Genomic DNA, 57671 nt, shown 5'->3' with positions numbered 1-57671 from the left:
AAAAAGTGGGCCAGATGATGATGCCCGACTTCCGCAAGTGGAACGGCGCAGACGTGACCCGCATGCTGCCGGAAATCGAGGCGCTGGTGAAGAAGTACCACATCGGCGGCGTCATTCTGTTCCGGGAAAACGTGGTGGACACCGCGCAAACGGTGCGCCTTGTCCACGACTACCAGCAGGCGGCGGAAAAATTCGGGCTGCTCGTGACGATCGACCAGGAGGGAGGCATCGTGACCCGTCTGCAGCAGGGCACCGACACGCCGGGGAACATGGCTCTCGGTGCCGCCCGTTCCACGGAACTGGCCTATCAGGTGGGCAGCGTCATCGGCAGGGAGCTTGCCGCCCTGGGCATCAACACCAACTTCGCTCCGGTCATGGACGTCAACAACAACCCGGACAATCCGGTGATCGGCGTGAGGTCGTTCGGTGAAGATCCCAAGCTCGTGGCCGACCTGGGCGTTGCCTACATCAAAGGGCTGCAGCAAAGCGGCGTCGCCGCCACGGCCAAACACTTTCCGGGCCACGGCGACACGGCTGTCGATTCCCACTTGGGACTGCCGGAGGTTCCCCACGACAAGGAACGGCTGATGAACGTGGAGCTGTACCCGTTCAAGCAGGCGATGGAGGCGGGCGTGGACGCGATCATGACGGCACATGTCACCTTTCCAAAGATCGACGACACCAAAGCCGTCTCCCGCAAAGACGGAACGGAAATATCACTGCCCGCCACCCTGTCGCCCAAAGTGATCACCGGGCTGATCCGCGACGAGCTGGGCTTTGACGGCGTAGTCTCCACCGACGCGATGAACATGCAGGCGATCGCTGACCACTTTGGTCCGGTGGACGCGGCCATCCGCGCCGTGCAGGCGGGCGTGGACATCGTGTTGATGCCGATCGGCCTGGAAGAAGTAACCAACGGCGTCCTAAAAGCCGTCCGCGACGGCACGATCAGCGAAAAGCGGATCGACCAGTCCGTCCGCCGGATTTTTACCTTGAAAGTAAAACGGGGAATTGTGAAAGCCGAGCAGCCCGCTGATGTAAACGACCAGATCGCCCGTGCCATCGCGGTGGTCGGCTCGGCGGAGCACAAGCGGGTGGAAGCGGAAGCGGCCGCTCGTTCCGTGACTCTGGTCAAGAACGACGGGGTGCTGCCGCTCAATATGGACGAGGGCGCGAGCATCGCGGTGGTGGGGACCACGTACATCGACAGCCTGGCCGATGCCGTCAGGAAGCATCATGCCAACACCGTCACGATCAAGGTGGCAAACGATGCGCTCACCGACGAACAGCGAAAGCAGGTGGAAGCGGCGGACGCCGTGATCATCGGCTCCTACACGTTCGACGTCAAAGGAAGATCCCCGGACAACCCGCTGATGAAACTGTATCGGGAGATCAGCCAGCAAGCGGACACACCCGTGATCGGCGTCGGCATCCGCAATCCGTACGACATCATGGCGTACCCGGAAGCGGATGCCTACCTGGCCCAATACGGCTTTCGCACCGCCAGCTTTCAAGCGACGGCGGACACGATATTCGGCCAAAACGAGCCGACGGGAACACTGCCGGTCACCATTCCGGACGGGAAAGGAGGCACCCTGTACCCGTTCGGTCACGGTCTGGGATACGGCAGGTAAATCTCCGTTTCGAAATGGGAAGAGGCCCGATTCGCTTTCGAGTCGGGCTTTTTCTTAGGGTTCCCATATGGATCGGTCCCGTTTCCGTTGGTATAATATGGTTGGTTTGCGAAAAGACGCTGAGCATGTTCGTTGCAACCCAGGGGGGAATGTGAAAGGTGAACGGTAACAGACGAACAGGGGTCATCCTTCTGGTCCTTCTGCTTCTTATCCTGTTTGCGGTGAAGCGATGGGACCAACCAGGCGATCAGAAGGTGATCAAAGTCGACAGTTGGGAGGAAGTAAAGCGGTATCAATATGCGAAGACCCCTGGGCTGAAACGGGCGGAAGAATTGCATCTCGTCCGCACCTTTGACACCAAGATCCACGTTCCCGGAACCGGCCGCACGTTGTCGATCGACGAGATCTGGTACAACAGCAAACATGTCTTTTTCTTTACCAGTATCGATGTGCCCTCCGGATTTCTGGGCGCTGTTCCCAACGAGAGAGAGGTACCGATTGTCTCGTTTCAGATGGGACTGCCGGGGGACAAACCGGGAGGACCGGACCATCCGCTCTATACCTTGAACTGGATGCCGAATGAAGGTGTCATTCACAACGGGCGGTTTTACAATCGGGCGACCACCAACCCGCTGTACAAGGATGGGATGTCCGACGTTTTGCCCCAGGTCGACGAGATCGTGCTGCGGGATGTGTCCGTGAGCATCGGCGGACAAACCATTCCGCTGCCCGACGTCACCCTCCCGATCCGTTTTGACGTTCGCCAGGAGGTGACGGTATCGGTACCGTTGAAGCAGGAACTGCGCCCGATGGACCGCACGATCGCGCTGGAGTCCTTGGAACTGGGCACGACAGTCAACCGGCTGTACTTTCGCTTCCGCTCCCCGGATCGGAGCGAGCAGTTGAACCATCTGTCCTTTACCCTTCGTTCCGACAAGGGAGAGGTGCGCGACTCCAACCTGAGTCGGATCGAAGCGGGGCCAAACGGGCGGCATTACGTCGAATTTGAACCGTTTGACAAACAGCCGGCAAAGCTGGAGCTTACGCTGCATTCTCTCTGGCTCGCGGGAGACGACCGGATCCGCTTTTCGTTTGATTCCGGAACATACAGCCGCCACGTGAAAAACGAAACAGACTCCTACCGTGAAAAAGTAGGGCAGCACATCGCCACGATTAAAAACACCGATATTTATCTGGATGAACTGTACTACGACGACAGGGGCATTTCCTTTTCCGTTCGCTATGAGGACAAAGAAGCGGGAAAGGTACCCCGTCTTCATCTGATTCCCGAAACTCCAAACGACGCAGAAATGGGAAACAATCGGAAACTGCCGCTGACGGTGACGGCGACAAACGAGCGGGGCGAGCCCGGTGAATACGGGCAGAGAGGCAGCAGCAGCGAGGGCACCTTCGACATGTTTCTGGACGCGAAATTCGTGCAGGCCTCCAAGCGTATTGACGTAACCGTCGACCGGCTGCTGTACGAGATTGCGGGGGAGTGGAAAGCAGCATGTGAGGTGCCGAAAGGAGAGTAACCGTCCCCGGGAACGCTTGCTGTTACGGCAAGCGTTTTTGTTTGCGGTCGAGCAACGTTACGTATTGTCCGCCTGGAATAGACAGTTGTCTTTTTCACGTTAATCGCGTAATCTAAGAGAAGACATCGGGGCCATTCGTCCGGCCGCGGCATCTGCCGCTACCGCGCAATGCCGGGAGGGAGGCTTCCTCTTTCACGGCCGGGTCGGGACCGCGGAAACACGACATGCGCGAAAAAAAAGAGAGAACCAGGAGAGATCACCTCTCATGCGGGATAGGAGGATCAGGAGATGAAGGTTGCAAAATTCGGGGGAACTTCGCTGGCCAATGCCGAGCAGATCAGGAAAGTGTGCCAGATTGTGAGAGCGGACAAGGAGCGGCGGATCGTTGTCGTCTCGGCGCCGGGAAAACGGCATCCATCGGACACGAAAGTGACGGACCTGTTGATCGCCTATGCCCAACGCCGCCTGAACGAAGGCGAAGCGGCAAGCGAAAAGCAGGCCGTCATCAACCGGTTTGTGGAGATCATGGAGGGATTGGAGCTGCCTGCACAGCTCTCCCGGGAGATCGTCGCCGAGCTGGAGGAGAGCCTTGCCGCGACGCCCGCCGATCAGCCCGACCGCTTTGTGGACGCCGTCAAAGCGGCAGGGGAAGACACCTGCGCCAAGCTGGTTGCGGCGTACCTGCGCCAGCTTGGCGAGCAGGCGGAGTACGTCAATCCGCGGGAAGCCGGGCTGTACGTGACGGATGAGGCCGGCAACGCCCAGGTGCTCCCCGAGGCATACGACCGGCTGCAGTCTTTGCGCCAGCGACAGGGCATCGTCGTGTTTCCCGGGTTCTTTGGGTATACGCCGGACGGGGTTCTTGTTACGTTTTCCCGGGGCGGTTCGGACATAACGGGTTCCATCCTGGCCGCCGCCGTGAAGGCTGACCTGTACGAGAACTTTACCGACGTGGATTCGGTCTACGCGGTAAACCCCAACCTGATCGCCAATCCGAAAGAAATCCGCGTCATCACCTATCGGGAAATGCGCGAGCTGGCCTATTCCGGCTTTACCGTCTTCCACGAAGAGGCGCTGCTGCCCGCATTCCGCGCAGGCATTCCGGTCTGCATCAAAAATACGAACAATCCCGCCGCGCCGGGGACCAAGATCGTGTCGGGCAGGGAAACGAAAGACGCGCCGGTGGCCGGCATCGCCAGCGACAAAGGCTTTTGCAGCATCTACGTGAGCAAATACCTGATGAACCGGGAGATCGGCTTTGGCCGCAGACTGCTGCAAATCCTGGAGGAGGAAGGCATCTCGTACGAACACACGCCATCCGGCATTGACAACATCTCCGTCATTTTGCGGGAACGATTCTTTGACGAGAAGACGGAGTCGCGGGTCATCAAGCGGATCATGGACGAACTGCATGTGGATGAAGTCTCCGTCGAACGAAATCTGGCCTTGGTCATGATCGTCGGAGAGGGGATGAGGCGTTCCGTCGGGGTGTGCGCCAGAGCCACCGCCGCCCTGGCAAACGCGAGGGTCAACCTGGAGATGATCAATCAGGGATCGTCCGAAGTGAGCATGATCTTTGGCGTCAAGGCGGCCGATGCCGACAAGGCGGTTCTGGCGCTCTACCAGGAGTTTTTCACGGCGCAGAGCACTTTCCCGCAGCCGGCGGCCACCCGCTAACGTCCTATAACGAATGAAAAAAAGAGGGGGAGTTTCCCCTCTTTTTGCGTTCATCAGTTCAGCTTTTGCGTACACCAGTTCAGCGGCGCGGGCATGGTCCACTTCGGGTATGTCCGTACGTTTCCATCGGATGACGCGTCGTTCGCGGCTTTACCCCTTGAGGGTGGCGTGCCCTTCGGAGAGGCGCTGCTCCTGTCCGCGGGGGTTCTCGATCAGTTTGCCTGATTTGACCAATGCGGCAGTGACCAACAGCGCCGCGCCATTGATGAGAAACACCGCGCGGATCGGAATCAGTCCGCCCAAAAAGCCGCCCAGCACGGGGCCGATCATGGTGGCCAACTGCGTGACCGACTGATTGAGGCTGAACGCTCTGCCGCGAAACTCCGGTGGTGTTACGTTGACGATCATCGCGTTGATCGACGGATAGACGGCCGCGAAGAACAGCCCGTACACGAACCGCAACATGCCGAAGCCGTACAAATGGGTAAAGAAGAACTGCAGCAGATTGCCGATGGCGCCGCCCAACAGGCCGATGAACAACACCTTGGTGTAACCGAGCCTGGTTCCCGCCGCTCCCCATCGAGGCGCGGCCAGCACCGTGGCGATGCCCACGGCGGAAAAAATGATGCCCGAGCTGAGCGACGCATCCTGCTGGGACGCCCCGAGCTGCAGGACGTACACGGTCAGCAGCGGTTCCAGCAGCATGACCGAAACGGTAACGATCATCGCCAATCCCAAAACGGCCATAAACGGGCGGTTTCCCAGGGCGGTGCGCAGGTCCTCCCGTACGTTTGAGCGCGCAGCGGAGCGGTTAACGTTCGTCTCCTTGGCGAAAAACGTGGCAATCAGCGCCGCCACCAGCACGACGTACCCGGAGAAGAGAAACGCTTCCCGGCTGCCCCACAAATGGCTCACAAAGCCGCCCACGAGCGGGCCGACGATCCCTCCGGTGGCGCCGGCCGTCGACATGACCCCGAGCGCGTAGCCCACGTGTTTTTCCGGCGTATTCGTCGCCACCAGGGCAATGGAGGCCGGGACAAAGCCGGCCAGCAGCCCCTGCAGTACCCGGAGCAGCAGGAAGGAGTACGGGTCGGTGACGAAATAGTTCAAAAAGTACAACACGGCCAAGCTGAACCCTGACCGTATCAGCATCGGTTTCCGCCCGTACTTGTCGGCGAGCGAGCCCCAGTAGGGAGAGATCAAGGCGCTCGCCAGGAAGGTAATCCCAAACGAAATGCCCGACCACGCCTCCAGATGCTCATGGACGCCGAGAGACGTGTGGAGGAAGAGGGGCAGAAACGGTATGGAGATGGAGTACGCCGTGCTGCAGAAAAACACCCCGATCCACAGCACGACGAGATTTCGCTTCCAGGAAAACGTCATCTGTCGTCACAACCTTTGTGGGAAAAAAGAGTCGCGTGATGCAGGATCATTTTAACATTGGTTGACAAAAATGACTAATTGAGAAATGAGATTGAATTGTTTCGGAAATGAAATTATCGGGCCCGTTATGAAAAAACGCCGTACACCGGCCATCACAGCCGAGTCTCGATTCGCGCGGCAGCGCCGCCGTTCTCCCTCGCGTTGGTTTTTCATAAAAATCCCTGCTTGACAGGGTGTCAATCCCCATACTATACTTTCCATGTCAGGCAGCACGGTTTGTGCCTGCGCCCCCTGCAAAAGGGAAACATTGCGTAAGGAGGCAAGAACGATCATGGTAAGTGAATTCGTACAAACAGCCATAACGAAAACACTTCCCGATCGTTCGATTGCAGCATGGGTCTAGTTCGCGTTCCCTTGCCGTCATGGGTTCAGGGATATCGAAAGGCGAGCGGCACAGCCGGAACCATACATGCATGAACACAGACGTCGGGAAGAACCGTGGCGTCTTTTTTGCGTTTGCGGGATGTCGGGAAGAACCCGGCGTCTTCGTGAGCAGCGTGAGGCGTCGGATAACAACCTGGCGTCTTTTTGCGTTTGCGAGACGTCAGAAATAGTCCCGGCATCTTTGTGCACAGCGCGAGACGTCGGGAAAAGCCCGGCGTCTTCGTACGCAGCGTGAGACGTCGGGAAAAGCCCGGCGTCTTTTTGCGCTTGACGAAGTGTTGGACATCCGACGTCCATTCATGCATGGAAAGAACCGCTGCCGCTCTTTCCGTCAACCTGCCCGCTGCAATCGAAACAGTGGAGGGCTGCCCGATCAAATCAACAGGAGTGCGGAGAATGGGCAACTGAACACCGAGCCGGGACGAAACCGGATCAGAGGAGTGATCGTCAAAACATGTGCCTGGACTTATCAGACGTACACATTTACCTTGCAAAAGAAAGAGGGATGGTATGACAGTTCAATCGACTTCCAACAGTTCGGCAGGAGATTTGTTCCGCAACCGGGTGGTACGGACCATTCTGCTGTCGGTGTTATTTCTGCAGATCGGCGTTTGGGTCCGCAACTACGCCATTCTGCTGTACGTGATGGAGCGGACCAACGGGGACCCGGTTGCCGTATCGCTCATATCCGTGGCCGAATTTGCGCCGATTTTTCTGTTCTCCTTTATCGGGGGCACGTTTGCCGACCGCTGGCGGCCCAAGCGAACGATGATCTGGTGTGACGTGCTCAGTTCGCTTTCCATGTTTGTCGTGCTGCTTACGCTGGTGTTCGGCAGTTGGAAAGCCATCTTTTTCGCGACGCTGGTGTCGTCCGTGCTGTCGCAGTTTTCGCAGCCGTCCGGCATGAAATTGTTCAAGCTGCACGTGCCGGAACAGCTCATCCAGATGGGGATGTCCATGTACCAGACGCTGTTCGCGCTGTTTATGATCCTGGGGCCGATTGTCGGGACATTTGTTTACCAGCATTACGGCATCGGCGCCGCAATCGCGATCACAGGCACAGCCTTCTTGCTGTCCGCTGTCGTGCTTCTGATGCTGCCGCCTGATCGCAACATGGAGGAGCAGGCTGAGAAAACGACTTTGTGGCAGGAAATGAAGGCGGGATTTCGCTATGTGCTGGGGAACCGGACCTTGACCCTGCTCGGCGGCTGTTTTGCCGCTGCGGGTTTCGCGATTGGCCTGACGCAGCCGCTGGTGGTTTTCCTCATCACCGAACGTCTCGGCTTGCCGAAGGAGGACCTGCAATGGCTCATGGCCGCCAATGGCATCGCCATGATCCTCGGCGGAGGCGTGATGATGGGAGTGGCGAAAAAACTCGCTCCACAAAAGCTCCTCGTCCTGGGGATGACCGTCAGCGCCTGTGGCTTCCTGGTGATGGGGCTTTCCACTGAACTGTGGTTGACGCTGACGGCCCAATTCATCTGCGGACTGGTCATGCCGTGCATCCATATCGGAATCAACACGCTGATACTGCAAAACACCGAGGCGTCGTTTGTCGGGCGCGTCAACGGCATCCTGAGCCCGCTCTTCATGGGCGCGATGGTGGTCATGATGAGCATCACCGGTTGGTTGAAAGCCATGTTCTCGCTGGTGGCGATGTTCGAAGCGGCCACCGTGCTGTTCTTCATCGGGGTGCTGGTGATTCTGCCGCTGCTCAAAGGGCATGCGGCCCCGCAAAAAACCGTCCAGCCGGAATAACAAACAGCGAGTCGTGCGAAAACGCAGGTACCCAGTGAGGCGTACCTGCGTTTTTTCCTTTATGTTGGAGGAAAAGACGTTTCCCATTTCTTCAGATCGTCCGGTGTGTCGATGTCAGCGCCCCACAGGGATTGTTCAGCGGGAATCAGTTTCAGTTTCGCTGCGTGGCGCGAAATGATCAGGCGCCCCCCTTCGTCACCCTTTAAGTCCGAAAAATCTGAAAACAATTCCGCGTCAAACAATACGGGATGCCCGGGTATGCCGCTGTACTGGGGACGCACGATCTGAATTCCATGCGATCGCCAATCCGCATACGTTTGGAGCAGCTTCCTGACCAACATGGGGGGAACAAACGGTTGATCGGCCAGAAACACCAGCAAGGCATCGACCCGGCCTGCCAGCGCTTCGACTCCTCGCTGCAGCGAAGTTGCCATCCCTTTGGCGTATTCTGAATTTTTGATGATTTCTACGGACAAATCCCTGGTATGCTCATGAAGCAGGTGAACATGTTCTCCTCCGACGATGAGGATGGGATCAAGCTGCGATTGGAGGGCACATTCAACGGAATGACGAAACAATGGTTTGCCGTGAACCTCCAGGAATAATTTAGGCACCCCCATTCGACGCGACATGCCTGCGGCCAGGATCACCGCACCGATTCTACGCATGGATTTTCGTTCGGCCGTGAAGGGGCCTGCCGCTGCTGCCGCTTCGGACCATCATCAGTTCCGCAATAATGCTGATCGCAACTTCTTCAATCGTTTCGGCGCCTACATCCAGTCCGATTGGTGCGCGCAGAGGGCCGCTCGACAGAGTCGCTCCGATGTTGGCAAGCATTTCCTGGGTGCGGGACAGGGGGCCTAACACACCGACAAAGCGAGGGTTGCTTCGCAGTGCGAGCGCTAACGAGGCTTCATCTCGGCGCTGCTGGTGATTCATGATGACCCACCAGCTATCCTGCAAACCTGCAGGGTCCGCTGCATCTGGTTCAACGACCAGATGGGATGCGGCCGGAAAACGAAAGCCGTTGTTAAAGTCTTTCCGGGGATCTAACACGGTTACATGAAATCCCACTTGCGCAGCGACAGATACAAGGGGGACGGCATCATGACCGGCACCCGCTATGATCAAGTGTTCATTGGGCCTCATGGTATCAATGACAAAACGGCGATCTCCGAGGGAAAGAACTTCTGCACGCGTGCGTTGGAAGGTCCGATCCAATGCGTGCTGCCGAACCTCGTCTGGTAACTGAGCCAAATCCCCCCAGCCATTTCCGTTTGAATCAAGCAGGACGCGAATACCCGTGGGAATTTCGAGGATCAGGGAAAGGGGGCGATCTTCTTGGATGACGGTGAGGGCTGTTTGCCAGAAGCTGTCCTCGGGATCGACAGGAACAATCAAGATCTCCAAGGATCCTTTACAGCCGATCCCCAACGTCCAGAGGTCATTTTCACTCAGATCATACTGTTTGGTGATCGGGAGGTTTTGACTTATGGCTTCTTTTGACCATTCGAACAGATCATTCTCCAAACAGCCCCCGCTCAATGTACCAAACCTTTGTCCGTCCGCTGCCATCATCATTTTGGCACCAGGCTGGCGGTAAGCCGACCCACGTACCTCCGTAATCATCAACAAGCATGTTTGCTGATTGCGCTGCCAGGCTTGTTTCATGTTTTGCAACACATCTCGTGCTTCTTGAATGCGCGACATGATCGCTTCCTCCTTACGTCATGAAATAGGATATCGGCAATCGCCGGGTATGCGTACACCCTTCTCTGAGTTTTGTTTGAATTAATAAAATATTTTGTTAATTTTTGTGACGATAGTCATTATAGCATAACGAAAATGAGAAATGAACGTTCAAAAGCAGAATGCGGGAGCGGTTGATAGCATAACCAATGTGCTGCGACATACCGGATAAACCTGAAAGGTCATGATGATCTAGCAAAAAAATCTGCATGAATTAAATTTTCAATATTCTAATGATTCAGGTATCGTGGTATACTGGGATTAATTCAAAACAGTCATAATTATTAGAATTCTAAGTCGGTAAAGGGAGGGATTCTTTTTTTATGATTCCAACTGCATTTGATTATTATTCACCGACGACCGTAGACGAAACGATCGCCTTACTGCAAAAACACGGGTACGATGCGAAGATTTTGGCGGGCGGTCAAAGTTTGCTGCCCATGATGAAGCTGCGCGTAGCGATGCCGCCCATTTTGATTGACATCAATCAACTTGACGATTTGCGAGGCTGGCGAGAAGAGAATGGGTACTTGAGAATCGGGGCGCTGACGAGACATGCCGATCTCGAACAGGAACGGAATTTGATGGAGCGCTACCCGCTTTTATCGAAAACGGCAGAATGGATTGCGGACGTACCGGTTCGGAATCGGGGGACCATTTGCGGCTCTCTCGTCCATGCAGATCCGGGTTCGGACTGGGGAGCCGCGATGATTGCCCTGCGTGCGGATGTTGAGGTAATCGGTCCATCCGGTGTGCGGCGTGTTCCGATTGACGAGTTTTTTGTCGACACCTTCACAACATCGCTGGAGATCGATGAGATTGCCTCGGCCGTGTTGATCCCTTCCCCCATAGGCCGCGTAGGAGCACGCTACATGAAATTGGAACGCAAAGCGGGAGATTTTGCGATTGTGGGGGTGGCGCTGCAGGTTGTCAAAGCAAACGACGGAACCATTCTGGATGCCGGTATTGGCTTGTGCGCATGCGGCGATGTTCCTGTTCGGGCCAAAAAGGCTGAAGAATGGCTGATCGGTCGCTCGCTTGACAAGGAAACGATTCAACAGGCTTCGCTCCTGGCCCAGGAAGACGCGAATCCGGCTACGGACCTCCGTGGAAGCGCCGAGTACAAGCGAGACCTGGTACGGGTGTTTGTCAAGCGAGGTCTTGAAGAAATTGCCGATGAACTCCGCTAGCTGTACGTGCTGGATACAGGTTTTCAGTATGAAACTGGGAGGGACGATGATTTTATGCAGATGCGTGTAACGGTAAACGGACGTGTGTATGAATCGGATGTCGAGCCCCGCACGTTGCTGGTCTATTATCTGAGGGAACATCTGAGACTGACGGGGGCGCACGTCGGATGTGACACGACAACGTGCGGCGCGTGCACCGTTTTGTTGAACGGAAAGGCGGTGAAATCCTGTACGGTGTTGGCGGTACAGGCGAACGGCCAAGAAATCCTGACGGTGGAAGGACTCGAACGTGACGGTGAACTGCATCCGCTGCAAAAGGCATTTTGGGAAGAGCATGCCCTCCAATGCGGGTACTGTACACCGGGAATGATCATGACAGCCTGTGAACTGTTGGAACGAAATCCGTTTCCTACGGAGGAGGAAGTTCGCAAAGGAATTTCAGGTAATGTATGCCGGTGCACAGGTTATGTGAACATCGTCAAGGCGATCCAGTCAGCAGGGCGTCAGATGGCGGAGCAAAACAAGGTTCCCAACGACCAATCGGAGGTGGTTCCCAGTGGCAATTAATCAATGTGAACTTCGGCCGATGGGGAAATCGATTCATCGCAAGGAAGATCCCCGGTTTATTCGAGGACAGGGGCGATATGTGGACGATATCGTGCTGCCCGATATGCTGTACATGAGCATCGTCCGCAGCCCCTATGCGCATGCGAAGATTACCGGCATCAATACTGACGCTGCCTATCAGGTTCCCGGAGTGAAATTGATCATCACCGGTGAGGATCTGGAAAAGATGAAGCTGGCGTGGATCCCCACCATGGCCGGAGATGTGCAGATGGTACTGGCAACCGACAAGGTGCTGTACCAATATCAAGAGGTGGCGGCAGTCGTTGCGGAAACCCGCGCTGCGGCAGTGGATGCGGCCCAATTGGTCGAGGTCGAATACGAGGCGCTGCCGGTCGTAGTCGACCCGTTCCGCGCCTTGCAGCCGGATGCTCCTGTACTGCGGGACGACCGCGAGAAGAAGAGCAACCATATTTGGCACTGGGAAGCAGGAGATCGGGAAAAGACAGAAGAGATTTTTCAAAACGCTCCGGTGGTGGTCAGTCAGGACGTGCGTTTTCAACGGGTACACCCGTCCCCGCTGGAACCATGCGGATGTATCGCTGATTACAACAAGGGGACAGGTAGATTGACCTGGTATGTCACCTCACAGGCGCCGCATGCGCATCGAACGGTGTTGGCGATGGTAACCGGTCTGCCGGAACACAAGATTCATGTCATTTCTCCGGACGTTGGCGGAGGGTTCGGGAACAAGGTTCCTGTCTATCCGGGCTATGTGTGTGCCATCGTTGCCTCCCTGAAGCTGGGCCAGCCGGTCAAATGGATTGAAACCCGTACGGAAAACATTGCAAGCACGGGATTCGCCCGTGATTATCATATGAAGGCGGAGATCGCCGCGGACGAAAACGGCAAGGTGTTGGGGCTGCGGGTGAAAACGATTGCGGATCACGGCGCGTTTGACGCTGCGGCGGACCCTACAAAGTTTCCTGCCGGATTGTTCAGCATCGTGACCGGTTCCTATGATTTTCAGCAGGCGTTTGTGGAAGTGGACGGCGTTTATACCAACAAGGCGCCGGGGGGAGTGGCCTATCGTTGCTCGTTCCGCGTCACGGAAGCTGCGTATTTGATCGAACGAACGATGGATGTCTTGGCACGAAGGTTGAACATGGATCCGGCCGAACTGCGATTGCGCAATTTTATCAAGAAAGAACAGTTTCCCTACCAGTCTCCGACAGGATGGACCTATGACAGCGGTGACTATGAGCAAACATTCAAGCTGGCGCTTGAGAAAATCGGTTATCATGAACTGCGCAAGGAACAGGCGGAGAAGCGCGCGCGCGGCGAGTTGATGGGCATCGGGATTTCCACGTTTACGGAAGTGGTGGGTGCCGGTCCTTCCCATTCGTTTGACATCATGGGGATCAAAATGTTTGACAGTGCTGAAATCCGCGTGCATCCGACCGGCAAGGTGATTGCCCGACTGGGCGTACGGCACCAGGGACAAGGGCATGAAACGACGTTTGCGCAAATCATCGGAGAAGAACTGGGATTGAGCGCGGATGACGTGTTGGTGGAAGAGGGGGATACCGATACGGCTCCCTATGGCTTGGGGACATATGCGAGCCGCAGTACCCCGACAGCAGGAGGAGCGGCGGCTCTCTGTGCGCGGCGAATTCGGGAAAAGGCGAAGAAGATCGCAGCGCATCTGCTTGAAGTGGGGGAAGAGGATGTTTCGTGGAATGGAGAGGCGTTCGAAGTAAAGGGGCTCCCGTCCCGCAAGGTTACGATGGGGGAAGTCGCTTTGGCCGCCTATACGAATTTGCCGGAGGGCATGGAGCCTGGTCTCGAAGCCACGTATTATTACGATCCGCCCAACCTGACCTTCCCGCATGGGGCTTATATTGCGGTTGTGGATATTGATACAGGTACGGGCGCGGTGAAAGTACGCCGTTTCCTGGCTGTGGATGACTGCGGAAACGTGATTAATCCGATGATCGTGGAAGGGCAGGTACACGGTGGACTGACGGAAGGGTTTGCCATTGCGTTCATGCAGGACATTCCGTTTGACGAGGATGGAAACTGCCTGGCACCGAACTGGATGGATTACCTCGTTCCGACTTCGCTTGATTCCCCGCATTGGGAAACAGACCGGACGGTTACCCCATCGCCGCATCACCCGATCGGGGCAAAAGGAGTGGGCGAATCACCGAATGTCGGTTCTCCGGCCGCCTTCGTCAACGCTGTTGTGGATGCGCTTTCTCCGTTTGGTGTTGAGCATATCGACATGCCGATTTTCCCTTGGAAAGTGTGGGAGATTTTGCGTAAGAACGGGGTCACCGAATAAAAAGGAAGTCCTGCGCATGAGAGGAGGATGGTCTGACGGGGGACTGCTCCCCGTCAGACACCCGATATGGATAAGATCTGGCAAGAGGCGCTTCGATTGGAAGAAGCCCAGGAACCGTTCGCTGTGGTTACCGTGGTTCGAACCGTAAAACCCTCTTCCGCGATTGTTGGCGCAAAAGCATTGGTTACCCAAGCGGGAGAGATGATCGGTTTTGTTGGCGGTCAATGCATACAATCCCTTGTCATTTCACAAGCATTGACATGCATCGAAAATGGGACCAGCCAGCTTGTGCTGATCACGTCCGATTCGTCGCAGCTTCGTTCAACGGACGGGATAACCGTCTTGCCGATGACCTGCCACTCGGAGGGGACCGTTGAATTGTTTATCGAGCCAAAGCTCCCGGCGCCCGTTTTACTGGTGATCGGTCATTCCCCCATCGCTGATTCCTTGCAAAAAATAGCGGCCCACCTGGATTTTCAGGTAAAATCCGTGGCACTGGACCATGCGTCGTCTGATGGCGCTGACGACCTGTCCCGTTTCACGGAAACCATCCGCGCTCATTTGTCACCGGGAGCGTATGTGGTTGTCGCTTCGATGGGGCTCTATGACACGGAAAGCCTCCGGGCGCTGCAGGGATTTTCCCTTTCGTATGTGGGGTTGGTCACAAGTCCCAGACGACGAGAAGCGGTACTCGCAGATTTGCAGAATCAAGGAGTTTCGGAAGCGTTTTGTTCCTTCCTTTCGGCTCCGGCCGGATTGGATTTGGGAGCGGTCGATCCGGCTGAAATCGCGGTTACGATTTTGGCGGAAATCATCGAATCCCGAAGGAAGAAACAGACCCTTGCGCCTGCGACGCCGCCTGTGACAGAAAACAAGTCCCGGCGGGAGGTGATTGATCCGATCTGCCGCATGGTGGTGGATTTGAACACGACTCTCCATAAAGCGGAATACCAGGGCAAGGAGTATGGCTTTTGTTGCCCGCATTGCCGCCAGGAATTCTTGAAACATCCTGAAACCTATGCATGTACGGTAGAAGTCTAACGTTGATATCGAAGGAGGAATTTAGAATGAAGACTTACAGTGGAGATTTTACCATCCCGGTATCCCGCGACATGGTTTGGAATTTTCTGATGGACCCGCACAAGGTGGGACCGTGCCTGCCTGATTTGTTAAGCATGGACGTATCCGACAACCACCATTTTCGGGCCAAAGTGCGTGTCGGTGTAGGCCCTATTCGCGGCGCTTTTGATTTGGCCAACAGTATTACGGTAGAGGAAGAGGGCAAGTCGGCTTCCATGTCGGTCAAGGGGGGAGGCATGGGAAGCGGGGTTGATATGAACGCAAACATGCGTTTGGAAGATTTGGAAGAGGAGCAGGGTACCCTTTTGAAATGGACCTGCGACGTCGTGGTCAGCGGGCCGATTGCCACGATAGGAGGACGCTTGATTGACGGGCAGGCTCGGAAGATTACCGAACAAGTGTTTGAGAACATACGAAATGCGCTGGTTTCCTTGAAGAGCGAAGTGGCGGTGACAAATGAGGAGGCAGAATGAACGAACATATTCATAGGCTGCAGGAAGAATTGCGCCGAGCCCGTTATGTGGCGGATCAGGCACTCACAACCGTACTGTACCTGGCGGGGCGTCTCGGGCGCCCTGTTCTTATGGAAGGGCCAGCCGGCGTTGGAAAAACGGAATTGGCGAAAGTGATGGCGCAGATTCGCGGTGTTGACTTTATCCGGTTGCAGTGCTACGAAGGATTGGATGCTGCCCATGCCTTGTATGATTGGGATTATCCCAAACAACTGCTCACCGCGCGCACGGTCATCGAAGGACACGAACAGCGAAAAATCTCAACAGATATCTATACCGAAGAGTATCTCATCGAGCGTCCGCTTTTAAAAGCGCTGCGGTCGCAGCCCGCGCCTGTTTTATTGATAGATGAGGTGGATCGCGCTGATGAGGAGTTTGAAGCGCTGCTGCTGGAATTTTTGGCGGAATTTCAGATTACGATTCCGGAAATCGGTTCCTTCCGCGCTCAACAGCCCCCGATGGTGATCCTGACATCCAATCGTACCCGGGATCTGTCGGATGCTCTCCGCAGGCGCTGTTTATACGTTTGGCTGGACTATCCGAGCCTGGAGCGCGAAGTGGAAATCATCAGGCTGCGTGTGCCGGGATTGGCTGAAGAGCTGATCCGTCAAATCACGCGCGCCGTGCGTCAAATGAGGCAGTGGTCTTTGTTGAAACCGCCGGGAATGGCCGAATCAATTGACTGGGCACAGGCCATCGAGAAATTGGATGTACGTGAGCTGGATGAGGAAAGCATCTCCCTTACCCTGGGATGTGTTCTGAAGACACAAGAAGATATGGAGTTTGTGTATCAGAAAGGGTTGGCCCTGTTATGGAAGTCCTAGAGGTGCTGTCCAGACAGATCGGTCTGCTGTCCGGCAGGATTATCGAGCAGGTGCAGAGTTTTGCTCCGTTTCTCAGACAGTACGGATTTCGAGTAGGGACTCCCGAAAGCCTGACGGCAATCGAGGCCTTATCGGCCATTGAGATCGAGTCGATGGAACAAGTGATGGATGCCATGCGCTCCATCTACGTGAAAAATCCGGCAGAATGGGCGATATTTCCGAGTCTGTTCAAGCGTCATTTCGGCGTTGTCCAGCACGAATGGAAACAGACAACCGTGCTGGAAGGCGATACCGAGCTGCAGCAGTCGGGGAGCGGCTCCGCTGAAACCTCGTCGTCCCTGCAGATTGAAGGCGCCATGCTTCGCGCATACAACCCCAATCATGGTCAACGCTACGCGCTTCGCGTACTGAAAGAGGGGCAGTTGCAACAAATCCTGTATTGGACCCGAAAAGCGGTCCTTCAATTTGAAAGCCCGCGCAGTCGGCGCTTGGAAAAGGGACGGCGGTTTCCCATCGATTTTCGGCGAACCATCCGACATGCCATGAAAAATGGGGGAGATCCTCTGGTCATCTATAAACGCAAATATCGAAGGGCTCGCCCGAGAATTGTGATTGTGACAGATATCTCCGGCTCGATGAAACCGCATGCCGATTTTTTCACCACGGTTGCCTGGGCCTTTTTGCACACCAGGGCACGTGTGGAAACGTTTGTGTTTAGTACGGAGATCAAGCGGATTACACCGCTGTTATCACGTCACATTGTTCATGGCATCCCCTTTGAACAATTGATCGAGTTGAAAGGCGGCACACGCATCGGGTTTTGTCTGTCTCGACTGGCGCATCGGTATGGCAGTCTGCTGCGGAAACAGACATGCCTCATCATTGTTTCGGATGGATATGACACGGGACATCCCCACGTGTTAAAACGTGCGATGGACACGCTATCCGGGCTGGTCGGCAAAATCGTATGGGTCAATCCGCTGCTGGGTGAAGAAGGATACGAACCTGTCGCTACCGGAATGAGCACAGCGCTTCCTTATGTCGATCGTTTTGTCGATGTCCATGATCAGGAGTCGTGGATGCAGGCTGTGAAGCTACATCTGTTTGCAAACCAAACGTGAAAGGTGTGTATTGTCCAGATGGCAGGAAACTCCATGTGGCGCTGCTCATGAGTTTGGGGGGATGATGGTGACAGTCGTGAATGTGCTGTGGATCTTGGTGATCACTGCTTCTATCGTCTTTGTGATTTATCAACGGCGGGAGAAATTGACGTGCATCGCCGGAATGATGATCGCGATGACCCTGGGAATGATGGTGAGCCTTACGCTGGGGATTCTCATCGGTGTGTATATGCATCATGACGTGACGAAATCCACCATTTTAGCTGTTGTGGCCGGGATGATCGCCGGTTATTCAGCCGGCAAACCCGTCAGCTTGATGGCGGCCATGGACGGGATGCTGGCGGGGATCATGGGCGGAATGATGGGAGCCATGCTGGGTGTAATGCTCGTCTTTCCCACCGCAATGGTTTGGTTTATCAATATCCTCTTCGCGGCCGTGATGGTTGTTCTGCTGCAGTTGATCAAGGAAGAGACAGGAACAGCCAAAAAGGAAGAGAACGAAGGGAAACGGCCGTTTTTCGGCAGTGTCGGCATGATGGTGGGACTGATCGCCCTCACAGGTGGGCTGTTTGTCGTAAAATCGGATCTCTTCGGCGTGAGCCAAGCGAGTTCGCATGAGGCTGGCAGTCATTCTTCGGCACAGGCCGAGATCATGGGTGATGTTCAAGAAGCTACGATTACCGTGAGCGCTTCCGGATACAGCCCCCAACATCTTGAAGTAAAAGCCGGCATTCCTGCCAGGATTCATTTCCGGACGGAGGAAGATGCCGATTGCTTGCGGCAAGTGTTCTCGGAAGAATTGGGAATAAACAGCATCCTGGAGCCAGGAAAGGACACCTCCATTTTGCTGCAGGAAGTAAAACCCGGAACCTATCGATATACCTGTGGAATGGGATTGTTTGAGGGCACCATTACCGTCAAAGAATAACCACAAAGGGCGTTCATGCAGATCACCGGCACATTCCGCGACAAAAAAGAAAACCCCTGTTTCATCAAGGGTTCAGCGTGTAGACTAGGCACGGAGGGACAAGGTCTACACGCTGGGCGTTTTTTTCTGGAAATCAGCCGTTCCTTTCTCGCTGCTCGAATGCGTTGGTTCATGCGATGGTCAGTGGGAATGACGCACCCATGTGACGCTCTCTTTTTTCTCTTCGTTTACCAGCAGTTGAAAAACATCGGGTCTGGCATAATGACCGACGACGTCAAAATCGAATTGGCTGCTGGCAATGAGCCGCAAATCGAGATCGGCGATCAGGATGTCTTCCCGGCCGTACACAGGTTCCACGAGATATTCGCCCAATGGGCCAACGATTGCGCTGCCTCCCCTGCACATCTCGTACGGGGATGATTCCAGTTCGTGATAGCAGGCCAAATCGGTCGGATACATGTCCTTTGTCACATATTGATTGCACGATAGCACGAAGCACCTTCCTTCCAGGGCGATATGACGAAGGGTGGACTGCCACACATCACGCGCATCGGCTGTCGGGGCGATATAAATCTGGACGCCTTTCGCATACATGGCTGCTCGTGCCAACGGCATGTAATTTTCCCAGCAAATCAAGGCCCCGATCTTTCCGTACGGGGTATCCAAAACCGGCAGCGTGCTGCCATCACCCTCGCCCCAGATAATTCTCTCGGAAGCGGTCGGCTTTAACTTGCGGTGTTTTCCAAGCAGCGTTCCATCCGGTCCGAAAAACAGGACGGAGCAGTACAGGGTACCGCCGCTGCTCTCGCTGTCTCTTTCGATGACACCCATGACGAGATAGACGCCGGCTTTCCGCGCGGCCTCTCCCAGCACTTCCGTTGTTTCACTGGGCACGGGAACCGAGTTTTCCCAATAGCGAAGCCAATCCTGGCGTCCTTCGGGCGATCGGCTTCCCACGGTCGTTCCGAATGTAAGCCCGCGCGGGTAGGCGGGAATAAATGCTTCGGGAAATACGACGAGTTTCGCTCCTTTTTCCGCCGCCTGCAAGGTTAGCGAGACGGCCTTTTGGGTCGTGGCCTCCCGGTCCATGATGACGGAGGCAGCCTGGACGACAGCCACGCGAACGGCATGATGCTGGTTTCCCATTTTCGTTCCCCTTTCCTTTGGATACAGAAAATTCGTGATGTTCCTTTTCTTTATGGTAAATCAAACAAGCCTCTCTGTACTCATCCACTTCAACGGTTTTTTTGCCAGCCATTTGCGGTAGGTAAGCAATCGACCTGTACTATCCGTAATTTCAGTTATATTCTGACAATATAATGGTTTCAGGACCCGTTTATCATACGTGGACGTTGCAAGGGGGCAATTGCATGGCAGGTATGAACCTTGGCTATCTGGCCCGTGATTGCCGCGATAAACGGAGTGGCAGCGGGGCGGGATTTGCCCTGGCACTTGCATGCGATTTGCGCTTCATGTCCGATCGTGCGAGAGTGACTGCCGGGTACATCAGACGAGGGTTACGTCCTGACGCGGGGATGACTACTTTTTGCCCCGGTTGGTCGGGCTCACAAGGGCGGAGGAATCACGTATCTTCATACAGGGGGATGAAAACGGATGAAAGCCATTCAATTTCGTGCGTATGGAAGTCCCGATGTATTGCAAACAGTCGATGTTCCCGTTCCGACAGGGAAACCAGGGACAGTGTTGGTACAAGTCAAAGCGGCAGGAGTAAACTTTGCGGACACAATGCGCCGCCGCAATCAATATTTGGCGAAAACCCCGCTCCCTTACATCCCCGGTTCGGAAGTTGCCGGTGTCATTGCAGAGGTTTCCCCTGAGGTAACCCAATACAAGGTGGGGGACCGCGTCGTCGCCTTGACCGAAAACGGATGCTATGCAGAGTATGTGGCTCTTCCTGAACATCAGATTCATCCCATACCGGATGGAGTGGATTTTGACCAGGCAGCTGCCTTGTTGCTTCAGGGGCTGACCGCCTACCATGTCTTGAAGACGTCAGGGCAGTTGGTTCAAGGGGATTCCGTATTGGTTCACGCGGCAGCAGGAGGAGTCGGGACGCTGGCTGTTCAGTTGGCGAAACTGATGGGAGCGGGGCACGTGATCGCTGCGGCAAGCCGTTCGGACAAATTGGAACTGGCTCGTTCACTGGGAGCCGATGCCGGGGTGAATTATTCGGAGTCGAATTGGAACGATCAGGTGATGGAGCTGACAAGAGGCAGAGGTGTCGATATCGTGTTGGAAATGGTAGGGGGAGAACATTTTGCGAAAAGTGTAACATGCCTGGCAACGTTCGGGCGACTTGTCTATTACGGCAGAGCGGGCGCAGAAACAACCCTGTTTGATCCTTCTGTACTTATGCATCGGAATACGAGCGTAGTGGGATTCTGGCTGCCGCGCATTTTTCAAAATCCGGTCTTGTACAGGGAGAGTGTGAAGCAGCTGCTTGACTACGTGGAGGAGAGGAAATTGCAAGTGATCATTGGAGAAAGAGTGCCGTTAACGGAAGCGAAAAGAGCTCATGAACTGCTGGAAGGGCGTCAGACAACAGGCAAGGTTGTTTTAATTCCGTAATGAAGACACGGGGCATGAATAGAAGATATCAGTGTTCCCCGAACAAGGAAGTCCATCGGATGAGACCGCCTGCTCGGCGGTTTTTTTGTTGTGTTCTCTGAGCGGGTGGGTTAAGCAGCTATTACCCAAAATGACATAGGCATCTTGCTAGAAAGACATTTATTACGGTTGATGATCGAACGTCTGCGCGCGGTGACGGGTTATGCTGTGTATGTGTTTAACTCGACGATGGAGTACGGGATTCCAAGCGTTTGGACGCTGGCGAAAAACAGGAAGCAAAAGGGAGTGAATCTCATCTGATTGACGAGAAATTTGAGGCGAATCGGGAGAAATACGTGCAAATGCTCCACGATCCGTCCCTGGCGCAGAAGATGGAGGACCATTTACAGTTTGCCGGAAGCGGAAGGACGCCTGCAGTTTTTGCTGGATGAAAATGGTCCGTACCGACAAGGGCGTACCGCCGGACTTGGAGGAGGATTGGGAAGACGCACCAATGGATACGCATGGAAGCAATGTAACATGACCTTTGGTATCAGATGGTAGTAGTCCAAACTCACAAATCGAACGAATTAGGGATGAATAAAAATTTCAGTTCATAAAACAGCCATTTCATGAACTGAAATAAAAAACAATAGTAACCTCGTCAGCCCATCCTCCACCGAGAAAATAATGCCTCCTGCAACCTTATTATCTTATATATTTATAATATTTATATATCTGGTACATTCATCTGTATGAGAGATGGTGAAATGTCCAAAGATGAATATAAAGATGGATCGAATATGATTATTGACCGGCTGCCGGCGTTTTTTCTTATTGGACCACCGGCAATCAGGCAAGAATTTTTGTGTCGCTAGTCGTGATGGTTAGGAATCTGGCGACGCCAGACATTAGTCTAAAGACTTTAATTTTCCTTTAACAAGGCTGGTTATAACATGCATGTTCCACCTGATTGTCAGTATGTTCGCTTCGCAAAACGAATGTAAAATTTGTCTTGTCGCGGAATGCCAGTATGTTTGTGCCGCTAGACAAGATCCCATTGAACCACCAGCCTGTAACGAAATTCGAATTGTTTTATAAGTTTACATAATATATATTATCGGACTCAAAGAAAACCGATCCTCAACCCCCGGTATTCGGTGCACGATGATGATGTTTTCCCAAAAAATCATCCGCAGACAAATATGCCTGCGGATGTAGGTTTTTTTCGATTGTTACCGCATGTTACCGCAGCAGCGCCGCATCCAGAGCCACTTCGATCATCGCGTTGAACGTAGTCTGCCGTTCTTCGGCGGAGGTCGCTTCGCCGGTGAGGATGTGGTCGCTGACGGTCAGGATGGACAGGGCATTGCGGTTGAATTTGGCGGCCAGCGTGTAGAGGGCGGCCGTCTCCATTTCCACCGCCAGCACCTGATAGCTGGCCAGTTTTTTGTACAGGTCCAGGCTTTCCTGATAGAACGTGTCGCTGGTGAACACATTGCCTACTTTCACGGGCAGATTGCGGTAAACGGCGGCCTGGTACGCCTTGTGCAGCAGGTCAAAATTGGCCGTCGGCGCAAAATCGATCTGCTGGAAGCGCAGCCGGTTCGCCTGCGAATCGGTGGACGCCGCCATGGCGATAATCACGTCGCGCACCTTGATGTCTTCCTGGATGGCGCCGCAGGTCCCGACGCGGATCAGGTTTTGCACGCCGTACTCCTCCATCAGCTCGTGGATGTAGATGGAGATGGACGGCACGCCCATGCCGGTCCCCTGTACGGACACCCGCTTTCCTTTATATGTACCGGTAAAGCCCAGCATGCCGCGGACGTTGTTGTAGCACACGGCATCTTCGAGGAACGTTTCCGCGATGTATTTGGCCCGCAGCGGGTCGCCTGGCAACAGGATGGTTTCCGCAATCTCGTTCACCTTTGCTCCGATATGAATGCTCATGAAACATCTGCCCCTTTTCTTCTCCATAATGTCCTACGAAGTAATCGTACTACAAACGAACCGAATCGCAAAGCTTGTCCGACCACTCTACCCCATCCAGGCCTGACGACGGCCGTTTCGCGCTCAAAACACCGCTGCCACCCTGGTGAGATGACAACGGTGTTTTCGGCACACGAACCGTTTTCCTTACGGCCCGAACGGAAGTATGACATGCCGGTCGCTGACGAACCGCGCCTTCTCCACGTGCAAAAACACGTCCCGCCGCCGGAACTGGTCGGCAAAGTACATCCGGTCTGACTTCTTCACGCGTTGCACGTACTGGATCGCTTCGAGGTGATCGCCCAGGATCAGTTCCTGAATGCGGGGGGAAGGTTTCCGGCGAAACACGTTGACGCTCTCCGCCTGAACGACGACCAGACCGTTGGTGATGGCCATCGCCAGCGCTTTCGGCGGAACCATCAGGCTCTCGTAGCCAAGCGCCGCAGCGGCGCTCTGTTTCATCGCATGCGGTACGGTGCTCAGGGACGAGCAGTGCAGATCGGGGCGGGACAGCATCTGGTTGAGATAGGATGTCGCCATCGCGACCGCGTCCAGCCTGGCTGACTGGCGGAAGAACGGATTGGCGTTGTTCAGCGCGATGTCCGCCCCCCGATAGCAGGCGTTTGCAAACGACTGCAGCGTCTCTGCAGGCACGACGATGTCGCCGTCTGCAAACAGCAGGACCTCTCCGCTGGCTTCCCCTGCGCCGACGGCCCTCCCGACGTCGTGTCCCAACACAAACGGATAGACCACACAGGTGACCGGATGGCTGCGGACCACCTCCAGCGTATGGTCGTGGCAGCCGTTGACGATCACGATGATTTCCTTGGGCCGCAGGCGTTCCACCTGCCGCAGCACCGCTCCGATTTTCTTTTCCTCGTTGCTGACCGGGATGATCACCGACAGCATCCGGCTGTTCCTCGCCAACTGTTGGGGCGTTAGCCGCTGCCCGGCACATGGTCTAGCGCGGACGACGCGTTTTGGGCCCGGTTTTGTGCCGAGTCTTTTGCTTGGCTTTTCCACCATCACGCCAACTCCCCCCTGTCGCCCGAATCGTTTCCTGCCTGTACACGGTCCGCAGGTGCTGTTGCGGAGGAAACAGCAGCAGATCCCGGTTTCGTTCCTGATCGAAAAAGCCTGCCCGCTCCCCCTTTTCTCTCAGATAGGCGGCGATGGCTTCCGCGTGATCGCCCAACACGAGATCAACGACTCTATCTTTTCGCCCGATGCGCGGATCGTTCAGCCGCGCAGTGTTGATCGGGCAGACTCTCGTGATGGTCAGTCCCTGCAGCACGGCCTTGACCTGTGCCTTGGGCGGGACGGCCAGTTCCTCGAAGCCGATCCGCTCGGCCGCCAGCCGGCTCATGGCGTGCGGGACGGTGGTCAGGGAGCTGCCGACCAGATCGGGCCGCCCCACGATGTGATTCAACAGCCGTTTGGCGAGAGACGTGGGGTTGATGCTCCGCTTGGATTGATAGCCGGAATAGGCGTTGAGCACCACATCCCATCCCTTTTTCACTTCGTCCACGTACCGGCGAAGTTTGAAGGCCGGCACCAGAAAATCCGCGTCGATGAACAACATCACGTCCCCTCTGGCAAAAAAGGCTCCAACGGCACGACCGACGTCGTGACCGAGAGAGGGAGCCGCTTCGATCACCCTGGCTCCGTTTTCCAGCGCCAGTTTGGTTGTGTGATCCGTCACACCGTTGCAGACGACAATGACTTCCGTCAAGGGGGACACCCGCCGTGCCTCTTGGATGACGCGGCCGATTCGCCTGGCTTCGTTTCGGGCCGGGATAATCACGGACACTTCAGGTGCAGGGCATGTCGCGCTGTCCATCGCGTTTCCCCCTTTGCAGGAAAATAGAATCTCTTCCTACGATACGCCGGGGAAACGCTGATGGACACGGCTGTTGTCACAGCCCCGTTTGTCCCTGCGCGGAAAGAAGGTGCAGGATGTCGTCCCAGTCAAACGGTTGATCGGACGCCACCCTTTCGGCAAAGGCGGCCACTGTTGCCAGCGTGTCCGTACTTTCCGCCGGATAGGCGCCGCTTGCGCTCTCCGCGGAAAGCATCACGGCGTTGGTGCCGTCCAGCACGGCTTGAAAAATGTCGGTGACCTCCGCTCGGGTGGGCACGGGATGCTCCGTCATCGACTGCAGCATGTGGGTAGCCGTGATGCAGTAAATACCCTTGCGCCGGCATTCCCGGATGATCGCTTTTTGCAGCAGCGGCACCCACTCGAACGGAACCTCCACGCCCAGGTCGCCGCGGGCGATCATCACCCCGTCTGCCGCGTCCGCGATGGCGTTGAAGTGACGCAGGGCGTCTATTGTTTCCAGCTTGGCCACAAACGACGGCGCGTGTCCGCGCGCCACTCCCGCAAAGGCGCGAATCTCGTCCATCTGCCTTCCGTCGCGTATGAACGAACAGGCGACGTAATCCACTTTTTCCATCAGCAAAAAGCGCAGGTCGTCCTTGTCCTTCCCGGTCAGCGGCGGCAGGCGGAGAGGGGTCCCCGGCACGTTGATGCCCTTGTGGCTGGAGATGGGACCGCCGACGATCACCCGGGTCAGCAGCGAATCTTTGGTCACCTGCTGCACGAGCAGCTTGACCTCCCCGTCGTTGATGTGAATCCGCGCCCCCGGCTTGACGTCGTCGACCAGACCGGGGTAATCGACGCTGGCCTCGTGCTGGCTGCCGACCGTCGGCTGCATGTGCAGGATGAAGGGTTCACCCGCGTTCAGCACGACCTCGCCGTTTACTTCTCCCAGCCTGATCTTCGGTCCCTGCAGGTCGCCCAACAGCCTGATTTTCCGCCCGAGCTCGCTTCCCGCCTGACGGATGTTGCGGATCGCGGCTTGGTGAGAACGGTGATCTCCGTGAGACATGTTCAACCGGGCGATCGTCATGCCGCTGGCCGCCAGCCGCTTCAGCATCTCCACATCCCGGCTGGCCGGTCCGATCGTGCAAATGATGTCAATCATGACGAGTTCCCTCTTTTCTTCCCAACATACCATCACGCTCAGTGTTTGTCGGGAAGCGGCATTCCATACAAAAAAGAGGACGCCCCGGTCGGGACGTCCATCATCAGGACCAATGCGCGCGGCGCGGCAGATGCCGGAGTCTCTCCCGGCGGCGCCGGCGGGATCGCGCGACGGTCAGGCCGAACAAAAACAGGTTTAACAGCAGCCAGGCAAAGAAAATCGCGTATCGCGGCGCTGCGGAAGCCGCTGCCGTCTCCTTTTTTGCGGGAGCAGCAAGGGCGGCGGCGCGGGGGGGTTCTTTTCGCAGTAACGGCAGTGTCTGGGTCAGCTCCCCCGCCCTGACCAGAAGCTGGCCGTCGGCAGTCAGCTCCGTTTGCGGCTCCGTCCCTTTGGGGACTGTGGCGTACAGATCGGTTTCCGCCTGGTAGGTGACCGCCGGTGTACCGCCGTTGGCCGCAACAGCCTGTCCAAATGTCTGGCCGGCAGAAGCCACCTGCCTGGTCTCAAAGTGGGCAAACCCGTAGTCCAGCATGGCGGTCACGTCCTTGTACGCATACGCGCTGGACCCCGCTTTCATCGTCACGGCGATCAGTTCCGTTTCTCCGCGCTTGGCCGAACCCACCAGCGTGTGCATGGCCTGGTCGGTAAAACCGTTCTTGATCCCGGTCGCTCCTTCGTAATTGCGGAGCAGTTTGTTGTGATTGATCAGCACCGTCTTCCACTCGCGGCCGTCCCACGGCAGGCGGACGGTGGCCACGATCTCGCGGAAGGTCGGGTTTTTCATCGCATATTGGGCGATTTTGGCCATGTCGGCTGCGGTCGTGTAGTGATTGGGATCGTGCAGGCCGTGGGCGTTCGTGAAATGGGTCTCGGTGACACCCACCTTTTCCTGTAGGTATGTGTTCAATTGGTCGGCGAAATGCTGAACGCTGCCGCCCAAATGCTCCGCGATGGCGGTCGCCGCGTCGTTGCCGGAATTCATCAGCAATCCGTACTCCAGCTTGCGCAGGGTCACCTGCTCCCCTTCCCCCAGGTACACGCGGGTGCCTTCTTCGTTGCGCGCGTTTTTGGAGACGGTTACAAGATCGTCCGGATTGCCGTTCTCAATCGCGTAGATACCGGTGGCGATTTTGGTGATGCTCGCCGGATACAGGCGAAGATGTGGATTTTTTTCAAACAGTACCTGACCCGTTGCTGCGTCGATCAGGATGGCAGACTCCCCGTAAATGCCGCTGGGTGTCAGATTGTCCTCCCCCCGGGCGGATGCGGGCCGAACGCCGAGATTGCACAGGACGCAGGCCGCAACGAGCAGGTACGTAAGCAGTAGACGCATGGTTGTCGGTTCCTTTCTTGGTACTTGCGGGCATCAGCACGCCCTTGCTCGGCTAGCCCAAACGCTTGCCCAGCAGATCATGGATCATTTTAAATTTCGGATTGTCCTGAAACGCCTGTTCAAATCCGCTCACATGTTCGCGGTACAACGCCGCCGCCGATTCGTAATCCTGTTTTACGTACAGCGAGAAGATTTCTTCCAGTTTCTCCTCCAGCGACGTGTCCACTTCAGGCGGTGTCAAAATCTCCTGGCGCAGGCTGTTCATCAAGACGTCCAACTGGTGTGTGATCACGGACGCCTCGTGGAGCTGCTGCAGCACGTTTTCCGGGATGTTCCCGGCGTATTTGTAACGCAGCTCGTGTTCGTTCGTCGCCCAAAAGTTCATGCCTAACGTACGAATCTGAATTTCGCAGAACAGGGTGATTTTCTCGCTCCCGTGGTACACCGTGTAGGAAACGATCATGTGGATGCTGCGGTATCCGGATTCCTTGGGCGTCGCGATGTAGTCCTTGATGTCGTGGACTTCGATGTCTTCCCTCTCCTGCAAAAGCTGCTGGACTTCACGCACGTCGTCGATGTACCGGCAGACGACGCGCAGTCCGGCGATATCGGTGATCTCCCTGGCCACTCTCTCCTGCCAGGTGTCCTGATGAAAATCGATGCCTCTTTCCTGGGCTTTCTTGATCAGGCTGTCCACCTTTTTCACCCGCCCGACGACGAACTCGATGGGTGAATAGCGGCCGCTTTTCAAAAAGCCGTACTTGATGCCTTTCAATTTCAGCTTGAGTTCATCGACAGCCTGTTCGTACGGCGCCAGAAAATGAACGAGGTTGTTCAGCACTTTGTTGGGGACGTGCGCTGTGTTCATGCAAATTCACCTCCATGTCACTCCCAGAGGAAAGGCGATGCCTCCAAAAACGGCTGCGGGTTGACATACGTGTTGCCGATCAGCATGCCGTAGTGCAGATGGGGACCGGTGGAAAAACCGGTGCTCCCCATGCGGCCGATGATCTGGCCGCGTTTGACCATGTCCCCTGTTTTCACGTCCAGCCTGGACAGGTGGGCGTAGATCGAAAACACGTTGAGGCCGTGGTCGATGATAATCGTGTTTCCTGTCAAATAGAGGGATTCGGCCAGCACCACCTTGCCGTTGTTGCTGGCCGCGATGGGCGTTCCCGTTTTGTTGGCGATGTCAATGGCGGCATGGCGGTTCGCCGCTTTCCCGTTGACGACGCGCTGATAGCCGAACGGCGTCGTCAAACGGCCTTGGGCAGGCATGAGAAACGTATCGGTAAAATACGGCGTCTGGGCGGAGCGGGAGCGGGCCGCGTTTATCTTTTTCTGGTCGGCGTCGATCCGTTCCGTGTTTTGCCGCATCTGGTTCAGCTGTTTGCTGACGGTAAGCTTGTCGACGGCAAAGGTCTTGGGTGCGATCGTCAGGCTGGCGAGACGCTGCTTGTCCGCCGACAGCACCGCGTACGTGCCCGGCTTCGCGTCAAAGGGAATGGGAATAAACCGGACATACGCTCCATGGGAAGGAATCAGCCGGTAGGTTTTTCCCAACACCGTGACTGATTGCACACGGCTGCTCCGGATCAGCACGGCGTCGCCCGGGTGTGTCTTCGCGGGCGCTACGGACAGGTAGGGATGTTGAACCGCAGCTTGAACGGCGGTCGCCGCTTCCTTGCCGAAGGAGCTTGTCCCCGCGGCAGCAACCAGAGCGGCAACGACCAGTAGATTGGCGAGCGCTTGAATCATCACGCATTCCCTCCCATTTTCCAGTATACCAAAAGACTACGGGAAAGGAAAAAGAAAAAAGAAGGCTAGCCAACCAGCCTTCCTAGGGTTCCTGCTCCACCTGTTTTTTGTTGTAATCGGCCATCATCTCCATGATGGACGTCATGTTCGTCAGCATCTCGCTGGCCCGTTTTGTCTTCTGCGAGATGGTGCCAAAGTCAATCTTCCCTTTTTTTCGGTCGTTCCAGCGCCTGAACAGCTCACCTGCCGTCTCCGGATTGGCGCGGATACTGGAGATGCGGGAATCGTCCTGCATCAGCCACGCCTCGAAATCGGGATTTTCCCGCAGCAGGCGCTTTACTTCTTTCTTTTTCATCCCCGGACGTCACTCCTTTTTCGTCAGCCATGGTTTATTTGCCTGTTCCCTACACCATATGACTAGTCCCCGAATGTGATTGTGTGTTTACACCGGGAGGCAAAGAAAGGGCGTGTGCACCAAACGCACAAAAAGAAAAGGCCCCTGTCCGGGGCCTTTTTCATCCAGTTATTTCCTTTTGACCGGGTGTTAGCCGCGGCCGGCCAGTTGTTGTTCAGCAAAGCTTACCAGACGCTTGGTGATTTCTCCACCTACGGAACCGTTTTGACGGGAGGTGGTGTCAGCGCCCAGGTTTACGCCGAATTCAGCAGCGATCTCGTACTTCAGTTGGTCAAGCGCCGCGTTTGCTTGAGGAACTACCAGGTTGTTGGATCCACCAGTGTTGTTTGCCACGTGTGATTCCTCCTTTAAGCGTGTTTTCTCCCGGGACGGGGTTGAACCGTCAGCGAAGCCGCTTCTCTCCGATGAGACCGAGAGGCGTTGGGAAGAAAGCGTCTCCGGCTCTCTCGTGTTACTATCATCCCTCCGCCGAACGCATCCATGCAGTGTCCGGCGATGTAAAATCTGTCAAGGTCGGCCGGCCGCTTTGTGCTATAATGAGTCGTGACAGTTGGACACGAGAGGAGTCGCGTTTTTGTGAATCAACCCTGCAAAGTACTGCTCATTGACGGCATGAGTTTTTTGTTTCGCGCCTTTTACGCCTCCGCCTGGGCGGGCGGGTATCGGCAGACCTCGCAAGGCGTTTATACAAACGCTGTCTACGGGTTTACGAAAATGATGCTGGACTACGCCGACCTGGTGCGCCCCACCCATGTCGCCATCGGCTGGGATGTGGCTGCGCGGGAAACCCTGATCCGCAGCCAGTGGTACGACGGGTACAAGTCCAACCGGGTGGCGCCGCCTGAGGAGCTGGTTCCCCAGTTTGAGCTGGTCAAGGAGGTGACCGACGCATTTTCCGTCCCGAATCTGGGCTGCCCGGGCTATGAAGGAGACGACATTCTCGGCACGGTCAGCGCGCGTCTCGCGGCCGAGGGACATCAGGTGGTCATCGCGACCGGCGATTACGACAGCCTGCAGCTTTTGTCCGATCAGGTCAGCGTGAAAATCCTGAAAAACGGCGGCAAGCACGAACACTACACGCCCGCCAGCCTGCTGGCCGTCCGCGGGATCAGACCGGAACAGGTCGTCGACGTGAAGGCGCTGATGGGCGACGCCTCCGACTGCATTCCCGGTTGTCCGGGGATCGGCGAAAAGACGGCGGTCAGGCTGATTGCCGCCCACGGCTCCCTGGACGGACTGTACGCCAGTCTGGACGCATGCACGCCCAAGCTGCGCGCCAAACTGGAAGAACACCGCGAGCAGGTCTATCTGAGCAAAAAACTGGCGACGATTTTCCGCGACGCGCCGATCGACTTTTCGCTGGAAGCAGCGCGATGGGAATACGATCGGGAGCGGGTTCGGGATAAGTTTGCCGAACTGGAGTTTGGACGCACGCTGGTCAGCAGGGTAAGCTGAGACGCGGCAGAGCCGGTCTGCCAGGACGGTGGAGCGGCCGGACAAAGCGAGAAACCTCCCTGCGCGATCGCAGCCTCAATACGAACGCAAAAAATCCCGGCCCTTTTGACAAGGCGTCCGGGATTTTTTTGTGCGTGTAGGGCGGCGGTTCTTCACGAACGATTCCGTTCCTCAAACACATCGAGAAGCAAGCGGGTGTTCTCCTCTTCCTGGCAGTCCCATGTCGCGGCAAAGCGGACCTGGTGGGAGACGCCCAGAATGTCGTACTTCTGGACCAGGTGCTGGCGGGCCGAGCCGACGATGAGACTGTGCAGCCGCACCTGTTTGCGCTTGGCCAGATCGGCCAGCATCTCCCGCACGTACAGGGAAAGGCCGCCTACTCCATCCGTCACCATGACGAAGTCAGCCCCGCGAAACTGCCGGTTCTCTTCCACGATTTGGATGGCCCGCTTCATCGGCGCGTCGAAGTGCGTCCCGCCTCCGAAGGCCATCTGCGCCAGCGTGTAAAACGCGGGCCAGTCCGGCCGCCGGTGGTACAGGGCCTGTTCGCGAAGCTCCCCTTTTGCGCCGAACAGCAGCAGCAGAAAGTCTCGTTTTTCCAGGAGACTGAGCGCGGCGAACGTCATCACAAAGAGCTGGGCCAGGCGCAGTTTGCTCCCCCGCATCGAATGCGAGGTGTCCAGCATGCAGATCACGGGACCTTTGGGCGGTTCCTCCAGCCATCCGACGGTGTCGTACGTCATCAGCTTCTGCTCCACCCACTTGAGCAGAAAATACGTCTCGTAATCCGGATCGGCCAACAGGCCGGCTTCGCTCGGCAGCATGTGGGCGATGTCGCCCGACTGCCTCAGGTCGTAGTATTCTTCCGGCAGCCGCCGCGAGCGCATCTGCTTCTTTTTCACCCGGACGTGATGGACGTTGCGCCCCACCTCTTTAAGGAAGTCAACCAGGTCCGGATGCCGTTTCAACTTTTCCAGCCACTTCATATATTGTTCCAAGCTCTGGCGCCGGAGCTTGCCCAACTCGTGCCCCCAGCGGCGGTTGGCGAAGCGCTGGCTGGCCGTAAGCAGCTCATGGACGAACAACGTGTCGTCCGATTCCAGCGACAGCGTCTCTTTCAGCGAGCGGTCCAGCCACTGCCCCAGCTCCTGTTCCATCTGGGCCACGGCCTCCCGTTCCTGCCTGGACAGCCGCTCGCGCTGTTTTTCCCGCTGGGCCAGCTCGTCCTCCAGCTTTTTGACTTTTTGCTGCAGCTTGGGGCGCTTGGTAACATTCACCCGCATCGCTTCCCGCAGTTCCTGAATGCGCGCTTTGAGGGAGCGGATCTCCGCTTCCACCAGCGGCCGGGTGTCCATCGCCTCCTGTTTGTCCTCCACCACGCGCTTGCCCTGCTGCAGCGTGTAGCCGATCAACTGAAGCCTGGCCGCCTGTTTTTCCGTCAACAGTTCGGACAATTGGGCCTGTTCCCTGCCCTCGTGCCCCTGCTTCTGCTGAAGCCCGGCGACCAAGGGAGTCAGCCGCTGTTCCCGCTCCCGGCGTTTGACCTCCTCCGCGAACGACGCCGTCAGCCACATGAGCGCCTTGATGGCCGTCTTGAAGGCGGCGCTCTCCTGGCCTGCCGTCCGCGGGTGGATCATCCGGTAAAAATACTGTTTCATCAGCGTCTGCACCATCCAGCGGTGGAACGGCGGCGCCGCCTGTGTCTGGTCAATTTCGGGATGGACGAGATAAAACGCCAGGAAAAAATCGGCCAACAGTTCGCGGTCGAACCACGGCGCCCGCGCTTTGGCTTCTTCCATCCATTCGCGCGCCGTGCGCGACGAGTACTGGTACGCATCAAACAAGTAGCGGTCGACCCGACTGGCACGAATGATCATGCGGTTGCATCCTGCCTTCCTACAGCGTGTAGTCGTAATCGGTACCGGGAAGTTCCCGGTCAAATACCGTTCGGTAGACGCCCTGCAGCATCTGCAGGATCCGCTCACCCTCGATGCGCAGATGGGCGTATTTGACCGTGTATTTCTCCGGGTTGGGCAGCAGTCGGTTTTTCTCCCGCACGTACGCGGTCAGGTCCTGCTCCCGCTGCTGCCACTGAAGCAGGCGGTTGCGCAGATCGCGGCCTGTCTCTTCCAGCTCCAGCCGGCATTCGTCGAGGAGCGAGCGGTAGCGCTCGGCGGCTTCTTTTCCCAGTTTGGCCCCGATCTCTTTCTTGAACTGAAACGCGTGCAGATCCGCTTCCTTTTCCATCCACTTTTCGGCGGTCTGCCTGCAGCGGCGAAGCGGCAAGTCGTGCTCCATGTCCGCTTTCAACTGTTCGGTGAAGCGCTGGTCAAACAGCTCCCGCAATACGGGCAGATCTTCCGGCACGTCCCAGAGCATGTGCGGCGTAAACACCGTATCCCAGATCGAGACGCTTTCGCGGCCGTGAAGAGCGGCCGACGTTTTCCAGACGTGGGCGATCTTGCTCCACCGCCGGTCGGAGAGGACGAACTCCTTTTCCTCCATGTCCTGCTTCAAGCGGTAGAGGAAATAGATCAGCGATTCCGGGATGCTGACCCGGGATGCTGCGCGCTGGATGTCCTTCACGTCGTGGAGGGAAAAGACAACCGGCAGCGGCTCGCTCGGCAGCGAAAACATTTTTTCGTAGCTGGAGGCGTGCTGCAGGTAGCTCACCTCGTAGCGGATGAGAAAGCGGTCGTACAGCGCCGTCAACTGTTCGTCTTCGTCCGGCAGCTCGTTGGACGCGGCCATCAGAAACAGCAGCGGCACCGCCTCTTTTTCCCTCCCGTTGAAATAGACCCGCTCGTTCAGAATGGAGAGCAGGGAGTTGAGGATCGCGCTGTTGGCTTTAAAGATCTCGTCGAGAAATGCGAACTGGGCAGACGGCAGGTAGCCGGCCGTCTTGCGCACGTACTGGTCCTGCTTCAACTGCTGCAGCGACACGGGGCCGAAAATTTCGTCGGGCGTGGTAAACCGCGTCAGCAGGTATTCAAACCAGTGCTCGGAGCCGAACAGTTGGGCGACGGCCCGGGCCATCTGCGATTTGGCCGTACCCGGCGGCCCGATCAGCAGGGCGTTCTCTCCGCTCATGATGCCCAGGAGCAGCAGGCGGATCAGCTCGCTTCGTTCGAGAAAACGGCGCTCCAGTAGTTCGACCGCTTGTTCCAACTTGTGTGTCAATGGCATCGTCCTGTTCATCATCTCTGGCGCAATCGTGCTGTCACGGCAGACGTGCTGCGCCGTTCCCCCCTCGTGCAAGATTCGATTGTCATGGGTTGGCACTCTCTACCTGTAGTGTATACATCCTGATCCGCGTACACAAGCCAATGCGCTCTCCCGGGTCCGGCGGCCGGTCATGAAGGCGGCGGCACCCGCGTATGATGAAAGGTGCGCGTTGGCAACAATAACCATCAAGAGAAATACATGCAAAAAGGAGGATAGTCATGCCCCAGCTTCAACTGTCTGATGAAGAATACGATCATCTGATGGAACGGATTTTTAAAATTCTGAGCCGAACGGAAGAGCTGGACCACGTCACCCATCACTGGATGTGGGAAGTGTGGCGCGTGCTGTACTACAGCAAATTGTAAGCGTACGATCCGCTTTCACCCATGTCTGTGCCCTCGCATAGTGTGTGAACAAGAGAGGTTTGCCCGACACACTAGAAGGAGGGATGGGCATGGGTGTTGAACTGTCCTGGCTCCACGGGGGGTACGTCCTGTTCGTGATCGGCATCGTCGCCGCCATGGTGCTCCGACGCGATACCAGTCTCATCTGCATCACGGGGATCGCCGCGCTCGGCCTAACGGCTACCGGTTCGGTTGCGGCGGCGGTAGGGGGCGTGTTCGGCAGCTTCATGTACGCGATGACGGAACTGCTGCCGACGATTCTGGTCATCTGCATCATCGTCGCGATGAGCCGCGTGCTGACCGAGACCGGCATCAACGAAACGATGATCCGGCCGATGGCCTCGCTGGTGCGGACGCCGGCGCTGGCGTACTGGGTGATCGGTATCGTCATGATGATCATGTCCTGGTTCTTTTGGCCTTCGCCGGCCGTGGCGCTGATCGGCGCGGTGATGCTGCCTGTCGCTCTCCGTGTGGGGCTGCCCGCCGTCGGTGCAGCCGTCGCGATGAACCTGTTCGGCCACGGCATCGCCCTGTCCGGTGACTTTGTCATTCAGGGCGCGCCCACGCTCACCGCCAAGGCAGCCGGCCTTCCCGTCGCCGAGGTGATGGCCGCCAGCGTGCCGCTGGTCATCGTGATGGGGACGGTCACCACCTTGACCGCGTTTTGGTACCTGTACAAAGACATGAAAAGCGGAGCGCTCCGCGTCGATCCGGAAGAAACGGCCGTCCCGTCCGCGCCCCGCGACACCGCTTCCGTCCGGCTCTCCCCCATGCTGCGAAACGGGCTGGCGGCTCTGGTTCCCCTGCTGTTTCTGCTGGATGTCGCGGCCATGTTCGCGCTGGATCTGAAAGGAGGCGACGCCACCGCCCTGGTCGGCGGCACCGCTCTTTTGATCCTGCTCGCGGTCACTCTGTTGGCCCACAGACAGGCCGGTCTGGAACAGGTAACCGCTCACCTGATCCAGGGATTTCAGTTCGGATTTCGGGTGTTTGGCCCCGTCATACCGATTGCCGCGTTTTTCTACATGGGTGACAGCGGATTCGTCAAGGTGTTTGGCGAGACGCTGCCGAACGGTTCCCATGGGATCGTCAACGATCTGGGCGTTGCACTCGCCAACACCATCCCGATCGGCAAGGAGGTGGCCGCTCTCGCCCTGACAGCAATCGGCGTCATTACCGGACTGGACGGATCGGGATTCTCCGGCATCACGCTGGCCGGCTCCCTGGCCCAACTGTTTGCGACCGCGCTGGGAAGCGGAGCGGCGACGCTGACCGCGCTCGGGCAAATCGCTGCCATCTGGGTGGGCGGCGGAACGATCATCCCGTGGGCGCTGCTCCCGGCTGCCGCCATCTGCGGCGTCGATCCGTTCGAATTGGCGCGGCGCAACCTATACCCGGTCGCGATCGGACTGCTGGTTACCACGCTGGTGGCCATGTTTCTGATCTGAATACGTGCAAAACGGAAAGAAGCCTCAGCCGGTCGGCGAGGCTTCTGTTTATGTCGTCTCCATCGCGGAAACGTGCCGGAGCTTCTCCGGATTGAGGATCAGGTAGATCGCTTCCACCCTCCCGCAGCGAACGGAGCAGCTCATGACGGCAAAGAGGCGGTTGTCCCGAACGCACAGCAGACCCGGCATGCCGTTCACATTGGCCATGCGGCCCGCCCGGAAGGCGGACGTTTTTTTGGCAACCCCCAAAAGGAACGCCAGCACCCGCTCCCGGGTGCATATCGGAAAAATCGCGGCCCGGACTTTGCCGCCGCCGTCCGAATAAAGCGTAACCTCTTCGGCGAGCAGCGCCAGCAGCGTGTCGGCATCGCCGTCGCGCATCGCCGCGAGAAACCGCTCCACAAGCTGTTTGTGCTGCGCGTAATCGATGGGTTCATCCGGCAGTCGGTGGGACAGTTTTTGTCTGACCCGGCTGAAGATCTTGCGGCAGTTGGCTTCCGTCTTGCCCACCAGCTCGGCGATTTCCCGGTAGTCGCAGGCCAGGACCTCCCGCAGCACAAACACCGCTCTCTCTGTCGGCGAGAGCGATTCCATCAGCATCAGGCACGCGATGGACAGCCGGTCATGCGTCATCACTTCATGAACCGGGTCCCCCTCCTCGCTTGTGAGGACAAGCGGCTCCGGGAGCCACGGCCCCACGTAAACTTCCCGCTGTTTGCGTGCCCTGCGCAGAAAGTCGATGCATTTGTTGGTGAGGGTCCTGCATAAAAACGCCTTGATGTTGTGAATCTCGTCCGTCCGCGTTCGCTCCAGCGACAGAAACGTGTCCTGCACCATGTCTTCCGCGTCCGTGATGGTGCCCACCATCCGGTAAGCCAGGGAAAACAGCAGCGGTTTATAGGTGGTGTACAACTGGGCAACGTCTGCCACGCCCTCCCTCCTTTCTGGCCGTACCGTAAATATGACGTCCGGCGGATCGCTTTTGTGACTGCGGCGATCTCGCTCTTCTGTTTTGGGCCATGCCTCATACACTGGTACTAGCACGTTTTCTACGAAAGGAATGGACAGCACACGTATGAAGCTGTGGGAAAAAAGCGTACAGGTGGCCGCCACCTACATCGGAACGGTTGTCGGGGCCGGCTTTGCCAGCGGTCAGGAAATCCTCGCCTTTTTTACGTCGTACGGCCATTGGGGCACATTGGGCATCCTGCTCGCCACCGCCCTGTTCGTCTGGCTGGGGTACAACATGATGCGGCTGGCCCAGCGCATGCAGACGCCCTCGTACGATTCGTTCAATCAGAAGCTGTTTGGTCCTGTCCTCGGCCGGGCGATCAATCTGCTCGTGTTCCTCACTCTGCTGGGCGTGACCACGGTCATGCTGGCGGGAGCCGGTTCCGTCCTGGAAGAACAGTTTCACCTCCCGTACCTCCTGGGGACGTCGGGAACGGCGGTCCTGGCGTTTGTCATCATCCGCCACGGACTGGACCGGCTGCTGGCGGTAAACTCACTCATCGTTCCGTCGATGCTGCTCTTTTCCCTGCTGATTCTGGCAAGCGGACACGCGGAATCGCCGCTCCCGCTCACGCCTCCCAACACGCTCGGCTTCATGTGGAAGTCGGTGCTGTACGTGTCGTTTAATCTGGCCATGGCCCAATCCGTCCTCATCCCCATCGGGTATGCGATCCGGGAAACGATCGTGCTCAAGCGGGCGGCGATTCTCGGCGGCATCGGGCTGGGTCTCATGCTGATGATCGTTCATGCGGCCATGCTGGCCAACTGGGATGACGTCCGCCTGATGGACATCCCGATCATCTACATCACGGAGCAGTGGAACGATTGGCTGCAGCTCTTTTTCGTCTTCGTCCTGTACTCCGAAATTTTCACCACGCTGATCTCCAACGTGTTCGGCATCGGCCAGCAGCTTCGGGAACTGTTTGACGTCCCCGAATCCCGCCTCTATCTGCTCCTGTTCGGCTTCAGCTTCTCGCTCTGTCTGATCGGCTACTCCGAGCTGCTGATGGTGCTGTATCCGCTGTTCGGCTACCTGGGGTTGGCCACGCTGGCCCGCCTGTGCCTGCCGGGCAGCGGCAGCGGCCGCCGTGTGTTCTAGGAGCAATCCCTCACGCGCGCGTCTGCTCCAGCTCCGCCCGGAACTGTTCCCAATCGGTGAGCGGCGCGCGGCAGGCAAAGTTTTCACAGATGTAGGCCGTCACATCGCCCCCCTGCATCTGTTTGTCCCGGACCGCCTCGGCAATGCCGCCCAGCCCTTCCGTCGGATCGTGCAGCACGGTCAACGTGAAGGGGGCGTAGCCGCGGCGCGTCTCCTTGAAAAACGCCTGCGTCCGCTCATCGCCTCTCGGGCCCGCGATCACCACCTGCCGCACCGGATGCAGGAGCTGCTGCATCGCCAAGAGGGAAAAGCTGTACCCGATCGGATAGTGGTTGATGCTCCCCGCAAACGACGTCAGCAGACGTTCCGCCTTGTCGCGCAAATCGCTTCGGCCCGTCAGGTAGAACAGCCGGAAGAAGGTGTAGGCGGCGACGCCGTTGCCGGAAGGGGTCGCGCCGTCGTAAATTTCCTTGGGACGGGCGATGAGCTGTTCGCCGTCGCTGCCGTAGAAGAACAGCCCGCCGTTTTGTTCATCCCAGAACAGGCGGAGCAGATCATCGGCCAGCTCCAGCGCCCGCTGCAGGTGCCGCGGATCCTGTCCGGCCTCAAACAGTTCCGTGAGCCCCCAGATGAGAAAGGCGTAGTCGTCCACGTAGCCGAGATACGCCGCCTCGCCGTCGCGGTAGCGGGCCAGCAGGCGGCCGTTGGCGTCGCGCAGCCTGCTCTCGATAAACCCGACAGCCCGTTCCGCCGCCCGCAGATATTCGGGCTCCTCCAGCACCAGCCCTCCTTTGGCCAGCGCCGCGATCATCAAGCCGTTCCAGGACGTCAGAATCTTGTCGTCCTTCCCCGGATGCACCCGCTGTTCCCGTCGAGCGAACAGCTTCTGGCGGGCTTGTTCCAACAGCCGTGTCAATTCCTCGGCGGCCATCCCCCGGCGGCGGGCAAGCGAGTCCAGATCGGTCCGAATCAGATTGGGGATGCTGCGCCCTTCAAAATTGCCGCTCTCCGTGATGTCGTACGCGTCGCAGTAAAGCTGCCCCAGCTCATCCCCCAGCACATCGCGGACTTCCCACGGCGTCCAGACGTAAAATTTGCCTTCTTCTCCTTCCGAATCGGCGTCTTCCGCCGAATAAAACCCTCCGTCCGGGTCGGTCATGTCGCGCAGGACGTAGGTGAAAATGTCGCGGGCGACGCGGGCGTAGTCGTGCTTGCCGGTGGCCTGGTACGCCTCCAGATACGCGTAGGCCAGAAGCGCGTTGTCGTAGAGCATCTTTTCAAAGTGCGGCACCAGCCACTCCCGATCCACCGAGTAGCGGGCGAATCCGAATCCCACGTGGTCGTAAATGCCGCCGCGGCGCATGCACTCCAGCGTGGTTTCCGCCATGTGCAGCGCGTCCGCCTCGCCGGCCGCCTGGGCGTGGCGCAGCAGGAAAATGAGGTTGTGCGGCGTGGGAAACTTGGGCGCGTCGCCAAATCCCCCGTAGACGTCGTCAAACTGCCGTTTGTAAAGCTCCAACGCTTCCACAAAGGTCTCCCGGCTCAGCGTCCCCGGATCGGTCCGGGCCATCTGCGGCGCCAGCGTGTTGTAAATGTGGTCCACACTGCGGTCGATCCGTCCCCGGTCGTTCTCCCAGATCTCGGAGAGCTGCCGCAGAATGTCCATCACGCCCGGCCGTCCCCACTTGGCCGACTTGGGAAAATACGTCCCGGCAAAAAACGGCTTTTTCTCCGGCGTCATCACAATCGTCAGCGGCCATCCGCCCTGTCCGGTCATGGCCTGGCAGACGGTCATGTAGATGTGGTCCACATCCGGCCGCTCTTCCCGGTCCACCTTGATGGCGACGAACTTTTCGTTCAGCAGCGCGGCCACTTCTTCGTCTTCAAACGATTCGCGTTCCATGACGTGACACCAGTGGCAGGTGCTGTAGCCGATGCTGAGGAAGATGGGTTTGTCTTCCTGTTTGGCTTTGTTGAACGCTTCTTCTCCCCACGGATACCAATCAACGGGGTTGTAGGCATGCTGAAGCAAATAAGGAGACTTCTCGTTTCTCAATCGGTTCGGCTTTCGCTCGTCCTTGCTTTCCACGCAAATGTCCTCCAATTACCTGTTTCCTTCCATCTTAACATACTCGGCGTCGATAGAAAAAACAGGTGCGCAAGTGACTGCCCCCGGTGCGCAGCCGTTTCAAGGAAATGATGATTTCGAACATAAAAAATAGGGACATCGTTTCTCAATGTCCCTCTTTGTGGATCGATTTCTGTTTCTCGTTTACCCGCTCATCCGTTGATGCGCGATTTCCTTATTGGTTCCCTTCTCCGTCGAATTGGCCTTGCCCACTCCAAATGCGAAATAACTGATCACGACGATACCCAGGAAGACCATTCCCGCCACAAGGGAGATGCGCGTCTCTTCATTCACCCACATGCCGACCAACACCATGATCAGAAAGGCAATCGTAACGTAGTTCGACACGGGCGCAAAAGGCATTTTGAACGGATGATGAGCCATTTCGGCTCCTTTTGCCTTTCGGAATCGGATTTGACTGATCAGAATCACAAACCACGGAACCATGCCGGGAAGCACACTGGCACTGTATACATACACAAACAGATTATCCGGTGCCAGATAGTTCAAGACAACGCCTACGCCCAGCCCCACAAGAACGCCGATCGTTCCGAGCAGCGGCACGCCGTTGTGAGACAGCTTCGTAAAGATTTTCGGCGCCTGTCCATTTACTCCCAGCGTGTACAGCATGCGTCCCGCACTGTAAATGCCGCTGTTGCAGCCAGACATGGCGGCAGTAATGACGACAAAGTTAATGAACCCCGCTGCGGCCGTGATCCCGATTTTCGCGAAGGTTGCCACGAACGGGCTGCCAATGGTTTGCAGTTGATCCCACGGGTAAACGGTTACAATCACAAAGATCGCGCCGATGTAGAAGATCAGAATCCGCCAAATGATACTTTGAATCGCACTCGTCAGCGTTTTTCGGGGGTCTTTTGCCTCACCCGCCGTAATCCCGATGAGCTCGACACCTTGATAAGCCCCGATCACCAGCGAGAGCGCAAAGAAAAAGCCCGTCCAGCCGCCCGTAAAAAAGCCGCCGTGTTCCCACAGGTTCGATAATCCGATGGCGTTTCCACCGTTGCCGATTCCGAAGAAGATCAGCCCAAACCCGGCAACGATCATCAAGACGATGGTGACGATCTTGATCATGGCAAACCAATACTCAAATTCACCAAACGATTTCACGGAGAACAAGTTCGCCGCTCCGAGAATCAGCATCGCGATCAACCCCGGTATCCAGGCGGGCAAATCCGGGAACCAGTACTTCATGTAAGTCCCGACGGCAATAATTTCCGACATCCCGACGACGACCCACTGAAACCAGTTGCTCCAGGCCGTCACATAACCTGCCAGGGGATGAATGTACTTGTGGCCAAACGTCGCAAATGAACCTGTGCTGGGTTCCAGGTACAACATTTCCCCCATCGCGCGCATGATGAAAAAGATAAAAAGCCCGACGATTGCATACGCGAGCATCACGGACGGACCTGTCCATTTGATCGTGCTCGCCGATCCCATGAATAAACCAACACCAATTGTTCCGCCCAACGCGATCATCTGAATATGACGCGCTTGCAGGCCCCGCTTCAATTCCTTGTTTGCCACTCTGGCTCCCTCTTCCTTTCTGCCAATACCGGCTGTCATTTCAGGAATGCTGCTGGACACCCTCCGTTTCATCCGCGATGATGCGGCAGGTACCCGTTTTTTCTTGACTGCACATTTTTTATTCAGCATTCCTAATAGTGAGAAAAATTGTTCATCATTTCCTTTCTGCTTCGCTGCTGAAGTACTTGTATTGTAATATGTTTTTGTCATGAAGACAATTGTATCAGCTAAAAAAACATTTGGTAAATCAATATGCTTGACGTAAATCAAAAGTAAAAAATATGTGATTGTTCAATCATTTGTGGAGCACAGGGCAAGAACAATCAGGGACGGTTGCACCTCAAACGAATCAGCCAGCGGCCGATTCGCATGTCGGCAACTGGCTGATTCATTCGCGAAGGCTTGTTGATCCTGTCCCTGCAAAGGGGGCAGGCACCCTCACGACAGTGTAACAATTCGGTCACACGCTTCCGCAACGTACGGATCGTGCGTAACGATGACGATGGTTTTGCCTTCCTGATTGAGTCCCTGCAGCAGCTTTACGATTTCGTTTCGGTTGTCGGCATCCAATGAGCCCGTGGGTTCATCGGCAAGGATGAGCTCGCAGGGTTTTAACAGGATTCTCGCGATTGCCACCCGCTGCTGCTCCCCGCCTGAAAGACCATATATTTTCTGCTTGAGCGGAATATCCAGCCCCACCTTCTCAAGCGCATCCATTTTTCGCTTTTGCTTTTCCTTTCTCGCTGCCTTCGAATAGAGAAGCGGGATTTCAAGATTTTCGTCCACCGTCGCATCATCGATCAATGCGTAATTCTGGAACAGATAAGCGATTCTGGTCTGAAGAAGCTTGTTTGCCTGAGCCGAACCAATCCGTGGGCTGTTCTCGCCAAACAGATTGACAGTACCGCTGCTCGGCTTTTCCAGCAATCCCATGATATTGAGAACGGTTGTCTTGCCGGAACCGCTTTTCCCGGTAATGGCGAGCATCTCCCCCTCGCAGACCTGCAAATGTATCTGGTCAAGAACCACGTGGTCTTGATAGCGCTTGCTGACATCCACCAGTTCGCATACCGTGTTCATGCCGTTTATCCCTCCCCTTTCAGAATGTTCACTTTGTTCCGTTGCTCGATGATGAAAAGTGCAAGAACAGACGCTGCAAATTCCACCGCCACCACCCCGACGCCTGCTGCAAGCACGTTGATGTCAGAGGAACCCATGGCCTCGTGGATGGATGTCGCCACGGCAAAAACCCTCGCCGCCTCCTGCAACAGAAGGGATGCCAGCCCGTTGTTCATCAGGAAACAAATGCCAATCTGAATCACCCAGGTCGCTGTCAACAGCCACAGATACTCCTTGTACGTTCGGAAGAAACCCGTCCCAAACAATCGGCGAACAATAATTCTTTGCTGGTATTTGCTGAAAAAGATGCTCAAATTCTGCACAACAAGCACCAATAATCCCGCTGCCAGTCCGATGCTGATGAACAAAAGTTGGTTCCTCTGCTTTTGCAGCTCGTATATCTGCCCCAACACGTACTGTTCGACGGTGATCAGGCTTGGCAGGTTGTCATCCAGTTTCAGCCTTTTTAATTCAGGTTCAAGCGCCTGTAACGTCTGCTCGGTGTCTCTGTTGATTAGTTTCACTTTCAACGGATCGCTGCCCCCGCCACCACTCATCATGTTTGCCTTGTCTGCAACGAGACTGTTTTTCTCGGTGACCACCTGGATGATCGGATCGACAATCATGTTGTTTTCCATGCGAAATACTTCCGGATTGAAGCTGAATATTTTCTGCCCGTTTGCGATCCAGATGATTTTCAACGGTTGATTCCGTACGCGATCAGGAATCTCCACGTGAAACAGGTTTTCATCCCCTTCCGCACGACTTTTTCTGGATTTCTTGATGTAATCCAAAATATCTTTTTCATTGCTGCGATATTTTGCAGGTACAAGCAAAATCAAATCGCTCGTATCCTCGGAAATCATCACAGGATGATTTTGTGCATTATAGACGGGAAACTCCCGCAGATAATTAGGATTTACCGATATAGTACGTATACCGTCAAACCCACTGTTCAAACGAAGCGATGTTTGCTCATAGTCCCCCGCATCGATGAATACGGCTCCCATGCGGTTGAGTAGAGGATAAAGGGCCGTGACTTGCGTTACCGTCATTTTGTGCCCACCTTTCTCTATATCCTCCAAATCGTTCCCGACCATTACGGGATAGAACACACCGTAATCCTTGCTGCGCTCCCAGCTTTTCAGATTTTCCTGCTTGATGCGCAACTCATGATACTGGCTCCAGATGGAAAGGATGACCAGGATGAGAAAGAGGGAGCATCCGGTCTTGAACAGCGTGTTCAATGCAAAGATGCCATTCGTTTCCTTGCGGTTTTTGATCACGTCGACAATCTTTATTCTCGACAAAAAGATATAGGCGATGACTGACGTCAACGTGACAATGACATAACTCGTCAATTGCGAGAGGAAGACGCTTCCCATAAACTGACCAGTCGTATCTTTTATGAGTGAGGACGCGAGTAAGGAGATCACCGCGGCCAGCGCAAATACACCGGTAATCCATCTCCCGACAATGACGTACCACAGGCGCACGCTGGACAGGCCGTGCATTTTCATCACGCCGATCCGCTTGGATTCGTGAAACATATAGTACATGAGCATAAAGATCGTGATGATCAACATCACGTACCTGATATATGCGAAGAAATCATCCTCGATTTCCATTTTTCCAAAATTGGACGATTGACCATCGAAGTCAACAGGAGTGAGCAGAGTCCCCTGGTCAACCAGTTTCGCAGCCTTGATCTTGTTGATGACCCGTTCCACAAACTCCTGGTATTGTTCTTCAGATGCCTCCACAAAATACCGGCCTTCCACGGGAAGGTGTTTATAAGCAAACCGGAGCGGTTTCATTTCGAACAGGGTATGGGTTCCGAAACTCTTGATCCGCCCCACCTGATCCTTGTCTCCGGACTCTGCCGTAGATAGAAACGAATTGCCCTGCTGGGTGTCTTCCGCAGTCAGGAACCTGCCGCTTTTTAATCGAAAAGAATCAAACAACCGGGTGTTGTCTGTCAGCAGCACGTATTTGTGAATGCGAACTTCATCATCCTCACTGTAATCGATGTGTGTACGGAAGAGATTGACCTTTGTTTCCAGCGCCGCTTCGAGTAAAATCGGGTACATCTCATCTGGTGAAGCAAAATTGGCATAGTTGGGAATCGTAAACGGCTTTGAAATCTCCTCTCCTGCCTTTTCCAGTTGATCGAGTTCATCCCGATAGGCTTGATCGAAAGCCAACAGAAAAGACACCGCGAATAGAAAGAGCAGCAAACTGGATAGTATCTTTTTCAATGTACCCTCTCCTCCATTGGATGACCATTCACCCTCACCATGTGTCTGAGTTTGTTTGCCGCTTGCTGTTCATTTCTCCCATTGAAAACAGTTGTTTTTGGGTTAATTTTTATATTTTGTTATTATTAACCAATCAAATTGTTTGTAATTATAGTACACCTACCTGCATGGATCAAGTCCATCTCGTATGGACATTACCCCCGGCAAAAGAATCACATGGCCCGATTCGTATCCCTGTAAACACCGCTTTTTGTTATCTGAGTTTCTCGTCATTCCAGGTACGGAGCCAGTACGAGGTACCTTTTGCCATCAGGCACATACGGTTGTTGATTGACAGTCAAGTGTGCAGCAACTTTACGGGTAGGTAGCTGCATAACCACTATCGTTGGAGGTGATACCTCTTCCGCTTGGGCGGTCAAGACGAGAGGCCCTGCGCTCGTGCTCGTCGTGACCGAGTAGATCAGACATGACATCATGATTGAGGAGATTACGCGAGTGAAGACGAAAGAGTTCTTTTAAACGACTGTTTAATTCAGAGGAGAGTTTCTTGAAGAGCATCAAAGATTGCTTGCCGACGGTTCTCGGCTGCCTGCGCGTCGGCTTGGCGGCAGGGGGATGAAAAAACATCTGCATGGCTTCCTCCCCCACTATCGTCCGGGAACAAACGCCCCTTCCCGATTAAGCACAGGAACCGTCTGACTGGCATTCCAAGCGGAAGCGATCACCACATCCTCGGCAAATCCCGCCGCGATCAGCTCCCGTCCCGAGGCAGACTCACACAGCAGCGGGTACAGCTCCGGCTTGGTGGCGTCAAAGGCAGCGACAGCCAGGCGGGCCTCCGGTGACAGCCGGTATCCGCGAAGCTCGCCGAGGATCGCCCCCGCCGCAACCATGTCCTCAAATGCGGGACGGAGGCTGCCGTCCGGCCACCGCTCTCCGCTGGCAATCACCGTGACGACGCCCCCTGTATTTCGGATGAACCGGGCCACCGCCGAGGCATTGCGCAAACTGCCGGCCACCACGATCGCGCCGCTGTCCTTTGCCAAAAAGGAGCACGTGGCTCCGTTGGGCGACGGCAGTACGATCCGGCACCCCTCGTCAATCACGGAGAGCGAAGCGGGAGACAGCGAAATGGGCTCGCCGCGTTTACCGGCCAATACGGCTTGTACGCTGGCTGCGTACTCCGAGGCGGACGCATCCCGATAGCGATATGGATACACCACTCCGCCCCGAGCGAGGACCACATCGACACAGGTCGTAAACGAGAGCACATCGACGATCACGACGATGTCGGAAACGGGGGCCAAGGCTTTTACCCCTTCATACCCCCAATCAAACCGGGCGTGAAATCCGTTTTGCTGAAACACTGCCACATCCGCCATTTTTTCTTCCCCTTCCCTTCCAGGATTGCGTGCCCATCTTCAATGTTGGCACTGCGACTGCGCGACCGATTCCCACTTGTCGCGGTCTTGTGAAAACCACACCGGTTCCATGCGTTCAAAATACAGGTGATCTTCCGCAATGAGCTGCACTCTGCCGAGCATCTCCTGACGCTGCTCCTGAGCCATGCGGGCGGTCCAGACCACGGCGGAGAACAGGCTCATTGCCACGTATACCGCGTACAACGTCCAAAACTCCGGCGGGATTTTATTGGGGTAAAAATATCCGAAAATTTGGCCGAAGCAAAAGGGGACGCTTACTTCCCTGCTGAACAAGGCCAGCTTGCAAAAGTCGCAGATGGGGTCTCCCCAATCGAACCGGTCGAAATCGATGGCCCCGGCGTACCGCTTGTCCTTTACGATCAGATTGCCCACGTGGAAGTCATCGTGCTGGAACCGGTTTGGCCGCTTGCTCAGATACGTTATGTTTTCTTCCACAAACACCATGATTTTCTCGTCGTGCGGGATGGCCAGACCAGCGGTGCGATACGATTCGAGGTATCTCGCGTGTTTTTGGACGGCTCGCGAATGCCAGGCGGGGATGTCGGACGGAGCGTGAAGCTGGTGCAGTTTTCTCAGGTCTTGACCTGCCTGCCATCCGATGCAGAACTGTTCTTCTTCCGTACAGAGAGGCAGGATGTCCCTGGCGTCCTCTCCGTCGATATGGGACAGCAGGATGTAGCAAATCTGCAGGTCCTCTGCGATCCCGCATTCAATCGGCTGCGGAATGCTCGCCCCGAACGGCTGCAGGGCGTGGAGGGTGTGAAACTCAGACCGCTTCCGCTCCCAGCGGCTCTGGTCCGCAATGCGCAGGACTCGCCGTTCTCCCGACTCCATGCGGACCAGGTATTTTCTGTCGGACGAAAATCCTTTGTGAATCGGCTCGATGCCGACTGCTGAACAAAGGGCGGGACTTTTGCTTCGCAACCATTCGATTTGTCCGGTCATGTTACACCTCCCAGAAATGGCAGCTTTTTCATTATATCATCCATGCTTCTGACGACAAGAAGCATTCTTGTTATTTAAAACGTTTTCTTCATGATGGCGGCATGGATGGGAGAACGTCGATTTGCCAGCGCCGGCCGTCATGAACGTCATGAAAAAAGGTTATCCCGCCTGGGCAGGATAACCTTTTTGTTCCTCTACTCCCTGTCTATAATTTCGTCCCGCCGGCTGACAGCCTGGTCAACCCTGCGTATCTTCGGCGGAAGGCTGCTTCGCCGGGGACGTCACGTGCGCCTCCTCATCCAGCAGCGGCACGTTTTGCTGGTGCATTTTCTGCTTTGTCGGATACGCGCCCACCTGCTGCAGTTCCACATTGACATCCGTCTGTTTGTCCATCCCTCATCGCCTCCCGTTTTGGTTTCCCGTTTAGTATGGTTCCAATTCCGAGATTGCTATACCGCCGATGACAGCGGACGCGGCTGGCGTCATTCCGCCGGTCGTCACGCTGAGCGACCATCGTTTCCATATTTTGAAGGTTCCCTTTTGCCGGTATCTTTGTTATCCTCGTAACCGAGCCAAAAACAAGCCGAAACTTCCGACAGCGGAAGTGCGGGGGACTTTTTTTGCAGACCACGGTCTGCATGGGGTGAATCGCCGAATGGCGAAGGGTTGTCTCCTCAATCCCAACCCGACAACTAACCTCGTAGGCGAAGAAAAGGAGACGATGTGCACATGAAACGATTTGCCAAGCCGATCATCGCCATCGCTATGGGATTGGCCGTCACCAGCATTTCCACGTCCGCATTTGCCGCGACGACTTGCCCGTACAAATCGATCGCCGGCCAAAAACAGTGGTTCCCCTACGTTCAATACTTCGGTTCTTTCCAACAAGCACCGAACGTAAGCCCCGTATGGAAAGTGTACATGCCGGTACCGGTGAAACAGCCGGTTCAAAAACCGGTTCAACTGCCGGTACAGTACCCGGTACAGAAGCCTGCCGCTCCGACCGGCAACCAGGTCGTTGCCCAGCCGAAAGCTCCGGCCCAACAAGCGGCACCGTCCGTTTCCCAATTTGCCAAGCAGGTGGCCGACCTGGTGAACCAGGAGCGCGCCAAAGCCGGGTTGAAGCCGCTGACGCTGGACAGCGCCCTGTCCAAAGTGGCCATGGACAAAGCGGTCGACATGTACCAAAACCATTACTTCAGCCACACCAGCCCGACCTACGGTTCCCCGTTTGACATGATGAAACGATACGGCATCACCTTCAGAACCGCCGGCGAAAATATCGCCATGGGTCAGCGCAGCCCGCAGGAAGTCATGCAGCAATGGATGAACAGCCAAGGCCATCGTGCCAATATTTTGAATCCGAACTTCACGAAAATTGGCGTGGCCTACCACAACGGGTACTGGGTGCAGGAATTTACCGGATAACCAGCGAACAGAGAATCAGCAAGCCGTGCTTCTCGCGTGAGAGGCACGGCTTTTTTGCTGGCGGCGTCATCGGCCGATTTCGACGCGGACCAGCGACTCCCGTACATAGACGCCCGTTCCCGCGATGGTGACATCCAACTGATCACCGGCCTGGTGTACTTCGACGTGCACGTTCCCTTCCCGTCCCATCTCGTGCCCCTGCTCCACGACAAGCGACAGCGGCCACGCGTCCGGCGTGCGAATGTAGCTGGCGTAATAGGCGCCCATCACCCCGGAAGCGGTGCCGGTCACCGGATCCTCCACCGTTCCCGAATACGGCGAGGAAAAATGGCGTCCGTGCATCTGGGCGGACGGATCGTAGGTTTCCAGACAGAACGGGTGGACGCACGCACGGGGCATGCTCGTGAGCACGGCCGGAAACGCCCCATTGCGGGGGGACATGCGGCGAAAGGATTCCAGCCGCTTCACCGGAACCAGAAGGGTCCAGATGCCGGTGCTGCCGTACATGACCGGAAGTTCCTCGTCCAGGTCGGCTCTGGTCAGCCCGATCGCCCCGGCCAAATCGTCCAGGGAACCCTCGAACAGAGATTCACCTCATGGCCGGGCGTGAAAAACCGAATGCGCAGATCAGCCGTCTCGGCCGGCAGAACAAATGCCGTTTCGTTGTAACCCACCTGACGGGCGACCGCCAGCATGTGCTCGTCGTCAAGATCGCTGGCGTCAAGCACGACCCCCGCCGGATTGCCCTTGTCGGGTGCGGTGCCAAACGCATTGTAATGATACACGTTGACTTCCGCCATTCGCTCTTCCCCCTTTTTCCCCTATAGAATCGCGCCGGTGTTTTTTTTCGAAACAGTGCGTCACTTTGCGGCGGAACCGGACAATTTCGCGCCGCATCCTTCCCGCCGGCCGCCCCTCTTTGATTTCCGGAAGGCAGCCGGTTCTAGTCGAATGCCTGGAGGATGTGCTCCAAATCTTTCAACGCAGCCGCCGCAGCAGCGCGCGGATCGGACTTCCCGCCGATGACCAGCAGTTCGCCCATCGCGTCCGTTTCGACCCGGATGGCCTTGGTCGTGCCGTGAACGCGGGCGAAGGGATGGTCACGCTCGTACAGGCGAAGTTCCACGGCCGCTTTCACCCCTTCCGCCGTCCGCCGAATGCTGCCGACGAGCTTGGGCACGCGTCCGGCCTGCCGCCACGCGTCCATCTGCGCGCGCGTCAGATGCGCAATTCCCGTCCGCTTCACGTCGTCCAGGCGCAGGCCCGCCCCGAACGCGGCGTTGGCGATAATCGTCAGCTTGCATGCGGTGTCCCATCCCTCCACGTCAAAGCGCGGGTCGGGCTCGGCGATCCCCAGTTCCTGTGCCCGGCGGATCGCTTCCTCGTACGGGATGTCCGCTTCCATCATGCTGCTCAGCACAAAATTGGCCGTCCCGGTCAAAATGCCTTCCACGACGGCCGCTTCGCATCCCGCCAGATTGTATTCGAGAAGATCGACGGTCGGCAGTGCGGCCGCTGTGGCGCCGCTGATTTTCAGGACGGCGCCGGTTTTCTTCGCCAGCGCGGCCAGTCCCGGGTAGTCGGCGACGAGCGCCCCTTTGGAGACCGCAATCACGTGCGTTCCCTGTGCCAGCGCGGTTTTCATGTAAACAGAACCGGCCCCGCCCGTGACGTAGTCGGAGGGACCGGTTTCGATCAGTACATCAGGGCGGGTGCGGGTGAGAAAATCGGCTCCCGTACACGCCGGATCGCCGGCCAGTTCGCCGCGCGCAAACGCCTCCCAAACCTCCGCGGCCAAACCCTGATCATCGTAGCAGCCGGTTCGGGAACGGGCGACGCCGACAAGCCTCACCTCCACGCCGTACCGCGTCCGGTAGCGTTCCCGCCGCTCATCCAGCAGGCGGGCCGCTTCTCTGCCCACCGTGCCAAATCCGGTAATGATCACGTTCATGTCCTTCACGCCCGACTCCCCCTCAGCAGCTTCGCTCGTTTCGTCATCGCTGGGCAGACCGGTTTACCGGACCCATGCGCGTTTGTGCGCGAGGATCGGATTGGCGGCTTGCGGTTTCAGCCGCTTGCCGGTGTTGGCGTCATACAGGACGTTGACGTAGTCGATGTACAGGATTCCATTCAGATGGTCGATTTCGTGCTGGATGCAGCGGGCCAAATAACCGTCCGCTTCGAGGACCACTTCTTCGCCCGCCCGGTTCAGCGTTTTTACCTTCACGTACGACGCCCGTTTCACCCGGCCGACCACGCCGGGAATGGACAAGCACCCTTCGGTCCCCGTCTCTTCCCCTTTTCTTTCCACGATGTACGGGTTGATCAGTTCCACCAGGCCGGTACCGCAGTCCATCACGACCAGCCGTTTCGGTATGCCGATCTGGATCGCGGACAACCCCGCCCTGCCCTCGTCGGCGTAGATGGTGTCCGCCATGTCGTTCAGGATTTTTTCCACGTTTTTCGTGACGGCGGTCACCGGCTTCGAGATTTCCCGCAGCACCGGATCGCCCAATTTCACGATGAGCCGTTCTGCCATGCCTGTTCTCCTCTCGTTTGAAAACTGTCGTGTATTCACCGTATCAAATGCGTCTCCCGTCCGTCAATTGATCAGATCCCGCTGCCGCCCGTTTTTTCAATCGACAAACACACTTATATGCGCTATCTTTAATGGTAAACATGATGTTGATGGAAACGAAGAGGGAGGAAACCATGCATTCATTGGCAGCAAAGCTCAACGAAACGCTTCAGCGCGAAAATCCGCACGTCTATGCCATGCTGTCCGATCTGGGCAATCTCATCTACTTTCCCAAGGAAGGCATTCTCAGCCAGTCTGCCGAAGCAAAAGCAAAAGGGCGCAAATACAACGCCACGATCGGAATCGCGTTGGAAAACGGCCAGCCGATGCATCTGGACGTGATTCAAAGCACCTTGTCCGCCTACGATCCCAAGGATCTGTACGAGTACGCGCCGCCCGCGGGAAAACCGGAACTGCGCGCGGCATGGCGGAAAAAGTTGATCGAGGAACAGCCGTCGCTCGCGGATAAAACCTTTGGCAATCCGATCGTCACCAACGCGCTGACCCACGGCCTGAGCGTGGTCGCCGATCTGTTCGCAGGCCCCGGAGACGCCGTAATTCTGCCGGACAAAAACTGGGAAAACTACGAGCTCACCTTCTCCGTCCGCCGCGGAGCGGAACTGGTCTACTACCCGCTCTACGACGCGGACATGAAGTTTAACGCAGCCGGCCTGCGTGATGCCATCCTGGCGCAAAAGGAAAAAGGCAAGGCCATCGTCGTGCTCAACTTCCCCAACAACCCGACGGGCTACACGCCGGGCATCGAGGAAGGCAGGCAGATCGTTGCCGCGCTGAAGGAAGCGGCCGAGGCCGGCATCAACATCGTGGCCGTTACGGATGACGCGTACTTCAGCCTGTTCTTCGAAGACTCGCTGCGCGAATCCCTGTTTGCCGACCTGTGCGGCCTGCATCCGCGCGTGCTGCCGGTAAAAGTGGACGGCGCCACCAAGGAGGAATACGTCTGGGGATTCCGCGTCGGCTTCATCACTTACGGCGCATCCAGCGAAGCGGTGCTCGCCGCGCTGGAACAGAAAACGCTCGGCATCATCCGCGCGACCATCTCCAGCGGTCCGCATCCGTCGCAGACCTTTGTCCTGCGTGCGCTGAACGCGCCGGAGTTCCAGGCGCAAAAGCGGGAAAAATTCGAGATCATGAAGCGCCGGGCCAACCGCGTCAAAGAGCTGCTCGACAGCGGCCGGTTTGACGACGCCTGGACCTACTATCCGTTCAACTCCGGCTACTTCATGTGCCTCAAGCTGAAAACCGTCAACGCGGAAGAACTCCGCACCCATTTGCTGGAGAAATACGGCGTCGGCACGATCGCCCTCGGAGACACCGATCTGCGCATCGCCTTTTCCTGCATCGAAGAGGAGAACATCGAGGACCTGTTCAACCTGGTGTACAGCGGGGTAAAAGACCTGCAGGGACAAAAATAGCCGATGACCGCAGCACTGCCCACCAAAAAAGCGTTTTGGCATCAGCGCCAAAACGCTTTTTCTTTTTCGCTTCCCGGTCAGGAGGCGTGCTCCGCCTGGCCTTGAACGGGCGGGATCGCCTGCGGTCCCGCCTGCTCCCCGCCCCAGCGTTCCCAGCGCTGTACCTGGCTGCGCCAAAAGCCGAGCGAGGCCTGCATGACCGGACCAATCAGGAACACGGAGACAAACGTTCCCACGGAGACGGGACCGCCCGCCAGCCAGCCGCATAAGAGTGCGATCCCTTCCAGAAAGGTGCGGACGAGCCGGATCGACCGGCCGGTCAGCCGAGCCAGGGAAAGCGTCAGCCCGTCTCGTGGACCCGCCCCGATGCCGGAAGCCACGTACATGCCGGACCCGATCCCCATCAGCACAATGCCCGCAAAAAGCAGCGCAAACCGGGCCCACAACGATGAAAACGACGGCACGATCCCGGCGTCGAGAAACCCGTTGACAAAATAGCCGATCAAGAGGATGTTGGCGACGCTGCCGATACGCGGCCACTGGCGGTCCAGCACACACGCCATGCCGATCATCGCGATGCCGACGATCTGCACCCACGAGCCGATCGACCAGCCCGTCAGCCCAGCCAGTCCGATATGCAGCACGTCCCAGGTGGCTGCGCCCACCGCGGCACGCATCAACGACACGGCGCCCAGCGCCAGCACCATCAAACCGGCGACAAACAGCACCAGCTTGGCGCCGACAACCCCCGCACGCCTCATCCTTTCTTGTTTTCGCTTCATTGCGATCTCTGCTCCTCTCCTATCCTGCCGCCTGCTGCGGCTCTCTCTACGATTCACTCAGATTGTTCATCATGCGATCAATCACGCTGGCAAACACAGCCAGCTCGTCAGCGGAAATCCCCCGCACCGCTTTCGCTTCGACGAAGTCCGATGCGCGCATCCACTCGTCCGCCATCGCCCGGGCTTTCTCCGTAAGAGCCACCCGCCGCTCCCGTTTGTCCGCACCGCAGTGCCGCTCGATCCATCCCGCCTGCTCCATCCGGGCCAGCGTGCGGGTCATGGTCGGCGCTTCCACGCACAGGTATTGGCACAACTCCGTCTGAGTGGCCGGCCCTTCCAGCAGCCGCACGACGACGGCCCACTGCGCCGCAAACAGCCCGAGCGGGGTCAGCCGTTCGTTCAGCGTCTTGGAAAAACGCCTGCCCAGTTGATTGACCTTGTGTCCGTACACGGTGACACCTTCCCCACCAATTATTTACCTAGCTAAGTATATGCATGCTGCGTGGAATTTGTCAATCCGACTTGGCAAATGCCAAAAAAGGCTTCCCCCATCCGCGGATGAGAGAAGCCTTTTCGTTTCAATCCCTTACATCGCCTGCTTCCACTGCCGTTCCGATTGCCCCGGCGCGGTGGCCCGCTTTTTTTCCGCCGCTCCGACCAGCCATGCGCCGAACGGCAGTTTGGCCAGTCCGTACGAGAGGGCGATCGAAGCCGCCGAACAAAGCAGAAACGCGAACACGCTGCCAAGCATGGTGCTGCCGGTGACCTCCCAGACGTTCAATCCCTTCATCACGTACGTGAGCACAAGGGCGTGAACCAGATACGCCCCGTACGAATTCCGGCCGATCATGGAGAACCAGGCAGTCCAGCGCGAGTCCCGCTTTGTCAGCAGGACGGCCAGCAGGTAGACCAGCAGCAGTTGGGCCACCGTATAGAAAAACATGGACGGCTTCAGCGACGTGGCCACGTTGAGGTTGACCAAAAAGCCGCCCGAATCCCTGACCAGCTCATAGCCGATGTACGCGTAGGCGGCGGCAAACACAGCCAGCAGGCAGGGCCAGCGGCGCTGCAGCAGCGAGCGGAACGCGGGCAGCGCCAGCGCGACCATCCCGCCCAGCAGGAAATAAAAGGAGTAAAACAGAAAGTTGCGGTCCCTGTACGTGATCAGGTACGCGTCCAGCCAAGCCGCGTCAAAGCGGAACGGATGAGCCGGCAGATAGCGGGCCGACACCCACATCAGTCCCGCGTACAGCAACGCCGCCGCACCGACGGCGGCCACCTTTCCCGCGCGGCCGGACAAGCGTTGTGTTGCCGCCTTGAATCCTTTCAAAAGCAGTGGGTACAGCAGGTAAAACTGGAAGATCATGACGACAAACCACAGGTGGTACGAGGCGCTGCCCGTGATCAACTTTTGAACCACGCCGACGAGTGTCGAGACGTCCCACCCGGTCACGTCCCGACGCCACGCCATGTAGATCAGCGACCAGATCGCGTAAGGCACGACGATCTCGGTGAACCGCTTGCGGATAAAGCCGGGGTAGTTCACCCGTTCGTAGTAGTTGTAAAACAGGACCAGGCCGGTAATAAAGACGAAAGCCGGGACGGCAAACTTGAGCAGGTGGAACAGCTTCCCGTAAAGAAACGCCGTCATCTCGTCCACTCCGGGCTTTCGCATGTAGACGCCGATCACGTGCTGATACACCACTGCCAAAAAGGCAAAAGCGCGAACCACGTCCAGTTCGACAATTCGTTCTTTTCGGGCCATTGACTCGTTACCAAACCTTTCTACCTTTCGTGCAAAACAGACAATCCCATCTTACCGCTCCCCCACGGCTGCCGCAAGTCCTGCGCGGGCGAATGACCGATGCCGCTCCGCCTCATCTTTTCATCGGTGGGACAAAACCGTATGTCAAACAGCGCCACAGCCATTCCAGCGGTCCGAATCGATAGCGGGAAAGCCACCAGCGGCTCCACGCCATCTGCAGCGGAAAAATCACGAGGCACAGCACAAGTCCGAGCCACATCTCCGCCTGCCCGTAAAGGTGGAAGAGCCGCGCAATCCCCAGCGACAGGACGGTTTGAGCCAGGTAGTTGGTCAGGGCCATCCGCCCCACGGGCGCAAGCGGTGCCAGCAGCTTCCGTCCCCGCCCCGTCCGCAGCAGCAGAAGCAGCGACGTGATGTAAAACGCGCACAGCGACAGGCCGCTCCACTCGATAAAGACCAGCACGGCCAGCTCGGGCGGTGCGGGCAGGTCCACGGCGCCGGATTGAACAGGCGGAATCATCGCCACCAGCGGAACGCTCGCGGCCAGCGCCAGCAACCAGACGCGCTTGATGGCGGCAGCATGCTGTTCGGGACGATGAAAGACGCCTTTTTTGGCTGCGTACAGTCCCATCAAAAACAGCGGCAGGACGGACAGTACGTTCATCCACTCGTACTCCAAAACGATCGGCATTTCATGGGTCCAGCGGAACTGCAGCCATTCTGCCGGTCCCCCCTGGTTGTACACCGTGATCGCTTCCCGTGCCCGCTGCCATGTTTCGGCGCTGTACGAGGATTCCCCGGGAACCAGCAGCGTCAGCGCCATCAGCAGGTTCCACCCGATGAGCAGAAGGAGCGCCACGCGGCGTATGGACGCTTCCTGTCTCTTGTAAAACCAGAGCAAACACAGGCCCGCCAGCGCATAGGTGTGGAGAATGTCCCCGTACCAGAAGAACAGCAGGTGGACCACCCCGAACAGCATCAGCACCGTCAAGCGGCGCAGGTAAAGCCGTGTGGCCGGATGTCCCTTCTGCTCCGCCCGGCTCATGAACAAGTAAAATCCGGCTCCGAACAAAAACGAAAAAATGGTGTAAAACTTGGCCTGGACAAACATGTCAAACAGCAGGCGGATCCATTCGTCCAGGGCCGTGTGCGACAGCGGCAGACGGTCTTCCGGCAGGAACAGGTCCGGCTGCAGGAAAGTGGGCATGTTGACCAAAAAGATGCCAAACAGGGCAAAGCCGCGCAGAACATCCAGTTCGGCAATCCTCTCCTCGGCCGAAACGGGTGATGCTTTCACTCGCGTCATCCTTTCTCGTTTTCGTCTCTCCCGTGTCTCTCCATGTGGCGTTCCCTTGGTTACTACGAACGTACGGGCGAAAAGTCACGGCCGCCCGCAAAAACAAGGGCACATGCACGAGGTTTCGCAACGGTGAATCCCGCGCTTCCTGAGTGAGATGCGGGGCAAACAAAAAGGGCGGAAAAAGCAGAATCGTCTGCTTCCTCCCCCCTGCACGGCCGTCTTAGGACGGCTGCTCTTCTCTTCTTTCGCCCCGACTGCGTCTGCCGAAATCAAGCAGCATTCCGGCGCAGCCCCCGAGCAGCGCTGGCATCACCCAGCCGGCTCCCTGCGCGTACAGCGGCAGCGCGTTCAGCCAGGTGTCCCAGCGGTGATCCCCCGCCGTCGCATTGATCAGATCGATCACGCCAAACAGCGCGACCAGACTGACCGTGGTCACGTAGACGAACGAGCGGGCGGAGATGACGCGGTCGGCCAGCGCCAGAAGGATGAGGACGATGGCGACCG

50 protein-coding genes, 2 pseudogenes and 1 riboswitch (2 of these 53 only partly in view) are annotated in these 57671 nt (G+C 56.8%); of the genes and pseudogenes, 20 read left to right on the top strand and 32 right to left on the bottom strand.

Annotated features, from left to right (window positions below; genetic code table 11):
* The 3 genes from nagZ to A6764_RS12375 all read left to right on the top strand — a co-directional run.
* Positions 1-1634 carry the 3' portion of a beta-N-acetylhexosaminidase gene (gene nagZ / locus A6764_RS12385; RefSeq protein WP_141669579.1) on the top strand. The gene continues 418 nt to the left of window position 1, outside the view, so only the last 1634 of its 2052 coding nucleotides appear in the window; its start codon lies off the left edge, out of view; the stop codon is at positions 1632-1634.
* Between the two features lie 158 nt (positions 1635-1792).
* A complete protein-coding gene (locus tag A6764_RS12380) occupies positions 1793-3169 on the top strand; it encodes a hypothetical protein (protein WP_065066361.1) in 1377 nt (458 codons plus the stop codon).
* A gap of 288 nt (positions 3170-3457) precedes the next feature.
* Positions 3458-4846, top strand: a complete 1389-nt coding sequence (locus A6764_RS12375; RefSeq protein WP_035297662.1) for an aspartate kinase — start codon at positions 3458-3460, stop codon at positions 4844-4846.
* A 150-nt stretch (positions 4847-4996) separates the two neighbouring features.
* Here A6764_RS12375 and A6764_RS12370 read toward each other — a convergent pair whose 3' ends face one another.
* On the bottom strand, positions 4997-6229 hold the full coding sequence (locus A6764_RS12370) for an MFS transporter (protein ID WP_065066362.1): 1233 nt from the start codon (positions 6227-6229) through the stop codon (positions 4997-4999).
* Positions 6230-7183: 954 nt separating this feature from the next.
* On the opposite strand from A6764_RS12370, the gene A6764_RS12365 reads away from it, so the two are divergent.
* Positions 7184-8431: an MFS transporter gene (locus A6764_RS12365; RefSeq protein ID WP_065066363.1), complete on the top strand. Its 1248-nt coding sequence runs from the start codon at positions 7184-7186 to the stop codon at positions 8429-8431.
* 59 nt (positions 8432-8490) lie between these two features.
* Here A6764_RS12365 and A6764_RS12360 read toward each other — a convergent pair whose 3' ends face one another.
* Both A6764_RS12360 and A6764_RS12355 read right to left on the bottom strand, forming a co-directional pair.
* The gene (locus A6764_RS12360; RefSeq protein WP_065066364.1) at positions 8491-9099 is read right to left on the bottom strand and encodes a nucleotidyltransferase family protein; all 609 of its coding nucleotides are present in this window, start codon (positions 9097-9099) and stop codon (positions 8491-8493) included.
* On the bottom strand, positions 9092-10141 hold the full coding sequence (locus tag A6764_RS12355; protein ID WP_065066365.1) for an XdhC family protein: 1050 nt from the start codon (positions 10139-10141) through the stop codon (positions 9092-9094). Before A6764_RS12355 ends, A6764_RS12360 begins: the two co-directional genes overlap by 8 nt.
* Positions 10142-10503: 362 nt before the next feature.
* Here A6764_RS12355 and A6764_RS12350 point away from each other — a divergent pair, with 362 nt between their 5' ends.
* The 8 genes from A6764_RS12350 to A6764_RS12315 all read left to right on the top strand — a co-directional run bounded on the left by A6764_RS12350 (position 10504) and on the right by A6764_RS12315 (position 18743).
* Complete coding sequence (locus A6764_RS12350; protein WP_029099741.1) at positions 10504-11370, top strand: FAD binding domain-containing protein; 867 nt, start codon at positions 10504-10506, stop codon at positions 11368-11370.
* A gap of 54 nt (positions 11371-11424) precedes the next feature.
* Entirely contained in the window at positions 11425-11937 is a 513-nt protein-coding gene (locus tag A6764_RS12345) for a (2Fe-2S)-binding protein (RefSeq protein ID WP_035289752.1), read from the top strand.
* The gene (locus tag A6764_RS12340) at positions 11927-14278 is read left to right on the top strand and encodes an aerobic carbon-monoxide dehydrogenase large subunit (protein WP_065066366.1); all 2352 of its coding nucleotides are present in this window, start codon (positions 11927-11929) and stop codon (positions 14276-14278) included. Before A6764_RS12345 ends, A6764_RS12340 begins: the two co-directional genes overlap by 11 nt.
* Before the next feature lie 96 nt (positions 14279-14374).
* Entirely contained in the window at positions 14375-15319 is a 945-nt protein-coding gene (locus tag A6764_RS12335) for an XdhC family protein (protein WP_176703214.1), read from the top strand.
* Between the two features lie 26 nt (positions 15320-15345).
* On the top strand, positions 15346-15831 hold the full coding sequence (locus tag A6764_RS12330; protein ID WP_065066368.1) for an SRPBCC family protein: 486 nt from the start codon (positions 15346-15348) through the stop codon (positions 15829-15831).
* The gene (locus A6764_RS12325) at positions 15828-16694 is read left to right on the top strand and encodes an AAA family ATPase (RefSeq protein WP_065066369.1); all 867 of its coding nucleotides are present in this window, start codon (positions 15828-15830) and stop codon (positions 16692-16694) included. Before A6764_RS12330 ends, A6764_RS12325 begins: the two co-directional genes overlap by 4 nt.
* Positions 16682-17815: a vWA domain-containing protein gene (locus A6764_RS12320; RefSeq protein WP_065066370.1), complete on the top strand. Its 1134-nt coding sequence runs from the start codon at positions 16682-16684 to the stop codon at positions 17813-17815. Before A6764_RS12325 ends, A6764_RS12320 begins: the two co-directional genes overlap by 13 nt.
* Before the next feature lie 61 nt (positions 17816-17876).
* Positions 17877-18743, top strand: coding sequence for a cupredoxin domain-containing protein (locus A6764_RS12315; RefSeq protein ID WP_065066371.1), 867 nt, complete (start codon positions 17877-17879; stop codon positions 18741-18743).
* Positions 18744-18923: 180 nt separating this feature from the next.
* On the opposite strand, the gene A6764_RS12310 is transcribed toward A6764_RS12315, so the two are convergent.
* Complete coding sequence (locus A6764_RS12310) at positions 18924-19889, bottom strand: carbon-nitrogen hydrolase family protein (protein WP_065066372.1); 966 nt, start codon at positions 19887-19889, stop codon at positions 18924-18926.
* A 468-nt stretch (positions 19890-20357) separates the two neighbouring features.
* Here A6764_RS12310 and A6764_RS12305 point away from each other — a divergent pair, with 468 nt between their 5' ends.
* Together A6764_RS12305 and A6764_RS12300 are read left to right on the top strand one after the other, a co-directional pair.
* Positions 20358-21332 (top strand): quinone oxidoreductase family protein, encoded by a 975-nt coding sequence (locus tag A6764_RS12305; RefSeq protein WP_065066373.1) that lies wholly within the window; start codon positions 20358-20360, stop codon positions 21330-21332.
* A 162-nt stretch (positions 21333-21494) separates the two neighbouring features.
* Positions 21495-21779 (top strand): annotated as a pseudogene (locus A6764_RS12300) (bacteriocin biosynthesis protein SagD); the annotation flags it as partial.
* Positions 21780-22556: 777 nt separating this feature from the next.
* On the opposite strand, the gene deoD reads toward A6764_RS12300, so the two are convergent.
* The 9 genes from deoD to A6764_RS12255 all read right to left on the bottom strand — a co-directional run bounded on the left by deoD (position 22557) and on the right by A6764_RS12255 (position 30129).
* Entirely contained in the window at positions 22557-23264 is a 708-nt protein-coding gene (gene deoD, locus A6764_RS12295) for a purine-nucleoside phosphorylase (RefSeq protein ID WP_065066375.1), read from the bottom strand.
* Between the two features lie 186 nt (positions 23265-23450).
* Positions 23451-24212: a glycosyltransferase gene (locus tag A6764_RS12290; RefSeq protein ID WP_065066376.1), complete on the bottom strand. Its 762-nt coding sequence runs from the start codon at positions 24210-24212 to the stop codon at positions 23451-23453.
* A 52-nt stretch (positions 24213-24264) separates the two neighbouring features.
* Positions 24265-25143: a glycosyltransferase family 2 protein gene (locus tag A6764_RS12285; RefSeq protein WP_065066377.1), complete on the bottom strand. Its 879-nt coding sequence runs from the start codon at positions 25141-25143 to the stop codon at positions 24265-24267.
* A gap of 76 nt (positions 25144-25219) precedes the next feature.
* Positions 25220-26290, bottom strand: coding sequence for a pyruvate kinase (gene pyk, locus A6764_RS12280; protein WP_255309592.1), 1071 nt, complete (start codon positions 26288-26290; stop codon positions 25220-25222).
* A gap of 103 nt (positions 26291-26393) precedes the next feature.
* Positions 26394-27623 (bottom strand): D-alanyl-D-alanine carboxypeptidase family protein, encoded by a 1230-nt coding sequence (locus tag A6764_RS12275; protein WP_029099217.1) that lies wholly within the window; start codon positions 27621-27623, stop codon positions 26394-26396.
* A gap of 52 nt (positions 27624-27675) precedes the next feature.
* The gene (locus tag A6764_RS12270) at positions 27676-28491 is read right to left on the bottom strand and encodes a GTP pyrophosphokinase (RefSeq protein WP_029099216.1); all 816 of its coding nucleotides are present in this window, start codon (positions 28489-28491) and stop codon (positions 27676-27678) included.
* 17 nt (positions 28492-28508) lie between these two features.
* A complete protein-coding gene (locus A6764_RS12265; protein ID WP_065066379.1) occupies positions 28509-29381 on the bottom strand; it encodes a M23 family metallopeptidase in 873 nt (290 codons plus the stop codon).
* 82 nt (positions 29382-29463) lie between these two features.
* Entirely contained in the window at positions 29464-29736 is a 273-nt protein-coding gene (locus A6764_RS12260) for a hypothetical protein (RefSeq protein ID WP_065066380.1), read from the bottom strand.
* Positions 29737-29925: 189 nt separating this feature from the next.
* Complete coding sequence (locus A6764_RS12255; protein ID WP_029099213.1) at positions 29926-30129, bottom strand: alpha/beta-type small acid-soluble spore protein; 204 nt, start codon at positions 30127-30129, stop codon at positions 29926-29928.
* A 243-nt stretch (positions 30130-30372) separates the two neighbouring features.
* Here A6764_RS12255 and A6764_RS12250 point away from each other — a divergent pair, with 243 nt between their 5' ends.
* Positions 30373-31251 carry a 5'-3' exonuclease gene (locus A6764_RS12250; RefSeq protein ID WP_065066381.1) on the top strand — a complete coding sequence of 293 codons (879 nt, stop codon included), beginning with the start codon at positions 30373-30375 and terminating at the stop codon, positions 31249-31251.
* Positions 31252-31403: 152 nt separating this feature from the next.
* Here the strand turns inward: A6764_RS12250 and A6764_RS12245 are convergent, their stop codons facing one another.
* The gene (locus tag A6764_RS12245; RefSeq protein WP_065066382.1) at positions 31404-33128 is read right to left on the bottom strand and encodes a hypothetical protein; all 1725 of its coding nucleotides are present in this window, start codon (positions 33126-33128) and stop codon (positions 31404-31406) included.
* A 19-nt stretch (positions 33129-33147) separates the two neighbouring features.
* Positions 33148-34449 (bottom strand): AAA family ATPase, encoded by a 1302-nt coding sequence (locus tag A6764_RS12240; protein ID WP_044897622.1) that lies wholly within the window; start codon positions 34447-34449, stop codon positions 33148-33150.
* Positions 34450-34694: 245 nt separating this feature from the next.
* Here A6764_RS12240 and A6764_RS12235 point away from each other — a divergent pair, with 245 nt between their 5' ends.
* Both A6764_RS12235 and A6764_RS12230 read left to right on the top strand, forming a co-directional pair.
* The gene (locus A6764_RS12235) at positions 34695-34841 is read left to right on the top strand and encodes a hypothetical protein (RefSeq protein ID WP_162836714.1); all 147 of its coding nucleotides are present in this window, start codon (positions 34695-34697) and stop codon (positions 34839-34841) included.
* Positions 34842-34930: 89 nt separating this feature from the next.
* A complete protein-coding gene (locus A6764_RS12230; RefSeq protein WP_065066383.1) occupies positions 34931-36328 on the top strand; it encodes a hypothetical protein in 1398 nt (465 codons plus the stop codon).
* A 48-nt stretch (positions 36329-36376) separates the two neighbouring features.
* Here A6764_RS12230 and A6764_RS12225 read toward each other — a convergent pair whose 3' ends face one another.
* Positions 36377-37258 (bottom strand): RNA polymerase sigma-70 factor, encoded by an 882-nt coding sequence (locus A6764_RS12225; protein ID WP_065066384.1) that lies wholly within the window; start codon positions 37256-37258, stop codon positions 36377-36379.
* 145 nt (positions 37259-37403) lie between these two features.
* Here A6764_RS12225 and A6764_RS12220 point away from each other — a divergent pair, with 145 nt between their 5' ends.
* Entirely contained in the window at positions 37404-38438 is a 1035-nt protein-coding gene (locus A6764_RS12220) for a YkvI family membrane protein (protein WP_065066385.1), read from the top strand.
* A 10-nt stretch (positions 38439-38448) separates the two neighbouring features.
* Here A6764_RS12220 and A6764_RS12215 read toward each other — a convergent pair whose 3' ends face one another.
* From A6764_RS12215 to A6764_RS12180, 8 genes are all read right to left on the bottom strand, one after another.
* Positions 38449-40527, bottom strand: a complete 2079-nt coding sequence (locus tag A6764_RS12215; RefSeq protein WP_065066397.1) for a thioredoxin domain-containing protein — start codon at positions 40525-40527, stop codon at positions 38449-38451.
* A 183-nt stretch (positions 40528-40710) separates the two neighbouring features.
* A complete protein-coding gene (locus A6764_RS12210) occupies positions 40711-42114 on the bottom strand; it encodes an amino acid permease (protein ID WP_065066386.1) in 1404 nt (467 codons plus the stop codon).
* Positions 42115-42552: 438 nt separating this feature from the next.
* Positions 42553-43194, bottom strand: a complete 642-nt coding sequence (locus A6764_RS12205; protein WP_065066387.1) for an ABC transporter ATP-binding protein — start codon at positions 43192-43194, stop codon at positions 42553-42555.
* A gap of 5 nt (positions 43195-43199) precedes the next feature.
* On the bottom strand, positions 43200-45491 hold the full coding sequence (locus tag A6764_RS12200) for a bacteriocin-associated integral membrane family protein (RefSeq protein ID WP_065066388.1): 2292 nt from the start codon (positions 45489-45491) through the stop codon (positions 43200-43202).
* 354 nt (positions 45492-45845) lie between these two features.
* A complete protein-coding gene (locus A6764_RS12195) occupies positions 45846-46124 on the bottom strand; it encodes a hypothetical protein (protein WP_065066389.1) in 279 nt (92 codons plus the stop codon).
* Between the two features lie 14 nt (positions 46125-46138).
* Entirely contained in the window at positions 46139-46873 is a 735-nt protein-coding gene (locus A6764_RS12190; protein WP_065066390.1) for a 2-phosphosulfolactate phosphatase, read from the bottom strand.
* A gap of 39 nt (positions 46874-46912) precedes the next feature.
* A complete protein-coding gene (locus A6764_RS12185) occupies positions 46913-47878 on the bottom strand; it encodes an aminoglycoside phosphotransferase family protein (protein WP_065066391.1) in 966 nt (321 codons plus the stop codon).
* Between the two features lie 237 nt (positions 47879-48115).
* Positions 48116-48271 carry a hypothetical protein gene (locus A6764_RS12180; RefSeq protein ID WP_176703215.1) on the bottom strand — a complete coding sequence of 52 codons (156 nt, stop codon included), beginning with the start codon at positions 48269-48271 and terminating at the stop codon, positions 48116-48118.
* Between the two features lie 178 nt (positions 48272-48449).
* Positions 48450-48600: riboswitch (cyclic di-AMP (ydaO/yuaA leader) on the top strand.
* Between the two features lie 7 nt (positions 48601-48607).
* On the opposite strand from A6764_RS12180, the gene A6764_RS12175 reads away from it, so the two are divergent.
* On the top strand, positions 48608-49306 hold the full coding sequence (locus A6764_RS12175; protein ID WP_065066392.1) for a CAP domain-containing protein: 699 nt from the start codon (positions 48608-48610) through the stop codon (positions 49304-49306).
* A 66-nt stretch (positions 49307-49372) separates the two neighbouring features.
* On the opposite strand, the pseudogene A6764_RS12170 reads toward A6764_RS12175, so the two are convergent.
* From A6764_RS12170 to def, 3 genes and pseudogenes are all read right to left on the bottom strand, one after another.
* Positions 49373-50106, bottom strand: a pseudogene (locus A6764_RS12170) (PhzF family phenazine biosynthesis isomerase).
* 143 nt (positions 50107-50249) lie between these two features.
* A complete protein-coding gene (locus A6764_RS12165) occupies positions 50250-51257 on the bottom strand; it encodes a homoserine dehydrogenase (protein WP_255309594.1) in 1008 nt (335 codons plus the stop codon).
* 63 nt (positions 51258-51320) lie between these two features.
* Complete coding sequence (gene def, locus A6764_RS12160) at positions 51321-51845, bottom strand: peptide deformylase (protein ID WP_029099198.1); 525 nt, start codon at positions 51843-51845, stop codon at positions 51321-51323.
* Between the two features lie 173 nt (positions 51846-52018).
* Between def and A6764_RS12155 the strand changes: the two genes are divergently transcribed.
* Positions 52019-53320, top strand: coding sequence for an aminotransferase class I/II-fold pyridoxal phosphate-dependent enzyme (locus A6764_RS12155; RefSeq protein WP_065066394.1), 1302 nt, complete (start codon positions 52019-52021; stop codon positions 53318-53320).
* Between the two features lie 77 nt (positions 53321-53397).
* Here A6764_RS12155 and A6764_RS12150 read toward each other — a convergent pair whose 3' ends face one another.
* The 5 genes from A6764_RS12150 to brnQ all read right to left on the bottom strand — a co-directional run.
* Positions 53398-54102: a YczE/YyaS/YitT family protein gene (locus tag A6764_RS12150; protein WP_264622245.1), complete on the bottom strand. Its 705-nt coding sequence runs from the start codon at positions 54100-54102 to the stop codon at positions 53398-53400.
* Positions 54103-54148: 46 nt separating this feature from the next.
* On the bottom strand, positions 54149-54553 hold the full coding sequence (locus A6764_RS12145) for a MarR family winged helix-turn-helix transcriptional regulator (protein ID WP_255309595.1): 405 nt from the start codon (positions 54551-54553) through the stop codon (positions 54149-54151).
* A 135-nt stretch (positions 54554-54688) separates the two neighbouring features.
* A complete protein-coding gene (locus A6764_RS12140; protein ID WP_065066399.1) occupies positions 54689-55867 on the bottom strand; it encodes an acyltransferase in 1179 nt (392 codons plus the stop codon).
* A 112-nt stretch (positions 55868-55979) separates the two neighbouring features.
* A complete protein-coding gene (locus tag A6764_RS12135) occupies positions 55980-57173 on the bottom strand; it encodes a DUF418 domain-containing protein (protein ID WP_065066400.1) in 1194 nt (397 codons plus the stop codon).
* Between the two features lie 214 nt (positions 57174-57387).
* Positions 57388-57671: the end of a branched-chain amino acid transport system II carrier protein gene (gene brnQ, locus A6764_RS12130; protein WP_255309596.1), read on the bottom strand. It continues 1027 nt past the right edge of the window; only the last 284 of its 1311 coding nucleotides appear in the window; its start codon lies beyond the right edge, outside the window — the gene reads right to left on this strand; the stop codon is at positions 57388-57390.

The sequence above is a fragment of the Brevibacillus sp. WF146 genome (genome assembly GCF_001673705.2).
Classification (GTDB): domain Bacteria; phylum Bacillota; class Bacilli; order Brevibacillales; family Brevibacillaceae; genus Brevibacillus; species Brevibacillus thermoruber.
Note: the sequence above shows the minus strand (reverse complement) of the source record. Positions and strands in the feature narration are given on the sequence as shown.

Coding starts and splice junctions, on each gene's coding strand:
- A6764_RS12375 (WP_035297662.1), top strand. CDS start 3,458: ATGAAGGTTGCAAAATTCGGGGGAACTTCGCTGGCCAATGCCGAGCAG.
- A6764_RS12370 (WP_065066362.1), bottom strand. CDS start 6,229: ATGACGTTTTCCTGGAAGCGAAATCTCGTCGTGCTGTGGATCGGGGTG.
- A6764_RS12365 (WP_065066363.1), top strand. CDS start 7,184: ATGACAGTTCAATCGACTTCCAACAGTTCGGCAGGAGATTTGTTCCGC.
- A6764_RS12360 (WP_065066364.1), bottom strand. CDS start 9,099: ATGCGTAGAATCGGTGCGGTGATCCTGGCCGCAGGCATGTCGCGTCGA.
- A6764_RS12355 (WP_065066365.1), bottom strand. CDS start 10,141: ATGTCGCGCATTCAAGAAGCACGAGATGTGTTGCAAAACATGAAACAA.
- A6764_RS12350 (WP_029099741.1), top strand. CDS start 10,504: ATGATTCCAACTGCATTTGATTATTATTCACCGACGACCGTAGACGAA.
- A6764_RS12345 (WP_035289752.1), top strand. CDS start 11,425: ATGCAGATGCGTGTAACGGTAAACGGACGTGTGTATGAATCGGATGTC.
- A6764_RS12330 (WP_065066368.1), top strand. CDS start 15,346: ATGAAGACTTACAGTGGAGATTTTACCATCCCGGTATCCCGCGACATG.
- A6764_RS12325 (WP_065066369.1), top strand. CDS start 15,828: ATGAACGAACATATTCATAGGCTGCAGGAAGAATTGCGCCGAGCCCGT.
- A6764_RS12320 (WP_065066370.1), top strand. CDS start 16,682: ATGGAAGTCCTAGAGGTGCTGTCCAGACAGATCGGTCTGCTGTCCGGC.
- A6764_RS12315 (WP_065066371.1), top strand. CDS start 17,877: ATGATGGTGACAGTCGTGAATGTGCTGTGGATCTTGGTGATCACTGCT.
- A6764_RS12310 (WP_065066372.1), bottom strand. CDS start 19,889: ATGGGAAACCAGCATCATGCCGTTCGCGTGGCTGTCGTCCAGGCTGCC.
- A6764_RS12305 (WP_065066373.1), top strand. CDS start 20,358: ATGAAAGCCATTCAATTTCGTGCGTATGGAAGTCCCGATGTATTGCAA.
- deoD (WP_065066375.1), bottom strand. CDS start 23,264: ATGAGCATTCATATCGGAGCAAAGGTGAACGAGATTGCGGAAACCATC.
- A6764_RS12290 (WP_065066376.1), bottom strand. CDS start 24,212: ATGCTGTCGGTGATCATCCCGGTCAGCAACGAGGAAAAGAAAATCGGA.
- A6764_RS12285 (WP_065066377.1), bottom strand. CDS start 25,143: ATGGACAGCGCGACATGCCCTGCACCTGAAGTGTCCGTGATTATCCCG.
- pyk (WP_255309592.1), bottom strand. CDS start 26,290: ATGATTGACATCATTTGCACGATCGGACCGGCCAGCCGGGATGTGGAG.
- A6764_RS12275 (WP_029099217.1), bottom strand. CDS start 27,623: ATGCGTCTACTGCTTACGTACCTGCTCGTTGCGGCCTGCGTCCTGTGC.
- A6764_RS12270 (WP_029099216.1), bottom strand. CDS start 28,491: ATGAACACAGCGCACGTCCCCAACAAAGTGCTGAACAACCTCGTTCAT.
- A6764_RS12265 (WP_065066379.1), bottom strand. CDS start 29,381: ATGATTCAAGCGCTCGCCAATCTACTGGTCGTTGCCGCTCTGGTTGCT.
- A6764_RS12260 (WP_065066380.1), bottom strand. CDS start 29,736: ATGAAAAAGAAAGAAGTAAAGCGCCTGCTGCGGGAAAATCCCGATTTC.
- A6764_RS12245 (WP_065066382.1), bottom strand. CDS start 33,128: ATGATCATTCGTGCCAGTCGGGTCGACCGCTACTTGTTTGATGCGTAC.
- A6764_RS12240 (WP_044897622.1), bottom strand. CDS start 34,449: ATGAACAGGACGATGCCATTGACACACAAGTTGGAACAAGCGGTCGAA.
- A6764_RS12235 (WP_162836714.1), top strand. CDS start 34,695: ATGCCCCAGCTTCAACTGTCTGATGAAGAATACGATCATCTGATGGAA.
- A6764_RS12230 (WP_065066383.1), top strand. CDS start 34,931: ATGGGTGTTGAACTGTCCTGGCTCCACGGGGGGTACGTCCTGTTCGTG.
- A6764_RS12220 (WP_065066385.1), top strand. CDS start 37,404: ATGAAGCTGTGGGAAAAAAGCGTACAGGTGGCCGCCACCTACATCGGA.
- A6764_RS12205 (WP_065066387.1), bottom strand. CDS start 43,194: ATGAACACGGTATGCGAACTGGTGGATGTCAGCAAGCGCTATCAAGAC.
- A6764_RS12195 (WP_065066389.1), bottom strand. CDS start 46,124: ATGCAGATGTTTTTTCATCCCCCTGCCGCCAAGCCGACGCGCAGGCAG.
- A6764_RS12190 (WP_065066390.1), bottom strand. CDS start 46,873: ATGGCGGATGTGGCAGTGTTTCAGCAAAACGGATTTCACGCCCGGTTT.
- A6764_RS12185 (WP_065066391.1), bottom strand. CDS start 47,878: ATGACCGGACAAATCGAATGGTTGCGAAGCAAAAGTCCCGCCCTTTGT.
- A6764_RS12180 (WP_176703215.1), bottom strand. CDS start 48,271: ATGGACAAACAGACGGATGTCAATGTGGAACTGCAGCAGGTGGGCGCG.
- A6764_RS12175 (WP_065066392.1), top strand. CDS start 48,608: ATGAAACGATTTGCCAAGCCGATCATCGCCATCGCTATGGGATTGGCC.
- A6764_RS12165 (WP_255309594.1), bottom strand. CDS start 51,257: ATGAACGTGATCATTACCGGATTTGGCACGGTGGGCAGAGAAGCGGCC.
- def (WP_029099198.1), bottom strand. CDS start 51,845: ATGGCAGAACGGCTCATCGTGAAATTGGGCGATCCGGTGCTGCGGGAA.
- A6764_RS12155 (WP_065066394.1), top strand. CDS start 52,019: ATGCATTCATTGGCAGCAAAGCTCAACGAAACGCTTCAGCGCGAAAAT.
- A6764_RS12150 (WP_264622245.1), bottom strand. CDS start 54,102: ATGAAGCGAAAACAAGAAAGGATGAGGCGTGCGGGGGTTGTCGGCGCC.
- A6764_RS12140 (WP_065066399.1), bottom strand. CDS start 55,867: ATGGCCCGAAAAGAACGAATTGTCGAACTGGACGTGGTTCGCGCTTTT.
- A6764_RS12135 (WP_065066400.1), bottom strand. CDS start 57,173: ATGACGCGAGTGAAAGCATCACCCGTTTCGGCCGAGGAGAGGATTGCC.